This window comes from Microbulbifer harenosus, from assembly GCF_005771435.1.
Lineage (GTDB): Bacteria > Pseudomonadota > Gammaproteobacteria > Pseudomonadales > Cellvibrionaceae > Microbulbifer > Microbulbifer harenosus.
On sequence record NZ_VANI01000013.1, the window covers coordinates 57,672 to 115,342 of the forward strand.

Sequence of the window (57,671 nt, forward strand, 5' to 3'; positions counted from 1 at the left end):
CGGCCAGGCGCAATTTTTCCGTCACGTTCACACCCACCATGGCGCCAACACCATTTTGGAAATAACCGGCGTTTTTACTGCGATAGGACGGCAGGCGCGCATAGTTGTTGAAGATGGAGTTGACGCCGATGCCGAGGTCGGCAAAATCATCGCCACTGACATGTTCCAGCCAGAGCTCACCGAACCACTGGTACTTGGCGGTATCCGGGCAGTTAAAGAAAAGGCCCGCGCGGTAGCGCAGGTACTCCCGATCCTGGCCGTGAACCCAGAGGCCGAGGGGATCCTGGCCCGGGCCGAATCGGCCGGTGTAGGTGTAGGCCGCTTCAGTGCTTTCGCTGAAGCCGTTGACGTCGATTTCGGTCCAGTCGACGGCGACGAAGGGGCCCATCTGGCTGGTGAGATTGCGCGTGGCGTTGTAACCGGCGCGAAGGAAGGCATTGTAGCCGTCGCCGTCGGTATCGCCATCGAGGCGGTGGCGAAACGTTTCGCCAAGGCGGATAGTGCGGTGGATGTTGTCGTACTGGATGTCGGAGAAACCAAGCCCACCATCGGCAAACCAAAAACCGTTGTCCCAACGGGCGAAGGCACTGACGTTGAAGTTGCGGGACTTGGCGAAAAAGTCTGACGGCTCGTATTCACTGCCGCCATACGACATGCCGAGCCCCCATTCGAGATGTTCAAAGCCCGCGAAACTCATGCCGAAAAATCCGTCCCACGCCGGGAATTCATCGTTTACCGCGGGGCCAGTGCCCAACTCCGCGTGACCTACGCTGGCGCCAAAAAATACCGTGGTATAGGGGGGGCGGAAGCGCTGAGAGAGCAAGTGGTGGTCGATGTTGATGCGATGCTGGCGCATGTTCTGATACCCGAGGTCCGGCAGCACGCCAAATTCCACGGCGGCGGTGAGCGTTTCGTAATAATAGTCCGCGAGTATGCGCTGGGCGGCCAGCGTGGGGTGGATACTGTCGTAGAACACCAGCATATCGGCGTTGGGGCTGGTACCCGCCGCGCCGTAGGTGGCATTCGGGTTGGCGCAATCGATATAACAGGTGGCGCTCTGGTTGATCGGCGCAAATCCGTAGTTTCCCGGTCGCTGCACAATCAGTTCGAGCAACCCCGCCATATCCAGCAACAGAATATTGCCGATCCGGTTGGCCTGCCTGCGCAGCGTTTCATTGAACAGCTCGGTACCGTAGTTGGCATACTCGATGGCCGCCTGCCCTTGGGCGTAGATCGCGGGCGTGCGGCCGATACGCGGGGCGTTGGTCATGACGATATATTTCGCCCCGGCCGCTTTCAGCTCATGGCCGGCGGTGGAGAGGAAGGTCGCGGCACGCGCCATTGACATCGGCGACAGACTGCCGCTGCGCACGCCATCGAGAATATTGTTACCGCCACCGTTGAGGAAATAGAGATCGCTGCGCGATGGTGTATTGCCCTGCAGGTATCCCTGCCCTGTGGCAAAGGGCACGCCGGTCAGCGTGATGTTATTGCTGGGGTCGTCCACCAGTGCCTGCAGCGCCGCGGGATCATTGAATGCCGCAGTCGCCGCTTGAACCTCCTCAACACTGAGATAGGGACTCTCGCCCGCTGCAGGGTCGCACACACCGTCGGCGCCACAGCGGCTGGAGTCCGGCAAAATAGTCGTCAGGGTGTTGTGATCCGCCACCGTGGTATTCGGGAACAGCTGGCGGAAGCGCTGCGGCCCCACGAGATCCAGTAAAACATCCGCGGTACGGTTGCCACCCACCGCCCAGTTGGGGCCATTGGTCAGCACCGAGCCGGTAATCTGCTGCAACTGCTGCTCCATTGAACCCGCCGCAGGCGCGCAGGGAATGGCGCCGCCAAATGCCGGCCCCAATCCAAAACAGGAATTCTGTTTGGGCACTCCGAGCATGTCAGCGAGGAAGGACACCGCCGGCTGGCGCGGATAGATTCCCGCGGGGTCATCGGAAGTAAAAACGCCGGCATTGCCATTGTCGGAAAGGCTATCGCCGAAGACGACCAGCGAGCGGTACAGCGGTTCTTCTGCCTGTGCCACAGCGCCATTTAGTGCAATGGAGTTTGCAAGAACGCAGACAAAAAACAGGGACGGGATTCTGGCGAATGGATTTCCTTTCGGGAACACTGCAGCCTCCTTGCCACGGCAGAAATTCGTGGCAAGTATAGGTCAGCTTCACGATAGCAATGGCCGCATCAAGACATCGGACTCTCGGCCGCTTCCATCTGCTCGATCGCGGGCACCAGCACGCCGCTGACCAGTGCAGCGAGCGCACTCCATACCAGAGCGATCGCCAGCAGACATTCCCACATAGGGCGCCCCCAACCGGCAGGGCCGAACTGCACACTGTTGAAGTAAAACGCAGGGGCAAGTAACAACCCGGCCAGTGCCGCCCAACGGGGTTTACTGACCAGCCACGACAGAGAGTAGCGCACGGTGGTTGCGAGCATGGCCCAGATGCAGATGGTCCAGGCGGGCGGCAGGTTGGAGTGGTAATCCTGGACGCCGTTGGCAATAAAGGCCCATTCGACCCCGAAGCCGCCGAAAATGAAACCGAGTATCAGAAAAATATCCCGCACGTCCCGCCACAGGATGAAATGCACCATAAGCACCAGAAATAGTGCAATCAGCGCCAGAGCATTCCCGAACAATAGAGCCGTCCACCATCCGGCGACAAACAGCGTGAAGTTAACCAGCTTTCTATAACTCATGGGCGACTCATTCATCAGAAGGATTTCTGTACCGCGAGCGCATGCCCCGACCTATGCACGGGACCCGGCAAAAAACAGGCCCTGCAGAATTAATCAGAGGATTCCTGAGACTTCAAGTTAGCAAATACCTCAATTGCGTGTTTACGCGATTGGGTCACATCGCAGATGGGGACAGGGTAGCTTCCGCCGCGGAACAGATCCCTCGGTGGGCAGTGAATGTCTTTGTTAGAGTAGTCTTCAAGTTCCGGGACAAACCTGCGGATGAAATCCCCATCGGGATCAAACCGCTTGGATTGGCTGTAGGGATTGAACACGCGGAAATAAGGCGCGGCGTCGGTACCGGTGGACGCGGCCCACTGCCAGCCTCCGTTGTTGGCGGCGAAGTCCGCATCCACCAGTTGCTGCATGAAATAGCGCTCCCCGAGGCGCCAGTCCGTCAGCAGGTTTTTAGTAAGGAACGACGCTACCACCATACGCAGGCGGTTGTGCATCCATCCAGTCTGGTTCAACTGGCGCATGGCCGCATCCACAATGGGCACACCGGTTTGCCCTTCGCGCCAACGCTCAAAATCCGAGGGACGGTTCGCCCAGGGGACACCTTCGGTTTCAGGCTTGAATGGCAGGTTGCGGCACACCCGCGGAAAATGCACCACCAGGTGTTGGTAGAATTCCCGCCATAGAATCTCGTTCAGCCAGCTGCTTGCGCCCTCGCAGCTCCCCGCCCAGCGACCGCCATTTTCTTCCAGCGCCATGCGGGCACATTGGCGTACGGAAATAGCGCCGCAGTTCAAATAGGGCGACAGCCGGGAGGTCCCCTCGAGCGCCGGAAAATCCCGCTGCTTGTGGTAGTCCGGAATTACGGCGGAAAACGCCTCCAGGCGCTTTTTCGCCGCGCCCTCGCCCACTGTCCAGTCCAGTACCTTGCGCTCTCCCCCGGGCGCCACACCATAGTCGCCGACACTATCGGGGATCGAGCGCACCAGATTGTTTTCGCCGGCAAGCGCTATCCACTCGGGCCATCGATTTCCGTGATCGGGCCCCAGTGAACGAGGCGCCGGCAACGGATCGAAACCGCAGTCGCTATTGTCGTGCTGAGCGATAAAAGCGCGCTTAAAGGGCGTAAAGACTTTGAAACCGTCACCGCTGTTCGTGGTCAGGCTGCCGGGCGGAATCAGGGTGCGGTCGGTGCAGTATTCCACCGGCACCCGGATCTGCTTCAGCGTATCGCGTACCGCCGCATCGCGGCGCTGTTCATTGAGCGGGTACTCCGCATTGGCGAAAAGTGCATCCACTTCGAGCTTGCCACAGATCTGCTGCAGTGCGGCGGGCACCTGCGCGAAGCGCGACAGTTCAAGGAAATACAGCGGAATGTGCTTTTTCGCGAGGGATGCCTGCAGCGACTTCAGCGTGCGCAGGCGCATCGCCACCACATTGTCGCCGTCGCCGTGGCTGCGCCAGGTTTCGGGGCAGGCAATGAACACGGCGGCAAGGGCATCGCAAGCCCTGGCCGCGCGATAGAGCGCAGTGTTGTCTTCCATGCGCAGGTCGTTGCGCAGCCAGACCAGGCCACGCGCGAAGTTGTTCTCAGACATATTTCTCAGTGAAAGTCGCAGAGCCCCAACTCCGCCGGCTCCGCGGCGAGCAGGACCTGGCTGTGGATAAAACCGTTTGGGCTGCGAGGGAGGTAGTGGCGCAATAGCGTGAGGACGGCCGAGAGCGGCTTGCGCCCGAGGCGATATTCTTCGATCAGCTGCTGTAACTCGGCCTTTTCCCGCCGGTCGAGAAACGCCTTGAGATGCCCCTGGCTGTGCATCAGCGCATTGGTGCGGTCCTTGCGACTGGCCGGGCGCGACAGAATCTGCATAATCCGGCCGCGCACCGCCAGCGCCAGTGCGTCCTCCGACATGGACTTACTATCCGCCAGTACCCGGCCAAGCTCGCGGGTCGCCTCCTGGTTGTGCGCCAACAGCAGATATTTATAGGCGGTGTAGAAGTCGATAATACGGGCGATACGCGAAGGCATCCGCTCACTCTCGCTCCAGATGACGTTGCCTTCTTCACCTTCCACATAGCGAAACCAGGCATCGTAGGCAAATACCCGGGTAAGGAAGTTTTCACGCAATTCGCTGTTGTTCAGCCGCCCCACCTCCTCCATCGGCAGATGGGGAAAGTGGTGCCGGAGGCGCAGGGCGAACAGCCCGACCCCCTCGCTGTCGATGCCGTGGCCGTTGTCGAGGTAACGCCGCACTCCGCGCAGGCCACAGCTCGGGGAGTTCTGCATAAGGATGTAGCCGCGCACCCGCTCCAGCTGCGGCACCACGGAGTCCGCGTAGTCACGCAGTGGGGCGGTCACGTCCACGCTGGCGTCTTCCACCCCCACCACGCGCACCGCGTCCACCGGCTCACCGGCCTTGTCGACCAGTAGATGAATGGGCTTGCGCGGTATCCCGAGTCCTATCGCCACTTCAGGGCACAGCGGTACATACTCAAAGCACTGGCTCAACAGCTGGGTGCACACCTTGCTGTGCTTGTGGCCGCCGTTGTAGCGCACAGGATCACCCATCGCGCACTGGCTGATGCCTACCGGGATCTTTGACTGGCGAGGCGTTATCCGCATGATCTGCCGCTCCGGGAATATCCTTTGTTGCAAGTGTACTCTGAACGAAGAGTCTCTTCCGGCTTATACGTCCGGATTGGAAATACAGATCAAACGGGGCGTGGGGGCAGTCTGCGCAATATCCGCGCTTCCCAGCGGTGGTTTTCCGGTATTTGTTGCGCAGCCGGCTGCCACCGCTAAAATGCCAGTCCTTCTTTGATACACGACCAAGATTCACCTGATCCCCGGGGCCCGGAATGATTCCAGCACTGCGCGAAATCAACGCTGTACAGGCGCTCTACCTGCAGTTTCTCAACGCACTCAAGCAGGCGGGCTTCCGCGGCGACACCAGCCCCAGCTACGCCAGTCGCACGGTGCTTGCCACCGACAACTCCATCTACCAGGTGCTGCCCCAGGCGGTGGTCTACCCGCGGGACGTGCACGACCTGCAGCTGCTGATGGAACTGGCGGAGCGCGAGGAGTTCCACAAGGTAGTGCTGTCTCCCCGCGGCGGCGGCACTGGCACCAACGGCCAGTCCCTCACCGACGGCCTGGTGGTGGACATCTCCCGACATATGAACCGCATCCTCGAAATCAATCCCGAGGAGGGATGGGTGCGGGTGCAGGCCGGGGTAGTGAAGGACCAGCTGAACGCGGCACTGAAGCCCCACGGACTGTTCTTTGCCCCGGAGCTTTCCACCAGCAACCGCGCCACCATCGGCGGCATGATCAATACCGACGCCTCCGGCCAGGGCTCCTGTGTCTACGGCAAGACCCGCGACCATGTGCTGGAACTCAGCACCGTGGTGATGGGCGGCACACTGTGGCAGTCGCACGTTATCGACGACGCCGACCTCGCTGCAATCAGCGAGCAGGACAGCCGCGTCGGCAAGATCCACCGCACCGTAGAAGGCATCCATCGGGAAAAACGCGAGTTGATCGACGCCCGGTTCCCCAAGCTGAACCGCTGCCTCACAGGCTACGACCTCGCGCATATCCGCGATAGCGAGAAGGGCAAAGACGGCCGTTTCAATCTCAACAATATCCTGTGCGGCTCCGAGGGCACCCTGGGCTTTATCGCCGAGGCCAAGCTAAACCTGCTGAAGATCCCCAAGTGCGCGGCACTGGTAAACCTGAATTACGACCATTTCCAGGATGCGCTCAAGGATGCCAGCGACCTGATGAAGGCCGGCCCCACGTCCATCGAGACCGTGGACAGCAAGGTGCTGCAGCTGGCCATGGGAGACATCGTGTGGGACAGCGTGAGCGAGTTTTTCCCGCAGAACGAAAGGCCGGTGAACGGCATCAACCTGGTGGAATACACCGCCGATTCCGAGGAAGAGCTGGACGCAGCGCTGGCCGGATTCACCGCTCACATCGACAGTCTGATCGGCCAGCCCGGCAAGAGCTTCGGTTACACCATCGCCCGCGGCCACGCCCAGGTAAACCGGATCTGGGGGATGCGCAAGCGCGCCGTGGGCCTGCTCGGCAACGCCAAGGGTGAACAGCGTCCGATCCCGTTTGTGGAAGACTGCGCGGTACCACCGGAAAACCTCGCCGACTTTATCGCCGAGTTCCGCGCCGCGCTGGATGAAGCCGGCTTCGCCTATGGCATGTTTGGGCATGTGGACGCCGGTGTGCTGCACGTGCGCCCGGCCATCGACATGAAAGATCCGGAGCAGGCCAGGCAGGTCCGGGTCATCACAGAAAAAGTGGTGGAACTGGCGCAAAAGTACAACGGCCTGTTGTGGGGCGAACACGGCAAGGGCGTGCGCTCGGAGTTCGCGCCGGCATTCTTCGGCGAGCTGTATCTGGAGCTGCAGAAGATCAAGGCCGCCTTCGACCCGCGCAATCAGCTGAACCCGGGCAAAATCGCCACCCCCAGCGCCGCCTCCAGCCTGCTCAAGATCGATGAAGTGCCGACCCGCGGCGAGCACGACCGGCGGATTCCGGTACAGGTATGGGAGGGTTACTCGGAGGGAGTTTACTGCAACGGCAACGGGGCCTGTTTCAACTGGAACCCGGACGATGCCATGTGCCCCTCCTACAAAGGCACCCGCAACCGCATCCACTCACCCAAAGGCCGTGCCTCGCTGATCCGCGAGTGGTTGCGCCTGCTGGCGGACAGATCCGTCGACCCGGAAGCGGTGGCGCGCAAGAGCCGCGAGCAATCCTTCATCATCGGCCTGCCCGGGCGCATCAAGAACAGTCTGGCCAAAGCCCGCGGCGAGTACGACTTCAGCCACGAGGTGAACGAGTCCATGCAGGCGTGCCTGGCGTGCAAGTCCTGCGCCGGCCAGTGTCCGATCAAGGTGGATGTCCCCACGTTCCGCGCCAAATTCCTCGAACTCTACTACAGCCGCTACCTGCGCCCGCTGAAGGATTACTTCGTCGGCAGTCTGGAATTCGTGATGCCACATCTGGCGCGGGTGCCCCAGTTGTACAACCTGCCGCTGAAACTGAAGCCGGTGCGCTGGCTGCTGGAACGCGGCCTCGGCCTCGCGGACTCTCCCAGTCTCTCCGCCACCAGCCTCGACAGGGCCATGCGTGAACTGGGCGTGCCCTACGCCAGCCGCGAAAGCCTGTGTGCCATGGGCCCGACGCAGCGCGCCAAGGCCGTCGTGATTGTGCAGGATGCCTTTACCAGTTACTTCGACGCGGACGTGGTGGCAGATACACTGCGCCTGCTCAAACTGCTCGACTTCAACCCGCTGGTGGCGCCGTTTCGCGCCAACGGCAAACCCCTGCACGTGCACGGCTTCCTGCGCCAGTTCGCACAAACCGCCGCCGGCAACAGCGCCATGCTCAACAGCCTCGCCGAATACGGCGTGCCACTGGTGGGCATAGACCCGTCCATGACACTCACCTATCGCGGCGAATACCAGAAGCTGCTGGGAGACAAGGCGCCCAAGGTATTACTGCTGCAGGAGTGGCTGGCCGGGCACACCGATCACCTCGCCACCAACCGCAACCGTCTGCAGGCCGGCCGTTTCACCCTGCTGCCCCACTGCACCGAGCAGTCCAACGCCGCCGGTTCCGGTAAACAGTGGCAGGAGGTGTTCGCCGCGCTGGGTATGGAGCTTAATACACAGGCCGCGGGCTGCTGTGGCATGGCCGGCACCTACGGTCATGAAGTGGCCAACCGGGAGACCTCGCGGGTAATTTTCCAGCAATCCTGGGCGCCGAAACTGAACGGCGATACCAGCGCCATTCTCGCCACCGGTTACTCCTGCCGCTGCCAGAGCAAGCGCTTTGCCGATACCAGTCTGCGCCATCCACTGCAGGCGCTACTGGCGCAAATCGAGGATTCAGGGTTTACTGTCAGTACGCACTAACTTCTCGCCGGCGCACCGGCGAGCCTCGGGAACATCTGGTAATGTTGAGTCCGCGGAAGAAACCGGCCCCTTATCGGTACAAAGCCCTTGGCGCCGCCCTGCTGGCGGCGCAGCTTATCGCGGCCGCACCGGCACTGACGGCGCCGGCGGAATCCGGCCCCGTGGCGAGGCTGATCGCGCAGGCCGAAGAAACGGCCCTGTCGGGCGACTACGATGCCGCCCTGCCACTGTATGAGCGCGCCATTGCCGGGCTCGCCAACGATCCGCGCCATCAGAACCTGCTGCGTTACCGCTACGGCATCGTCCTGAATGCCCTCGGCGGCGAACGCCCCGACCTCTATCCGCTGGCCCGCAGCCAGTTCGAAGCGGTTCTTACCTATATCGAATCCTCTCCGGGGCTTCCCTTCGAGCACTCGGCCGCACGGGTGCGCTCCGCCATTGCCCATACCTACCATCAGCACTCGGCACTGCAGGACAACCCCAACAAGCGCGCCGCCATGCTGCGCAACGCCTACCAGCTCTACGCCAGCGCCATCGGCGATCTGCGCCAGGAGCGCGACTGGCAGAACCTCGCCATCACGGCCTTCAACATCGGCCAGGTGTGCGAGTGGCAGGGCAATCTGGAAGAGGCCATTCAGTGGCTGGAACAGGCAGTAGACCTGGACCGCCGCCACGGCTTTGAGGATCTGGAAGAGGACATGGCCTATCTGACTTCATTGCGAGAGATGGTCAACCCGCGGCAACCCGCGGGTGATACCGCCATCTGACTCACTACAGCCACAGTCCCTGACTGCCCGCATCGAGACAGCCATTCCCCCACGGCCCCGTATCCCGGAGGAAAACGATGCGTTCCCGTTGGCATTTCAAGCGGAAATATCGCGCCTAACAGCAGTGGTTTTCTATCGCCCCAATAGGCGGAGTCTTGCGTCAAACATAAGAAAAACCGCTCACTCATCCCTCCTACACCGCTGTCATCGACAGTATTTCGCCGTTTTGAACAACCAGTCGCAAATAATCCGAAAAAAATTTTGTTCCACAAACCCATACCTCTCACCACCCAAATCGCACAAATTTCAACCAAACCGAAATGACATCGCTGTCAGAGAGTGTTGCCGGTTGGAAACGGGAGACTCATCGAGACCAGTTTTTCGCCACTGGTTCCGTCATTAAAGCGTAACAATTGAATACATGCTCCTATATCTGTGGACTTTGATAGCAAATTCGTCTACGAACAAAAAATAACCGATTACTCTGTGGGGGAAATTGCCGCTGTCGCGCAAAAGATTGATTCAGATCAAGTGGCGTTTAATATGGCCTTCCCTGATCAAAGATTGATCACTTATTACGAAATCAACTTGGAGGCCGAGCAGACAGGATCGGTCTGTGACCAAAGAGCTTCCAGAGGTAATGAGACTTATGCGACAGAGCCTTAAAAAGTACATCATCGTAATCGCCGCTTCACTTGCAGCACTTGCCGGTGGCGATGCGTTCGCCACGATCAAGAAGGAACCTGACGGAAAGAAGAAATCCATGACCGTCACCGCCACGGCCTACAACTCCATTGAAGGCCAGACCGATGACGACCCCTGGACCGCGGCCTGGAACAACCGCCTGCGTCCGGGAGACAAGATCATCGCGGTATCCCGCGATCTGGAAAAACACGGCCTGACCAACGGCGCCAAAGTAAGGATCGAGGGCCTGCCCGGCACCTACACCGTGCGCGACCGTATGAACAAGCGCTACACCAACCGCATCGACGTGTGGATGGAAAAGGACCTGAAAAAAGCGCGCGCCTGGGGCAAGAAAAAACTGAAGATCATCTGGCACCCGGAGAAAAAATAACACGCCGGTCAGAGGAAAACGTCGCTAAGAAAACGTTGCCTGCCAGAACCTTGCCTGGAACTCAGGTCCCGGAACGGAACCGGACCACAGAAAGTACACAGGGCTTTGCCAAGCACTGCTTTCAAAACAAAACCCCGCTCTTGCGGGGTTTTGTTTTTTGGGCAGGGAATTTCTGGTGTTCTCCGCGGTTCAGGGCTCGGTGGTGGTTTCAATTCCGGGCAGTTCGCGACAGCCCTCGTTCTCAATGTAATAAATGCTCGGCTGCCGCGTTTCACTGTAACGGTGTTCAACACCCTCATCGCGGAATACCAACAGGTATTCCTCCTTCACCCAACCTTTGTCGGTGCGATATTCCGTCAGCCACAACAGCGCGGGAGAGCTCTCGTGGCAGTCGCCGTAAAACATCCGGGTTTTTTCCACCAACTTTTTCGTCAGGTAATCGCGATACCGCCCCGGGTAGCTAAAGCGCTCACCGGAGAGATTGATTTCCGTCACACCGTCAGCGTCGCCATCCATCTCGGCCTGGGACTGGTCCCGCTGCATGGCCGTGGTCTCATCACGCGGCTCCCGATTCTGCTCGGCAAATCTCTCCGGCTCCGGCGTCTCGTCCGCATCCCGGGCGGGAAAGGCTTCTCCGTCGATTTTCTGCAAAAAGATCGCCGTGTTTTCGTCGCAGTCGATACAGGTCCGCCCGGCGATAATGGCATATCCGCTCAGTTCGGAAATAAGGCGCGCCTCGGCCAGATCTACACTGAGCACGCGATCGTCCGACAGTTTGAGTTCAATATCGGAAATCGCCGGCACGGCGCTGGTATAACAGATCAGGGGGAGCACAAGGCGGGGAAGGAATTTTTTCATGCAGAGCAACCACACATCATACATCTGCAGACCGCGATCAGTTGGCGCCGCCAGGGCAACTTTCCTTGCTGCCCGTGGCGGCACCGCGATTGGGTAGTGCTGTTACACTGTCGCGATTCCCTTCTATGTATAACCTTAGCAGCCCAGAAAAAACCTGCGGTGTATGGCGCTATTTATTTGTAAGCGCACTTGTGGCTCGCAGTCACTCTCCAGCGCATGACTGAAAAGTCGCCTATCCGGGACACCGGGGTCAAGGCGCCTCCCAGCTGCCACTGGACTCCGCAGGGCCGATAAAGGCCCCCAACCCCTCTTCCTTCAGTGCGTCCAGCGCCTCCTGCAGCGCCTCGGCATCAGTATCAAACGTGTCTTCCCACACGGTGGAGTTGTTGTGTTCATCCACAATTTCCAGCAGCCAGCCCCCCTCGCCATCCTCGTAGATGTCGATGTTGACGGTGTGATTGCCATCGCTGTAGGCGCGGCAGAGCGGAGAGTCCTGGGGAATGAAGTCATCGGCCATGGGAAAAACCTCGCTGGCATTGCTCGCTGGAATAGCACGTTTGCATGGAGAGAAGCGGAAACGGCGGCCAATCTGACAACTTATGGATCATCGGTCAAGGCCCGCCCGTCACTGTCGAAAAAGTGTACGACGGCATCGGCGAAGTTTTGTTAAAATACGCGGCGATTTTTACCCTTGCCCCGGATTTACGCTCCGGCCTGCAAAAGGACCCCCAACAATGACCGAACCAACTATCGTGGTCTGTGCGCTGTACAAGTTTGTCAGCCTGGACAATTTCGAATCCCTGCGCGAACCGCTGCTCAAGGTGATGCTCGACAACGAGGTGCGCGGCACCCTGTTGCTGGCGCGCGAAGGCATCAACGGTACCGTGGCCGGCCACCGCGCCGCCATCGATACCCTGCTCGCCCACCTCAAGTCCGACCCACGCCTCGCCGAGCTGGACTACAAGGAATCGTTCACTGCAGAAATGCCGTTCCTGCGCAGCAAGGTCAAACTGAAGCGCGAGATCGTCACCATGGGCGTCGAGGGCATCGACCCCCGCCGCACTGTGGGCACGTATGTCAAACCCCGCGACTGGAATGCCCTCATCTCCGACCCCGAGGTGCTACTCGTCGACACCCGCAACGACTACGAATACCAGGTGGGCACCTTCGAGCGCGCGGTCAACCCCAACACCACCAGCTTTCGCGAGTTCCCGCAGTATGTGAAAGATCATCTGGATCCGCAGAAACACCGCAAGGTGGCGATGTTCTGTACCGGCGGTATCCGCTGTGAGAAGTCCACCGCCTACCTGAAGGAACAGGGTTTCGACGAGGTGTATCACCTGCAGGGCGGCATCCTGAAATACCTGGAAGAGGTGCCGAAGGAAGAGACCCTGTGGAAAGGCGAGTGCTTTGTATTCGACGACCGCGTGACGGTGAACCACGATCTGGAACGCGGCAGCTACCAGCAGTGCAACGCCTGCCGTATGCCGGTTACCGACGAGGAAATGCAGTCGCCGCTGTTCGAGCAGGGCGTCAGCTGTCCTCACTGTTTTGACGCGGTCTCAGAAGCCGACAAAGCGCGTTTCCGCGAGCGGGAAAAGCAGATACAGCTGGCCAAGTCCCGCGGTGAAGAGCACCTGGGGCACGATGCCAAGGCCACCACCCAGACCCGGCGCCAGCAAAAACAGGCACTGCGTCAGCAGCAGGCGGAGCAGACGCGCGGCGCCGGATGATATCGCCGCAGCGGCGGATACGGCGCGGGTTGGGGTGCCCCTAACCGGGCACCTCCGCCGTGCTGACAAGCCACTTCATGGCTGCCGCTTCGGTAACAAATGAAAAAAGCTCCAGGCCGTTTTCCTTCGCCTTGGCACGCATCACCGCGGTGGTGTTGAGCTCCACCCGATTCAGCATCGCGATACGCGCACCGGACATTGCCGGCAGCTGCGCCAGATACACACCGTAGCGCTGCTGTTCCTCAAGACTCATGGACATTTTCGTCACCCGGCGCACATCCGCCAGCACCCGCAGGGGTTTCAGGTGGCCATATTTCGCCACCAGCTGGTGTAACGCTTCCAGACGATTTTCGAAGGTTGCTTCGCCGTATAAAAGCATACAGACCACTCGACGCTGACTGTCGTATCGGATCCGAAAACTCATTACTGCTACTACTCCAATCCGCTCACTGACAATTCCTGTGGCGTATCCCGCACCCGCCGCCCGGCAGATCGGCGATTCCGCGAAGTCGGAGCAGTTTAGAAGCTTCCGTCAACGAGTGACGCAAAAGACTACTGAAAATTTCAATTCTGGAATTTTTTTCTCAAAACAGACAAAAAATGAGAAATCACTCACAATGGAGCCTTGCGCGACATTCCCGGCAGATTCGCGCACAGCAATTTGAGCGCGAGTCCGCCGGAAAGTGTTTTCGGAGTGGGTCCGCGAGGTGGCGAGGTTCAGGCGCGGTTGCGCCCGCCTTCCGCACTGCCGGTCAACCACTCAACCGCGGCGTGCTCGGTGACGAACTCAACCACTTCCATGCCCTCCGCCTGCGCGGTGCTGTTGATGATGACATTGGCGTTGTGATCAACCGAATGCAGGACCGCGGCGCGGCCGTGGCTAAGTCCCTGCAGATGCGCCGCAAAGCGACCGAACTGACGGCGCTCAGAGGTAGAGAGAACGATGTCTGCACGGCGGACATCGACCAGCAGTAACAACGGGTTGAGGTGGCCGAATTTTTCCGCCACCTGCCTCGCCGCTGCCAGCTTCTCCACGAGCTCCACACGTTCAAAAAAAACGACATTAACGATACGGTTGGTGGGATTAAGTCGAATATGGAAACTCAACATCCATCTCCTGAACTGCCCAGAAAACCGGCCAGGGCGCCATTGCCCTGACTGAATGACTTCTTGTACGCCCTGCTGCCCCATCCGGATCACCGCAACCGGCAATCAGCGTCCAGTTGTCGGCTGCGCAAACATTCAGCCTTGCTCTATCTCCGGCAATACACCGCCATCGCCCTGAGCCATCCACACCTGCGCGGCCGCCTTGCGGGCAATTTCCCGGTAGAGTCCTGCCACCTCTCCGGCGGGCTCCGCCGCCACTGTTGGCTCGCCGCTATCGGTCTGCTGACGTATAGACATCGCCAGGGGCAAACGACCCAGCAACCGGGTATCGTAGTCGGCCGCGATTTTTTCACCGCCACCGGCCCCAAAGATCGGCTCCTGATGTCCGCAGGCGGAACAGGTGTGCAACGCCATATTCTCAACGATGCCCAATACCGGTACCGATACCTTGCGAAACATTTCCACACCCTTGATGGCATCCACCAGCGCCAGGTCCTGCGGCGTGGTAACGATCACCGCCCCCGCGAGTGTCACCTTCTGCGCCAGGGTGAGCTGGATATCGCCGGTCCCCGGAGGCATATCCACCACCAGGTAGTCCAACGCTTCTTCATCGTCCTCCGCCCACAGGGTCTGGGTGAGCATCTGATTCAGGGCACCGCTCGCCATCGGGCCGCGCCATACCGCAGGGGTGTCTTCCGTGAGCAGGTAACCGAGGGACATGGTCTTGAGCCCCTGCGCCGCCACCGGCACGAAGAACTTGCCGCCCTTCACTTGCGGGCGCACACCCTCGGTGCCGAGCATGGTGGGCAGGCTGGGACCGTAGATATCCGCGTCCAGCAGCCCCACGGAGGCACCTTCGGCAGCCAGCGCCAGTGCCAGGTTCACGGCGGTAGTGGACTTGCCCACGCCGCCCTTGCCGGATGCCACCGCAATGATGTTCTTCACCGCCCGCAGTGACTCAGGCACATCGCCGGATTCTGTGCGCGGCACATCGAAAAACAGATCAAACTTCAGTTCGGCTCCCGCAAGGGGGCCGTCGGCCAGCAGCGGTGCGCAGGCAGCGCGCACGCGCCGGGCCCAGTCATCCTGCTGGCTGTCGCAGGGGTAGCCGAGAATCACACTTGTATAGACGGTGCCGTCTTCGATCCCCACTTCGATGTCCGCATCCAGTGCATCCAGCGGCAGGTCGGTGGCAGGGTCTTGCAGCGCGCCGATGACTTCCGCCATCCGTTCGAGCTGCTCCTGCACCTCTGCGGGGATATCTTCGTGGTCATGGTCGTGCTCATGCCCGCAATCGCGGTGATGGCCGTCGCAATGGTGGTGATGATCGGTCACGCTGTTTTCCTCACTGGCGCTGTGTTCGGGCCGGCATTTTGGACAGGCCCCGCTGTGAATACAAGGTCAATGCCGGAAGCCACCCCAAGGGTAGTCCACAGCCGTGCGGGTGCCGTGCAGGGCCCGTTTCTGCTATATTCCGCGCTCTTTTTCGGCGGCGCGATTCCTCTTCGTGTTGTTCGCAGCCGCCGGGCGAATCCATTCCGCCCACCATTATCACTGACGACCATTACAAACAGCCTCGCAGCCTTTGGAAGCCAAGATGTCTCACACCGACCATCAGCCCAGAAACATCCTCGTCACCAGTGCCCTGCCCTACGCCAATGGCTCCCTGCACCTGGGTCACATCCTCGAGTACATCCAGACGGATATCTGGGCCCGCTTCCAGCGCGCCCGCGGCAACCAGTGCCTGTATATGTGTGCCGACGACGCCCACGGCACCGCCATTATGCTGAAGGCGGAACAGCTGGGCCTGACGCCCGAGCAGCACATCGCCAATATGCAGGCGGAGCACGAGCGCGACTTCGGCGGCTTCCTGATCAGCGTGGACAACTACCACTCCACCCACTCGGAAGAGAACCGCGAACTGTCGGCGATGATCTACAAGCGCCTCAGAGAAAACGGCCATATCGCCTCGCGCACCATCACCCAGGCCTACGACCCGGAAAAAGAGCTGTTCCTGGCGGACCGCTACATCAAGGGCACCTGCCCGAAATGCAAGACCGAAGACCAGTACGGCGACAACTGCGAAGCCTGTGGTGCCACTTACAGCCCCACCGAGCTGATCAACCCGGTGTCCGCCATCTCCGGAGCCACCCCGGTGGAAAAGGAGTCCGAGCACTTCTTCTTCACCCTGCCGGCGTTCAACGAGTTCCTGCGCGAGTGGACCCGCGCCGGCCACCTGCAGAGCGAGATGGCCAACAAGCTGGCGGAGTGGCTGGACGAGGGCCTGCAGGAGTGGGACATCTCCCGCGATGCGCCCTATTTCGGCTTCGAAATTCCCGACGCGCCGGGCAAGTATTTCTACGTGTGGCTGGACGCACCCATCGGCTACATGGCGAGCCTGAAAAACTACTGCGACCGGGAAGGCCTCGACTGGCTCGATTTCTGGAAAAAAGACAGCAGCGCCGAGGTGTACCATTTCATCGGCAAGGACATCGTCAACTTCCACGCGCTGTTCTGGCCGGCGATGCTGCACTCCGCGCAGTTCCGCACCCCCACCAAGGTGTGCGTGCACGGTTTCCTCACCGTGAACGGCAAGAAGATGTCCAAGTCCCGCGGCACCTTCATCAACGCGCGCAACTATCTCGACCACCTGAACCCCGAGTACCTGCGCTATTACTTCGCCGCCAAGCTCACCGCCGGCGTGGACGACCTCGACCTCAACCTCGAGGACTTTATCGCCAAGGTGAATTCGGATCTGGTGGGCAAGGTGGTGAACATCGCCTCGCGCACCGCCAAGTTCGTGAGCAAATCGGGGGGCGCTCTGGCTGCAGAAATTGCCGACGAAGCGCTGTGGAACCAGTTTGTGGAAGCGGCCCCGCGCATCACTGAGTTTTTTGAAACCCGCGAATACAGCCGCGCCGTGCGCGAGATCATGGCACTGGCGGACGCCGCCAACGCCTGGATCGCCGACAAGGCGCCCTGGTCGCTGGCGAAGCAGGAAGGCAAAGAAGCGGAAGTGCTGGCGGTGTGCTCCCAGGGCGTGAACATGTTCCGCGCGCTGATCACCTGGCTGGCGCCAGTGCTGCCGGAAACCGCGAAAAAAGCCGAGGAGTTCCTCGGTGTACAACTCAACTGGAACACCGCCACCACCCCGCTCGCCGGCCACAGCATCAACGAGTTCAAGCCGCTGATGCAGCGGGTGGAAAAGGCACAGGTGGAAGCAATGCAGGAAGCGGCGAAGGAATCCCTCGCGCAATTGCAGGCGGAAGCGAAGCCGGCAGGCGCCGCCAGCGAAAATAAAAGCGGCCCGCTGGCGGACGATCCCATCGCCCCGGAAATCCAGTTCGATGATTTCGCCAAGATCGACCTGCGCATTGCGCTGATCGCCAACGCCGAGCATGTGGAAGGCGCCGGCAAGCTGCTGAAGCTGACCCTGGATCTCGGCGGCGAGACCCGCCAGGTGTTCTCCGGCATCAAGAGCGCTTACAAACCGGAAGACCTGATCGGCAAGCACACGGTGATGGTGGCCAACCTGGCGCCGCGCAAGATGCGCTTCGGTGTGAGCGAAGGCATGGTGCTGGCCGCCGGCCCCGGTGGCAAGGATCTGTGGATTCTGGAACCCCACAATGGCGCCCAGCCAGGCATGCGGGTGATGTAAACCACGCGTTGTAGGAGCCTGCCTGCAGGCGAATGGTTCATGGCACGAGTCATTCGCCTGCAGGCAGGCTCCTACAAGTCATCGATTACCGGTGGCGGCGCCGCCACGATACTCGCTAAGTAGCACCCCCCAGGCGGCCCTCAGGGGCCATTTTCTGCTCCACAACCTCATCGGCAATCGTTCCGCAGAAAACAGCCCCTGAGGGCCTTAGCGAAAAGCTCTGTTACTCGAAAAAGGACGTATTCCATGCGCGGTGTTTTTCTCGATACCCTCACCATGAAACTGGAAGAGCTGGATACTTCCGCACTGGAAAAGGTTCTCGACCACTGGGACTTTTTCGAATCCACAACGCCTGATCAAACCGCCGAGCGCATCCAGAACGCCGATGTGGTCATCACCAATAAAGTGGTGCTCGACCGCGCGCTGATCGAAAACGCCCCCAACCTTAAACTCATCTGCGTCTGCGCCACCGGCACCAATAATATCGACCTCGATGCCGCGGCCAGAAAAAATATTCCGGTAAAAAATGTTTCCGGTTATACCGGCAGCTCGCTCGCGCAGCACACCATGGCCCTGCTGTTGGCACTCGCCACCCGCTGGCACCAGTATGCAGCCGATGTAAAAAACGGGCGCTGGAGCCAGTCGCCGATTTTCTGCCGGCTGGATTATCCGGTGATGGAACTGGCGGGAAAAAATCTCGGCATCATCGGCTATGGCGATCTCGGTCGGAAGGTGGCAGGGCTTGGGGAGGCGCTGGGGATGAACATCCTGATCGCGCAATCATCGACTGGTGAAGAAAAACCAGGAAGGGTAGCGCTGGAAAAGCTGGTCTCTGACTCCGATGTCATCAGCCTGCACTGCCCGCTCACCGCGCAGAACAGCAAAATGGTGAACAGCGAGTTTCTCGCGGCGATGAAACAGTCCGCCTTTCTGATCAATACCGCCCGCGGCGGCCTAGTGGATGAAACCGCCCTTGCGGACGCTCTGAAGCGCGGAGTCATTGCCGGCGCGGCCCTGGATGTGCTTGCGGTGGAGCCACCGCCGGCGGATCACCCGCTGCTCGCGCAGGATATTCCCAATCTCATTATCACCCCCCACAACGCATGGATCAGCCGCGAGAGCCGCCAGCGCCTTCTCGACGGCGTGGTCAACAATATTCGCCAATGGCTGGATGCCTAACGTTCTAACAGCTTACCGAAAGGTTATCCACGGCCTGTTCAACCCGGGTTTGCGGACGGTCTGTCCCCGCCCGGTTTAACATGCCGTTTTTCCAAAGCCTGCTAAATTCCAGAAAATTCTATCCGCGATGCAGCTGATACCAATCTGTGCAAACGCGTAAAAATGTTCAGTTTCCCTGGCCCTCGACCCTATCCTTCTATTTCACCTTGAATCCCCGAGGACCAATATTATGGCAAGCGCAAAATCTCCCAACGGTGGTACCGGTCTCCATTCAGGCCGGGAAAAGTTGCAGCAGGCCTACCACCTGGCCGGCGAAGCCGCCCAGGATACTGCCGAGCATATGAAAACCCGTGCCCGCGAAACTGCGGGTCATATGAAGACCCGAACCCGCGAATCCATGGAAAAGGGTAAGCAGAGAGCACACGATGTGGCCGAGCGCGCGGAATCATCTATTAAGGCCCACCCTCTTGTCAGCGTCGGGTGCGCCTTTGCTGCGGGATGGCTCATCGCAAAAATCTTCAAGTGAAGAACCGCGGGGCAGTCTGATATGCCCCGCAGAACGATTTTATAGGCGCGGTCCTGGCTTAGGGCCTTAGGGCCGGGTCTGCCTGTTTAAACAGCCAGAATGACACTTGATGGGGTGCTGTTGATGGCCGCTCCGGAAAAATCCCACCCCCTGTATGCCGAGGAATATGCAGACATCGACAATGCTGCCCCCCCACCAACAGAAGACTCGTTGCGGGCCGACATGGCGGCACTGATGGATCGGGCAGAAGCCACCCTCACACTGGCTACCGCCTGGACGGAAAATCTTACCCGCCTCGCCCACCTGGAGTTTCAGCGCACTGTGACGGCCGGCAAACGCATTGTCGCCCTGTTACTACTGGCGTTTTTTCTGGCCATTGCACTGGTAGTGAGTCTGTGCGCCGGGCTGGGCCTGCTCGGGTACTACTTCTTCCAGTCCGTGTATATCGGCTTCGGCATTTTTCTGTTGGCGCAGCTGCTGACAGTCGCGGTTCTCCTGTTGTCTGCCAGCCGACTGCGCAAGCTGTTGGGATTCGATGAAACACGCAAACAGGCAAAGGAGGCGATCGACGATGTCACTGCGCTCTTTAAACAGAGAGATTGAGCGCCATGGGCGGGAAATGACGCGGCAGCGCCACTGCGCCCTTTCGCTGATTCGGCAGCAGAAAGCGCTGGTGGCCACCCAGGCGGAAAAAATTCCCCTGCCACTGGCAATGGGTGCGGCCTTCGCCGGAGGGTTTATTCTGCAGAAATTCCTGAATAGCCCCACGCCGGCAACACTGATGAACTGGTACCTCACGTACCAGGCCTTCAGCAAGGGATCCAATTGATTTCATGCGCCCGCTTTGCCGGCTTCCACAGTCTGCTTTTCTGACGTGGAACTCGCGCTATCGCTAACCCCGTCACTTGCACTGCGCTCGCCACTGCCGATCTGCAGGATTTTCTCCGCAACGTCGGCTAGTTTCAGGTTCATCTCCATCGCTCGGGTCTGCATGGTGCGGTACGCATCCTCTTCGGTCAGCCGCAGGCGCCGCATCAGAATCCCCTTGGCTCTCTCCACCCGCTTTCGCTCGGTAAGTGCGCGGCGGGTCTGCTCCAGCTCTTCACTTACCCGGTGGATGTGCGCCACCTGGGAACGGATCAGGTCGTACAGAGAGTGCGCCAGATGCTGACCTGGCAGCGGCGTCACCATAGTGTCCGGTGTACTGCCGTAAAGACCCGGGACCTCCGGGTCAAACAGCACCGCGAGCGCCGGTGGGCGCGTCCAGCCGGTGGATTTCATTCGCTGCAGTTGTGCATAGTGGTGCCCCAGTTCGGACTGCGACTCCGCCACCCGCTGGCGGCTCACCTGCAGCAGGCGCGCCGCCATCGCATCTTCAAGCCGGTGCATCGCGTCGATACGCGCGGTCGCCAGCTCATACCATACCTCGCTGATTTCCGCGGCAATGGGTTCGCCGTCTTTCAGCCCGGCAATCACCCCCCGTAAACGCTGTAAATCCCGGGATTCCTGGCAGTCTTCAACGGCTCGCCAACGCGCAAGCTCCGTCTCGCCGGCAAATTCCGCAAACAGTTCCAGACTGCGGCGCTGGCAATCCTGTAGTTGTGCGAGACGCTCGTGCAGCTTTTCGTCGAAGCGGCTCCCGGCAAAGCCAATCGCCCCCCACGCGCGTTCCTGTCCGGAAAATTCTTTGGCCTGCATAAAGTTGAACAGCGCCACGAGGAGACGTGTTACCTCCGGGTCGTCCGCCACATCGGCGGCCTCGAACACCACCGACAACAACCCCGCGATCAACCGGCAGAAGGCATCGGTGGACTCAAGCGCGCTTACCTCAAAGGCGTCGACATGGCGGCGCAGATTGGCGAGTTCATCCAGTCCGTGTAAGGAGTAGGCGATGCTGTTCAGCAGACGCATATTCTGCGGACTGTCGCTGCGGGTAGACTGCAGGTAGCGATGGTGCAGCAAACGCCGAAACGCTGCCTCGCTAGCCGCGCAGTTCCGGATTTGTTGCTGGCGCTGCCCGGAGAAACGGAACCCGGCGGAAACCAGGTAGATATTGCTGATACCCCGCTCCCGCTGCAGCTGATGTACCAGGTCAGAGACCGTGGTCGCCAATTCGCAGCTGCCGACCAGTCGCTCCAGCGCCTGGATTTCTGCGCGCTTGGCGGCCAACAGAAATTTTTCCGCGTCGTCGCTCGTTAAGGACATGTCTGTGGGCATGGCTGCGCTCCCCTATGCAAGGTCACAATTCCATTCCAGCAATAAATATTCCACTCACGCCGCATCACCGGAAATTTCTCCACTCGACGCCAAAAGCACCAGACTGGAGCGCAACAACAGCCTTGCACCAAAATGGAACTTTCCGGGTGCGTATATTTCGCAGCACGCCTGTATCTGGCGCGAGGGTAAACAATTTTCCATACCCACCCACTGATGCCCCCTTTCCATAGCGCCGGCCCGCAGCGGAATTAAAAAGTTGGCATCGAGATTGCTTTGACTTTGCAAGTACAAACGCATGTACAGGTTTCGCGCCATCTCCACAGGAGCAGACGCGAGCCATACCGGGCAACCTGCCCAATACAATCAGAACACTCTGGATAAAGGCGTCCATCACTTTCCGGCAGAAGCCGGTCTGTGTGGCCGCCTTTTTTTGTGCTTGGGTGCCGTCCAGCGCGCGTTGAAAGCAGCAAGGTGCACAGTCGTCGGTCCAGCACAGCAGAACACCCGATCTCGAACACAAAAAGGTGATCACTATGGCTTATCTCATCCCAACGGAATTCGTGACCAAAATGGTCGACGCGGGGGAATCCAAGATTTACATGTCCACCCGCGACACCCTGGTGCGCGCCTACATGGCCGGCGCCATTCTGGCATTGGCTGCGGTATTTGCGGTGACCGTAGCCGTGGCCACCGGTTCACACCTGATCGGCTCCATCCTGTTTCCCGTGGGTTTCTGCATGCTCTACCTGATGGGATTTGACCTGCTGACCGGTGTGTTCGTGCTCACGCCGCTGGCGCTGCTGGACAAACGCCCGGGCGTTACCGTGCAGGGTGTATTGCGCAATTGGGGGTTGGTATTTGTCGGCAACTTTGCGGGCGCACTGACCGTCGCCACTATGATGGCATTTGTCTTCACTATGGGGTTCAACACCGAGGCCGGCGCTGTGGGCGAAAAGCTCGCGTCCGTTGGTGAAGCTCGTACCCTGGGTTACGCCGAGTACGGCGCCGCCGGCTGGTTCACGATTTTCCTGCGCGGCATGTTGTGTAACTGGATGGTGTCCATGGGCGTCGTTGGCGCGATGATTTCGACCCATGTCAGCGGCAAGGTGCTGGCCATGTGGATGCCGATCATGTTGTTCTTCTTTATGGCCTTCGAGCACTCCGTAGTGAACATGTTCCTGTTCCCATTCGCCATCATGATGGGCGGTGACTTCTCGGTGATGGATTACCTGGTCTGGAACGAAATTCCCACCGCGCTGGGCAACCTGGTGGGTGGCCTCGCCTTCACCGGCCTCACGCTTTATAGCACCCACTACAAAACTGCGCCGAAGCGTCAGCTGACTGCCGAAAGCAGCAAACCCGGCAAAGAAGCACTTGCCTGATAACCTACCCAAGCCCCGCACCTTGCGGGGCTGATTTTTTCTATGAATAGCACACTTTCACTGGATGTCGGCCAGCACAGCAGCGCGGGCCTCAAAGCAGAAAACCAGGACTGCTGTGGCGCACGCCTGCCGGCGGAGCCACAACTTCGCGTGAAGGGCGCCGCCTTTGCGATTGCCGACGGCATCAGCTCAAGCCCGGTCAGCGCCATTGCCAGTGAAACCGCGGTAACCAGCTTTCTCGACGATTACTACTGCACCTCCGACGGTTGGAGTGTAAAGAACGCCGCGGAACAAGTGCTCAAGGCCACCAACGCCTGGCTTTACGGGCAAACCCGACAAAGCCCCTACCGCTTCGAGAAAGACAAGGGTTATGTCTGCACGTTCAGCGCGATGATCCTGAAAAATAAGGAAGCACATCTGTTCCACCTCGGTGACTCACGCATCTACCGGCTGCGCCGCGGCTCACTGGAACAACTCACCCACGACCACCGGCTGTGGCTCGGGGAGCAGCGCAGTTATCTGAGTCGCGCCTTGGGCGCGCAGTCCCAGCTGGAAATCGACTACCGTCGGGTAACGCTTGAGACCAACGACCTGTTTATTCTGAGTACCGACGGGGTACATGAATCCCTGTCGCAGCAGACACTGATCGAGCACCTGGAACAACACCGGGGTTGCCTCGACAAGGCCGCCAAAACCCTGGTGGCCGCGGCTCTGGCGAACGGCAGTAACGACAATCTCACGGTGCAACTGGTGCGTATCAACGGTTTGCCGGAGACACCACCAGAACTGGTGGAGCAGGCAGGCGCGCTACCCCTGCCGCCAATTCTCAAAGGCGGTGACGTATTCGACGGCTATGTGATTGAGCGCGAGATTCACGCGAGCAGCCGCAGCCACGTGTATCTTGCCACGGACGAAGCCAGCGGTACCCGCGTGGTATTGAAAACCCCATCCATAGACCTCTCAGATAATCCCGGTTATCTGGAACGACTGTTGATGGAGGAGTGGCTGGCGCGACGGGTAAACAGCGCGCATGTGGTGCGTGCCGCGGCCACCCATCGGCCGCGTCAGTATCTCTACACCGCCATGGAACTGGTAGAAGGACAGACACTGCGACAGTGGATGACCGACAACCCCGATCCCGGGCTGGAAACCGTGCGCGGCATTGTGGAGCAGATCGCACGGGGCCTGCAGGCTCTGCATCGGGCGGAGATCCTGCACCAGGATCTGCGCCCGGAAAATATCATGATCAGCCGCGCTGGCACCGTCACCCTGATCGATCTGGGCTCCGCGAAAGTGGCCGGCGTTGCCGAGGTCGCGGAAGAAAACGGCCAGCTGATTCTCGGCACAGCCCTGTACAGTGCGCCGGAATATTTCCTCGGCGATACCGGCACGCCGCGCTCCGATCTGTTTTCTCTTGCGGTGCTCACCTATCACCTGCTGTGCGGGGAATTTCCCTACGGCACCCAGGTTGCCCGCTGCCACACCGTGGCCGCGCAACACAAGCTGCGCTACCGCAGTGTATTGAGCGAGTCCCGCGCCATTCCCGCATGGATCGACGCCACACTGAAAAAAGCCCTGCAACCGAATCCGCTGCGCCGCCACGAGGCTCTATCGGAATTCGTCTTTGAACTGCGCCACCCCAACCCGGAATACCAGAGCGCTTCCCGTCCGCCGCTGATGGAGCGCTACCCGGTGCGTTTCTGGCAATCGGTAAGCGGTCTATTACTGCTCATCATTTTTTACCTGTTGAGCCTGATTTCCAGTGCAAGCTGACACCATTCCATCGTCCAAGGAGAAACACCATGATCAGCAACCGCCAGCAAGTCACCGACATGATCCTCGTCGCCAAGGTGCAGAAGGATCTGAAATGGTCCCAGGTGGCCGATGCCATCGGCCTGTCCAAAGAGTGGACCACCGCTGCCTGTCTGGGGCAGATGACCTTTACCAAACAACAGGCCGAAATTGTCGGCGAACTGTTTGACCTGAGTGACGAGGCGATTGCCTGGCTGCAAATCGTTCCCTACAAAGGCTCTCTGCCCACCGCGGTGCCCACGGATCCGTTGATCTATCGCCTGTATGAACTGGTGAGCGTGTACGGCACCACCATCAAGGAACTGATTCACGAGGAATTCGGCGATGGCATCATGAGCGCCATCGACTTCTCCATGGATATCCAGCGGGAGGAAGACCCCAAAGGCGACCGGGTAAATATGGTGATGTCCGGCAAATTCCTGCCCTACAAGACCTACTGACCGCCATCTCCAGCGCCGGCGGCCATCTCGCCGCCGGCACCGGTGCTGCCCCATGCTGCCAGACTCGCTACACTACCGGCACTGATACCCTTCCCGAGTCGGCCGAAACCATGAGTCTGAGTACGCTTTCCTCACTATCAAGCGTCGATGAAAACGCTGTTGTCGAATCCGAGTTGCCTGCACAAGTGGCGGCGGAGCGACTGGTGCATTTTATTCGACGTCACCCGCGCCTGACGGTATTGACCGGCGCCGGTGTGAGCACAGATTCCGGTATTCCCGATTATCGCGACCGCAACGGGCAGTGGAAACGCAAGCCACCGGTGGATCACCGGGAATTCATGGCGAGTGCGGCTACCCGCCAGCGCTATTGGGGGCGTGCGCTGATCGGGTGGCCGGTGATTCGCAATTCCGCACCAAATCCGGCGCATGCTCATCTCGCCGAGCTGGAGCGGCGCGGGCATATCCATCTGTTGATTACGCAGAATGTGGACCGGCTGCATCAACGGGCGGGAAGCGAGCGGGTGATTGATTTGCACGGGCGCGCGGACGAGATCCGCTGCATGGGCTGCGATTACCGGGCAATGCGCCAGGTGGTGCATGATCGCAACTACGAACTAAACCCGGAATTCCGTCTATATACCGCGGAGACCGCCCCTGATGGAGACGCGGATCTAGAGGTGGATTTCAGCGGTTTTCGGGTGGCGGATTGCCCGGATTGCAGTGGGATATTGAAACCGGATGTGGTGTTTTTTGGCGACAATGTGCCGAAGGATCGGGTGCAGTTGGCAATGGATGCGCTGCGGGAGAGCGATGGGCTGCTGGTGGTGGGGTCTTCATTGATGGTGTATTCGGGGTTTCGGTTTTGTCGCTATGCGAAGGAGTGGGGCAAGCCGATGGCCACGCTAAATTTTGGCACAACGCGGGCGGACGATTTAGTGGATTTGAAATTGAGCGCGGGGATTGGGGCGACGTTGGAACGCACTCTGCAATTGCTTTAATTACTAATTTTGACCTTCGCCAACTTCGTTAGTTTGTTGCGGAGCGGCCGCGCACAGGTGGAGCATTTCGAAATCGGGCTAGGCGCTCACCTTCAATACTTCCCTGTACGCTCCGTCGAGGCCATCCATGGCACCGATGGTTTCGAAATGCACCACCCAGTACTCACCCTTCATTTCTAAACATCGGTCTTTAACAACCATTAATTGGTTTACTCATTTCCGATTTTATCCTGCGTACGCAATTCAAAATCACTGGCATCGTGCCGTTCGTGCAATTGCTCAGAAGGTTCACCCCAGGTGCGATTGACCATTCTTCCGCGCTGTACCGCCGGTCTTGCGGCAATCTCCTCTACCCAGCGATTGACGTTCTTGTAGGTGTGCGCCTCAAGAAATTCCGCCGCGTCGTAAGCCTGGTTTTTTGCCACCGCGCCATACCAGGGCCAGATGGCCATGTCGGCGATGGTGTATTCCTTCCCTGCCACAAATTGATGCTCCGCGAGCTGGCGGTCGAGGACGTCGAACTGACGTTTGACTTCCATGGCATAGCGGTTAATGGGGTATTCGTATTTTTCCGGGGCGTAGGCGTAGAAGTGACCGAAGCCGCCCCCGAGGAACGGAGCCGCACCCATTTGCCAGAAGAGCCAATTGAGGGTTTCGGTGCGCTGCTCCGGAGTGTGCGGGAGGAAGGCCCCGAATTTTTCCGCCAGGTACAGGAGGATAGAACCGGATTCGAACACGCGGATTGGCGGGGTAGTACTGTGGTCAACCAGCGCGGGGATTTTGGAGTTGGGATTGATATCGACAAAGCCGCTGCTGAACTGATCGCCTTCCGTAATGCGGATCAAATGGGCGTCGTACTCGGCGCCGTCGTATCCCAGCGCCAGCAACTCTTCCAGCATGATGGTGGCTTTCACACCGTTGGGTGTGGCCAGGGAATAGAGCTGCATCGGGTGCCGGCCCACGGGCAGTTCTTTTTCATGGGTGGGGCCGGCGATGGGGCGGTTGATCTTGGCGAACTCTCCCCCGCTCTCGCTATCCCATCTCCAGACCCTGGGCGGTGTGTAGCGGTTATCCGTCATAAAAAACTCCACCTTGTGGCATTGATTGATGTGAACGTTCAACTGCAGCGTAAAATTGTGGACTCTGCCGCGGCAACAGTTCCGAAGAGCCGCAATGGATAGTGCTGCCCATTGCCCCGCGCAAATTAACATCTTAAGGGGCATCTGAGAGCGCGCAAAGAATGAGCTGTGTTCGGACCACCGTCGAAATCCGAAAAAATGCCTAAAACACATATTGCAGGAGCCGGCATGAGTCTGCCATGGATAACGGGAATACCGATACACCGGGGCCGACTGTGTCGCAAATACCTGCAACCGCCAGGCGGATAAATCTGCCCAACGAATAACTACGATGTCACCTCTGCCGCAACGCCTCCACCAAAAAATCCACTGTGGCACGCACCCCCGGCAGCAAACCGCGCCTGTGGGGCATAACAATTGTGGTGGTCACCCTACCCGCATTCCAATCCGGCAGTACCCGAACCAGCTGCCCCGACTCCAGCTCGGCACGGCACAGCATTTCCGGCAGACAGGCGATACCCAGCCCCGCCGAGGCGGATCTTGCCAGCACCATTGATTCATTGGCTGTCATCCTTGCCTGCGGCGTAACCTCCACCTGCTGTCCGTCACCGCTGGTTAATACCCAGCGGACATTCTGTGGGCCCGTGAGCAATCCAAAGTGCCCCTCCAGATCCCCGGGCGTCGACAGTCTGCCGGCCCGCGCCAGGTATCCGGGAGCCGCCACCAGAACAATCGGCTCCACCATCACCTGGCGCTGTACCAACCCGGAATCAGGCAGCGGTGCAAAGTGGCAGCGCAGCGCCAGGTCATAGCCCTCCTGAACCACATCCACAAAGCGATCCGACACATCCACTTGCAGATGTAAGCGCGGGAAGGTCTCAGCCAACCGCGGCAGATGTCCGGCAAGATATGCCTGGGCAACCGGCACCGAAGTTGTCATGCGCACAGTGCCACTGGGCACAGCTGCGCGGCTGCGAACCGCCTCCTCGGCCGATTCAGTTTCGATCATGGCCGCGCGGGCGTGCCGGTAAAAATCCTGCCCCAGCTCTGTAAGCGTAAAACTGCGCGAAGTGCGATGGATCAACCGCGCATCCAGCGCCGATTCCAGTTCCGCGACCCTTTTGCTTAGTGTCGATTTGGGGATACCCAAACTGCGGGACGCTGCGGCGAAGCCCCCGTGTTCTACCGCCCGCACAAACAGAAACAAGTCGTTGAGGTTCAGCATAAAAAGAAAGTACACACTTATAGACTTTAAATCCAATTTTTGCAGCCTACTCGCGCAAAGTCCATGTGCGTACAGTGACGTCACCCAGTCAACGGGCCCAACTCAAAACACAACCCCCTGGAGAACACTATGAACCCCATCCTTTGCTACGGTGTACCTTCCGGCTGCTCCTTCGGTTCCATCGTCGCCCTCGAATGGCTCGGCAAACCCTACCAGCTGTGCCGGGTGGAAATGCCCGAAATGGTCACCACGGAGGTGTTTCGGCGCATTAACCCCGTCGCGGAAACCCCATCGCTGCTTACCAACACCGGCGACGTCATCAGCGAGAGCATCGCAATCCTCAGCCACATAGGTGCACAAGGCATCGAGCAAAAACTCGGATTCGCCCAAGGCACTCGCGAATTCGATCAACTGAACCAGATGCTCGCCTTCCTCAACACCACTTTTTTTGGTGCTTTTGCACCGCTGTGGCACGCACTGGAACACAGCGCCGAAGGCGCGAAAAAGGAAGCGCTCACCCACTACGGCCGCGGCGCAGTGGAACGTGCCCACACTGCCCTGGAGGCCATGCTCGGCAACAAAGAGTGGCTGCTCGGAAAGCAACGGACCCTCGCCGACGCTTACTTTATCGGCATTGCACGCTGGAACGAGTACCACAAGGTTGTCGACCGCCGCGATTATCCCGGGCTTCAGCGGCTCTATAACAAACTGGAAGCGGATCAGGCAGTAATTTTCGCACATGCCATTGAACGGCAGGAGGTGGGCGCAAGCAGCGGTGGGTTTCAGGGGGAAATCGGATTGAGCGACGTGTTGGCACGACTTAAATAGGCCGTGAAATAAAGCGCGCCTGACCTTCTACAGGTCAGGCGCGCTTCGCAGTATGAAATCACGGTCGCGAGCACTTCCTCGACGCCGGCAATACCAGTTCATTTGCACATCGGAAATATTGACCGTGCGCTACCGCAAGCGCGGTTGGAGAGTCTTGCCCCTACAATGAAAGCATCAGAAACAGACTGTTCGGGTCCTCTTTATAGCCGGCAAATGGCGCGCAGGGTTCAAAACCAAAGCGCCGATACAGACGGTGTGCGGGCTTGAAAAACTCCATCGAACCGGTTTCCAGACTCAGGCGTGTATAGCCCCGTTTTCTCGCTTCCTCAATGATGTGCTGCAGCACAGCACCACCCACGCCCCTACCCCGCGCATCCGCGCCAGTGCGCATGGATTTGATTTCGCCGTGTGTTTCCGAAAGTTGCTTCAATGCACCGCAGCCGACAAGGACATCGTCACAATACACAGACCAGAAGGTGATCTCCGGCTGGCGCAGCCCATTCAGGTCCAGTGCGTGCTTGCTCTCGGGCGGAGAAGTCGCGCGCATGTCATCGATATGAGCCTGCAGAAACGCCGCAATTTCAGAGCCGGTCAAATCATCCAGAACGATGTTCAGATTTCCCTCAGACATGTGTATTCAGATCCTGAAAACCAGATATTTGGGGCTATCGTACCAATTTTATGTTTATCGCCAAGTACATTTTCCCGGCAAAAGTGGACTCGTTCTGTGGATAGCGCACGCTCATTTCGATAGACTCCCGCACAGGCTCGAAATTGGATTTCAGCAAGGACTCAAAAGCAAGGATTACAGCAGATGTTTTCGAACACTCCCGCCAAACGTGAACTGCGTATTGCCGGTACTCACTCCGGTAAACCCGTCACCATCACCCCACAGGCCGAACCCATCTACCACGAGCTGGTGAAACTCGCCCGCCGCGGCAACCACTGGGCCCAGATCACCGTCAACGCCATCAACCAATTGGCCTCGGGCCGCCTGCACCAGAACAATATCTTTATCAAACCCAGCGCCATGAACAGAGGGGGCACCGAAGAGTTTGTGATGATACTGCCCGGCTGCAAAGTGACCGCAGAGAAGCTGGAGCGGGATGGATTCCGGATTTTGCATTTTGAGGCGGATTTGAATTATGGGGAGTTGATTGAGAAGTATCAAAAACCCGGATTATACAAGGCCAGCAAACAGGATGGTCAGTGGGAGGTAGGTCCCGCAAAAAAAGGTGGGAAGATAGAAAGTTTGGAAGACAGGGTTGTGGCAATCTGTGATAGCGGTCGCGAGAATCCGCGTGAGGCTGCCCGGACAGCATCCAGCAGAATTTCATCAGCTCCGATTTCTGGTGGCGGAATTACCATTGACAGGCATGGCTTTGATCTCCACTACACACCAGGCGAGAGAGGCATTGGTGGCCTGCGCAATTACAAGAATGCAATCCGACCGCTGAAAGACCAGCAACTATACGAGTCTGCCTTACTACTCGCCAAAACAATGTACGACGCCCGCGGTACTGAGGGTGTACGTTGGATATCAGAGTTCGGTGGTTCTGCAGTGTTGACCCAGGCGATGAAGATACTAGCTGATCAGAAAATACAACTTAAAGAGCATTATGTTTTTTTGGTAGATCCCACTACCTCACCCAATACTGCTTACAAAGCTGCCCATGAAGCTGGCTTGAATGTCGATCGCAAGTTTTCCAGTACCGACATGCTTAACTACATGGGCAATCGAGACCAGTTGGAGCTCATAGGTAATCGCCTGCGTTTCGAAAAGAAAAATTACAGCCTGCTAAAGGCATCAGCAGACGTAATTGAGCATTGTAAAAGCCTACAGGGCGCCGGCGCATTTATGGGAACTCTGGCGGCAACTGCCGGTCTTTCTCTCAGTGCCCCGGCTTCCGCAGCCGCATTCCTAACGGCACTTGGGGCTGCAGCCACCACCGCTATAGGCCTCGGAAAGGTGGGCAACGCCATGATCCGAGCCTGGCTGCCAAAACACCATGACAAACTTAAAAGTAAATTCTGATGCTTGATCTAATAAAATATTCCTCACTACGGCTGCGAAATCAGGAAGGTCGCTGCAGTCCAAAGGGGCCTGCGTTTGAAAGCGCTCAAAATACCAAAATACGCTTTCCACAATGCACTCTGGAATTCAAACTTCCCAGCCATTCTCCAAAGCGGGGAGATGGCACAGAGCAAACAAGGATTCTGAAAGATATTTACAGACTTGAAGGACGCAGCTACAACCGAAATATAATGCCGAGCAAGAGCTGGGAGCACGAGCTTATCGCCAGTCGCAGCTGGGTGTTTAACGGACCGTGGTTTACCGGCTATAAGGGACAAGTCTCGTTTGCCATGAGCGGAGTAAACCCCGGCATACAAAATCCCAAACTCAACTTCCTCCACCCCAAAGGATTTGAAACTGGTGTGCTTGGATTTTTAACCGCAAGCTGGGGATATAGAGTTTATGATGAAGAGCAAGAAATCCCCGAATACAAGGCACCTCTAAACTGGTCTCCACTGACACATCTAAAAATACCTGCAGCGCGATTCGATATGGAAGTAGCTGCGCCGGTGAGTCGGTACAGATTCGTATTCTTCCCGGTATCCCGAGACAGATTGATACATATAAGGTTTTCATACTGGCAGGCTTGCGCTGGTTCCCAGCAAGAGCAGGATCAAAAAATAGACCCCAAACCCATGCAGGACCTGATCGACAATATCATCCGCAGCATCCAACTCACTCCCTCCCCGGAACTGGAAGCCGAACTTGCGGAAATTAAAAAGAGCAGTCCGAATCTGAGCGTCAGCCCCAAGTGCGCGCCGCTCAAGTGGCCAGCGGATGTGGATAAGGACGGCATCACCATCCTTGAGTACGACAAGCGCCGCTACGCAACGCCTGGTTATTAATGATTTCTCTCATGTCATAAAGTCTGCGAAGGGCGAGACTCGAACTCGAGTTGCGCCTGGTCGCTGACAGCCAGAATTCAGAGCCCTACTGCCCCACTCATCATGACAGACTGAAAAGTAAATTCTGATGTTCGACGCTATCAAATACTCATCCCTGCAGCTGCGGGAAATTAACAGTCCTTGCATACCTTTTGGCCCCTCGTTTAAACGAGCCCAGCCATCAAAAATTCGCCTTCCTCTATGCACCTTGGAGCTGAGATTACCAAAACACAATCGCATACGTGGAGATAGCACCGGACAGAGAAAAATTGGCAGCGATATATATGATCTTGAGGGTCGAAGCTTCAATCGCAACATTATGCCTAGCCAGAGCTGGGAGTACTCATCCATTGCAAATCGCAAGTGGGCATTTAACGGTCCTTGGTTTAGCGGCCTAATGGGACAGTTGACATTCTCAGCGGTAGCGGTGAAAACCACGATATCTAATCCCAAACTCAACTTCCTTCATCCCCGAGCATTTGAGTCAGGGGTATTTGGCTACTTAACGGCGAGCGAGGGGCACGCTTTATATGACGAAGGCAGAAAAATTCCGGAATACAAGGCCCCACTGAATTGGTCTCCTATTCCCAACCTTCCTGTTCCAGCAGTGCAGTTTGATATGGAAATGGCTACTCCGATATGTCGCTATCATTTGGCATTTATTCCCGTGTCTCGTGATCGACTGGTATGTCTCAGATTTGATTATTGGCAGGAATGTTCCGGTTCACAGGATGAAAAAGACCAGAAAATTAGCCCCAAGCCCATGCAGGACCTGATCGACAACATCATCCGCAGCGTCACACTAACCCCCTCCCCCGAGCTCGAAGCCGAACTCGGTGAGATCAGGAAAATCTGCCCAAATCTGAGCGTCAGCCCCGAGTGCTCGCCACTCAAGTGGCCCGCGGACGTGGACAAGGATGGCATCACCATCCTTGAGTACGACAAGCGCCGCTACGCGTTACCCACTCATTGAGCGGCGTCTAATATTTCTCGTCGTTTCCCATGGAGCCCATGCCATTTGGGCGGGCTCCGACCTCCATTGTTGAAGCCCCTCTGGTGCTCCCCCATAATACCGCCCCGATTTCAAGTATTGCGCCGCCGGTCGCAGACAAGCGTCCCGATGGGGCCGCTTGCTAGTCTTGCACTATCGGGCGCGCAAATTTTGTACTACGCCAATTCAGCACCCGGGACCGGCGCCGCGGCCCGAACGGAACGTCTATGACCGAATTCACTGTCATCCTGCTTTCCACCATCCTGGTGAACAACTATGTGCTGGTGCAGTTCCTCGGCCTGTGCCCGTTCATGGGGGTTTCGAACAAGCTGGAAACGGCCATCGGTATGGCTGGCGCAACCACGTTTGTGCTGACGCTGGCGGCCATCTGCTCCTATCTGGTGAATACCTATCTGCTTGAGCCCTTCGGGATGGAGTACCTGCGCACCATTTCCTTCATCCTGGTGATTGCGGTGGTGGTGCAGTTCGCACGCATGTTTATCGAAAAGACCAGCCCGCTGCTGTACCGGGTGCTGGGGGTCTTCCTTCCTCTTATTACCACCAACTGCGCAGTGCTGGGTGTGGCACTGCAAAACACCATGAAGGCGAACAATTTTGTGCAGTCCACCCTCTATGGTTTCGGTGCGGCGGTGGGTTTTTCGCTGGTGCTGATCCTGTTCTCCGCGATGCGCGAGCGCCTCGCGGTGGCGGATGTGCCGAAGCCATTTAAGGGGGCGGCCATTGGTATGATGACGGCGGGGCTGATGTCCCTGGCATTTATGGGCTTCAGCGGATTGGTATAAGGAGGCGACGATGGATTGGCTGTCTGATGTGTCCACGCCGCTGCTGATTCTCGGCGGCATGGCCCTGGTGTTCGGCGCCCTGCTGGGCTTTGCCGCGGTGCGCTTCAAGGTGGAAGGCGACCCGATTGTGGATCAGATCGACGCCCTGCTCCCCCAAACCCAGTGCGGCCAGTGCGGCCACCCGGGCTGCCGCCCCTACGCCGAAGCCATTGCCAATGGCGAGGCGATCAACAAGTGCCCGCCCGGCGGCCAAGCCACCATCAATGAGCTGGCCAATCTGCTGGATGTGGAGCCGATTCCGCTGGACGCGGAGCACGGGGTGGAAGACATCAAGAAAGTGGCGTTTATCCGCGAGGCGGAATGCATCGGCTGTACCAAGTGCATCCAGGCCTGCCCGGTGGACGCTATTGTCGGTGCCGCCAAACAGATGCACACGGTGATCGTGGACGAATGCACCGGCTGCGACCTGTGCGTGGAACCCTGCCCGGTGGACTGTATAGACATGGTGCCGTTGGAAGTGACACTGCAACGCTGGCACCCGAACAAACCCAGAGACGGAGTCCAGTTGATCGCCAGTGACCGCCCGGAACTGCACACCAATGACCGGAGTGCAGCATGAGCCAGACCGAAGAGAGAATGAGTGCGAGCGAGCGCCGCGCCGCCCGCGAGGCGCACCTGATTGCCAGTGAAAAGGCCCGGGACCTGTCCCGCGAGCTGAAGATCAATGACTTCCATGGCGGCATCCACCCACCGGAGAACAAGCACCAGTCCACCGGCGAGCCCATCGGCAGTATTCCGCTGGCGGCGGATCTGATCGTACCGCTGAACCAGCACATTGGCGCCACCGCCATCCCGCTGGTGAAACTGGGTGACCTGGTATTGAAGGGCCAGAAGATCGCCGAGGCCGATGGTCCGGTGAGCTGCCCCGTGCATGCGCCCTCCTCCGGCAAGGTGGTCGCTATTGAGCCGATGGCGGTGCCCCACCCCTCCGGTATGCTGGCGGACTGCATCCAGATCCGCACCGATGGCCGCGACGAGTGGTGTGCGCTCACTCCGCTGGAAAACTACGCCGAGCGCGACAATGATGAGCTGCTGGAGAAGATCCACGACTGCGGTATTGCCGGTATGGGCGGCGCCGGCTTCCCCACAGCGGTAAAGCTGAGTCCCCGCGGCGGTGCGGTAATCGACACTCTGATCATCAACGGCACCGAGTGCGAACCCTACATCACTGCCGACGACATGCTGATGCGCGAGCGCGCGGAGGAAATCATCGGCGGTGTGGAAATACTCGCTCACCTGCTGGATCAGCCGGAGCGGGTGCTGATCGGCATTGAGGACAACAAGCCGGAAGCCATCAAGGCCATGAAACAGGCGGCCGAGGGCACCCGCTTTCACGTAGTGGTCTTCCCTACCAAGTACCCCTCCGGTGGCGAAAAGCAGCTGATCGAGATTCTCACCGGCCGCGAAGTGCCCAACGAGGGTCTGCCGGCCAATATCGGTATCGTGTGCCAGAACGTGGGCACGGCCCGGGCGGTGTACCGCGCGATTCACCTAGGAGAGCCTCTGATCAGCCGGGTGACCACGGTGGTGGGAGAGTCCCTCAGCCGCCAGCGCAACATCGAAGTGCCGCTCGGCACCCCCATTCGTCACGTTCTCGAATGCCATGGGCTCGATCGCAAAAAGCTCCAGCGCATCGTGATTGGCGGGCCGATGATGGGTTACACCATCGAAGACGAGAGTGCACCGGTGGTGAAGACCACCAACTGTATTCTCGCGCCCACCAATAACGAGCTGCCACCACCGCCACCGGCACAAGCCTGTATCCGCTGTGGCCTGTGCGCGGAGGTATGCCCGGCGAGCCTGCTGCCACAGCAGCTGTACTGGTATGCGCGCGCGGAAGATAGGGAGAAGCTGCAGGCCTACAATCTGTTCGACTGCATCGAGTGCGGCGCCTGCTCCTACGTGTGTCCATCCAGTATTCCGCTGGTGCAGTACTACCGCGCGGCCAAGGGCGATATCCGCGAAGCGCGGGCAGAAAAGGAAAAGGCCGATCGCGCCCGCGAGCGCTTCGAATACCGCAAGCTGCGCATGGAAAAGGCGGAGCAGGAGAAAGAGGCCAAGCGCCTTGAGCGCAAGAGGGCGGCAGACGAGGCGCGCAAACTGCGCGAGCAGAATACCGACACGCCGGACGCCCAGGCCGCCAGACAGGAGGCCGATGTGGTGGCTGCCGCGCTCGCGCGGGTAAAAGCCAAACAGGCCGCGCCGGAACAGGTGCTGGCCCGCGCCCAGCGCACCCTGACCAGTGCCGAACACCGGGTGGAGCGGATGCAGCAGAAACTGGCCGAGGCCGACGATGCCCAGCGTCCACAGCTGGAAGCCCAGCTGAAAACTGCAGAACTGAAACTGAAGGAAGCCCGCGACAAGCTGGCCGAGGCTGAAAAACAGGCCTCTGCCGAGCCGGCACCGGGCGGGGCCCAGGAACCGCCAACACCCTCCACCACCGAGGACAAACTCACTGTGGCCGGCGCCTCTTCTTCTGCCGCAAGCGTCGCCATCGAAAAGGCCAAGGCCGCAGCCGCCGCCCGCGCCAGCATGAGCCCGGAGCAAAAACTCGCATCGGAAATCGAAGCGCTAAAAGCGCGGGTGGACAAGGCCGCAGCGCGGCTGGAAAAAGCCCGCAGCGAAGATGACCCCAATACCGCCGCGTTTGAAAATGCGCTCAGCAAACTGCAGGAAAAGCTGGCGGACAAACAGCATCAGGCCGGCGAGCAGGACTGAGGCGAGGGAAAGAGAGAAAATTATGTCCCTGATGCGAGTCACGTCCCCACACGCCCACTCAGGCCAGAGCACTGCCAAGGTAATGCTGCAGGTGGCCGCGGCCACCATTCCCGGTGTGCTGGCGCTTGTGATCTACTTTGGTCCCGGTGTGTTGATCAATATCGCGCTGTGTACCGTTACTGCGCTCGCCTGTGAGGCGGCGGTAATGAAACTGCGCAATCGCCCGGTAGGGTTTTATCTCAAGGACTACAGCGCGCTGGTAACTGCCCTGCTACTGGGTATCGCCCTGCCCCCCTACTGTCCCTGGTGGATTCCGGTCATTGGCAGTGCGAGCGCGATACTGCTTGCAAAACAACTCTATGGCGGCATGGGCTACAACCCGTTCAATCCCGCCATGGTGGGCTATGTGGTGTTGCTGATCAGCTTCCCGGTGGAGATGACCCGCTGGGCCGGCCCGGCGGAACTGATCCAGGGCGTGCCGGGGCTGGATGAAACCTTTGCGCTGATCTTCGGCAACATGAACGTGGATGGTTTTACCCGCGCCACGCCGCTGGAAATCGTGCGCCACAACCAGTCCACGATCCTGTCCCAGTTGTATGAGATGGAGCCGGTGTTCAACAAAGGCACTCTGGCGGGTCTCGGCTGGGAGATGGCCAATGTCGGCTTCCTGCTGGGTGGGCTGTTCCTGCTGTTCCGCCGCCTGATTACCTGGCACGCACCGGTAGCCATGCTCGCCACTCTGGCAGTACTTTCCGTGGCTTTCTACGACGGCGGCAGCTCCCTAAGTGAGGGCTCACCTCTACTGCACTTGTTCTCCGGTGCCACCATGCTCGGCGCTTTCTTTATCGTCACCGACCCAGTGAGCGGCTGTACCAGCAACAAGGGGCGGCTCATTTTCGGAGCCGGTGTCGGCCTGCTGGTGTTCGTGATCCGCGCCTGGGGCGCCTATCCGGATGCGGTGGCCTTCGCGGTACTGCTGATGAATTTCGCCGCACCGTTTATCGACAATTACACCCTGCCGCGCACATACGGCCACAAAGCCGCGCGCAAGGCCACCGATCTGGAGGAACAGTGATGCTGAAGCGCTCCATCGGTAAAAATGCCGCGGTGCTGGCGCTGTTCGCGCTGGTTACCGCGGGCACCCTCGCCATTACCCAGATCACCACCCGCGAGCCCATTGAGCGCGCCATCCGCGAGGCCTCCGCCAGGGCGTTGCTGGAGATCATCCCCCTCGAGCGCCACAGCAACGATCTGCTGGTGGACACCTACCCCATTCCCAAGCAGTACTGGGCCATGCTCGGACTGAAACAGGGCGGGAATATCAACCTGGCGCGGGAAAGTAGTGGCGTCATCGACGCAGTGATTATTCCCACCGTGGCGCCAGACGGCTACTCCGGGCCGATCCAGATGCTGGTGGGCGTCAACCGCGACGGCAGCATTGCCGGCGTGCGCGTCACCAACCATGCGGAAACCCCCGGTCTCGGCGACAAGGTGGAAGTTAAAAAGAGCGACTGGATTCTGTCCTTCAACGGCAAGTCCCTGGCGGACCCTGAACGAGACCAGTGGAAGGTGCAGAAAGATGGCGGTGCCTTCGACCAGTTCACCGGCGCCACCATCACTCCGCGGGCTGTGGTGAAGCAGGTGCGCAAGGTGCTGGATTTTGTCGCCGAGCATCAACAGGAAATTTTCACTGCGCCGGTTTCCGGGCGCGCGGTAGAAGTGGAACAGCCCCACGTGAATGAAGGGCAACGGAACGGGGAGAAAAACTGATGGCCACCCCAAGCTACAGCGAAATCACCCACAACGGTCTGTGGAAAAATAACCCGGCTCTGGTCCAGCTGCTCGGCTTGTGTCCGCTGCTGGCCGTGACCGGCTCGGTGGTCAACGCCATCGGCCTCGGCCTCGCCACCACCGCGGTGCTGGCCTGCTCCAACCTTGCAGTGTCTCTGGTGCGCCACCAGATGCCGGAAACCGTGCGCCTTCCAGCGTCCGTGATGATCATCGCCACCTTCGTGACCTGCGCCGAATTATTGATGAAGGCATTCACCTACGAGCTGTATCTGGTGCTGGGTATATTCATTCCGCTGATCGTGACCAACTGCGCGATTCTCGGACGCGCCGATGCCTTTGCCAGCAAGAACCCCATACTGCCCTCGCTGCTGGATGGATTAATGATGGGTGTCGGCTTCAGTGCGGTATTGATTGTGATTGGCGCCGTGCGGGAAATTATCGGCCGCGGCACCCTGTTCAGCGATATGGATCTCCTGCTTGGCCCAATGGCCGCCAACTGGACCCTGCCGGTTTTGGGGCAGGATTACTCCGGGTTTCTGGTGGCTGTACTGCCGCCCGGTGCATTCTTGGTGGCGGGACTGTTGATTGCAGCCAAAAATGCTATCGACGCAAATGCGGAAAAACGCCGTAAAGCCCAGGCCAACGTAGTGACTGGCAGCAAACGTGTGAGAACGACCGGCAAAATCCAGTAACGCCACAGGGGAAAACGTTCTTCCCCAGAGTTTCCCCCAAAGACGTCGCAGCCTGATGTCATTTCTGCCAGGCAATGCCGGCCAGCTGGCCGGTAGTGCCATGACCAATTCACCCACCCATACCAAACCAACCTCCGTTTACGCACACCCCCATTCTGATATTTTCGAAGCATCCTTCACATAAAACCCCGTGTAATAGGATGTAATGGGATGCGCCTCACAATCCTGAATTCATCGGTAGCTTAGCCGCAGTACATCGCTAAAATAGTGCGATCGTTCCAGTTTGTCTTGCCGGTCAAATTTATCCATGGCATGCCTCAGAGGCATTCGCTGGAGTGGCCCGATAAAAATAAAACCAATATGTTTAGAGAGCGGAATACTGTGAACAGGCAACACCGCCCACATCATATTTATCATGCTATTTTCATCCGGATACCGTATTACCTGATTCCCGATAGCACATTGCTCACCATCGAAAAGGAATTACCGTCACCATGACTTTGGACAGTGGAAAGTCTGAACTGGTCTATCAAGGTCGCAAAGCACAGCGTGCCGATAGTCGCCAACGCCGCAAAGCCATCCTCGAAGCCACCCTCCGCCTGATTGTTAAAGAGGGGATCCGTGGAATACGTCATCGCGCGGTCGCCAAGGAGGCGGCGGTTCCTCTGGCCGCAACTACCTATTATTTCAAGGATCTGGACGACCTAATCAGTGATGCATTTACCTATTTTGTGGAACTGAATATTGACCAGACCCGGAGCCTGCAGGAAGAAAGTTTTGCCGCCGCCCGTCAGCTTTCTCCTGATCAACTGGCGTCTGTAAATGGCCGCCGCCAGCTGGTGCAGCAGCTGACACGTTTTGTGTTGTCACATATTCGCGCGCAGGCGGCCAATCGCGATCATCGTATTATCGAGCTGGCCTTCAAGAATGAAGCGTTGCGCAACGACGAGCTCACCCGCGCCGTGCGCATGGCCTACCAGGCAACGGAAGGCATGATTGTGGAGTTCTTCGAACTACTGCAGCTGGCCGATCCGGTAGCCGCTGCGCAAATTGTCCACGGCACTATTCTCAATCTTGAGTTTCAGGTTTTAAGCGGCGCCATCTCCATCGAATCACCGCTGCTTGAGCGCGCCATTGTCATGATGATCAGGGGCCTGATCCCCATCGGCGAAGAGGCGTCTGTGCCGATGCGCCTGGAAAGTAAAACCGCCTAAGCACTCTTCACGTCCGCATCTCATATTCGCATCTATCTCATTCCCTTTAAAAATATGCGGAAGAGTATGACTTCGACTGGCGTCTGCTGTTAGCGCAGATATTCCAGGAGAGCACGTTCAACCCGAGGGCCAGATCCTGGCTATGCGCGCGGCAAGGAACCCTACGACTACGTGCGCAAGATCCACGCACGCTATCGAACCTATGTCGCGCTGTTGGAAGATTACGAACGAAGAAACTCAATCGAAACCGGACGTTTTCTGGATTTGCTGCATCCGGAATTCAACACAACAGGGCTGGCGAAACCTCAATCGGGGGAAATCGCGGCGGTCGAAGACCGCCGCCAAAGCCGGAAAGACGTTGCCGTTAACCGGCTTTACAACTGCCCGGCATGGACGCTATCCATTGCTTGAGTAATTCCGCACCTTCTTTATGCGCCAGACTGCGTCCCAGCTCCGGCATCATGGCTCCGGGATCCGTGGATTCAACCCGGAAGTTGAGTATCGACGCCTCGGGGCTGCCTGGCACAATTGCAAACAGCCGGTCCCCGGACCCCGTACCTGCGGCTACTGGCGGTTTACACACCCCCAGCCGGCGCATGTCATGCTCGGCGCCGTATAACATCAAACCAGAGGTATCCGCTGCACCGCTGGGGTTGTGGCAGTGCCCGCAATTGATATCGAGATACGAGCGCGCGCGCTCATCCAGTGAGGCGGCCACATCTTTGTAATCCACATTGCGCGGCACCGCGGCCAACTCCGGAAGCCCACTCAGATATCCCATCTGCTGCCAGTACAGCAGCTGGTTTTCAGTGCCGTCCTGATACGCATAGTCCTTGTTCAGATGCCGCGCCCGGGGGCCAATTGGCCTGATAGCCTTTTGCGTGTGGTTGTCCGCGTGGCATCCGGCACACTGATTCGCGTCTGGTACTACATAGGTAAAACGTTCACTGCTGCCATCCGCACTCACCAGCTGCAAACGCTTGGCGTCTCCGGCAATTTCCAGTACTGCATCTGTCTGGGCTTCGTTCCATACATAGGGCAGAGCCTGCCAACCGTCCACGCGCTTTACCAACAGGCGGGTTTCAATCAGTTTTACCTTCTTAAGGTTCAACCCGCTGCCGGCAAAGTCCGCGGAATAGTCGTCTGTGTTCAGCACGCTACCATCTGTGGCCAGTGGATAGTAAAACGTTTTACTGATGACGGTGCCTACGGGATAGTCAAAATCGTCTTCTCCGTAAACTGCATTGGCGCCCTCTGGCATCCACACTGTTCGCAGTTTGTGCGCGTAATCAGTGAACAACGCGGTGTTGAGATCGTACGGTGTGACCCGCTCGTTGAGTACCAGCTTGCCGTCGATGGCCTCGACCACGTGCCAGTCGCTCAGATTGTCCGGAACGGCACTGTGCTCATGTATGGTGACTGCCTCGCGGGGGGCATCGCACCCCGCGAGTGTCAGGGCCAACACCGCAGCCCCCAGCCATCGGGGAAACAGCAGTTTACGCATCGGTAACCTCAGTGGCAGCGTGTTGCTCTTCCTGAGGTTTTTCCTGCTTGTTGTCGAAATCGAGCACGATCTGCGGCAGCTTTTTCAAACGGCATTGGTGCGCGGTGATATCGGTGGTGATGTTCTTGTAGTCGTTCAGGATATCGACATTAATAATGCCGACGCCTTCATTTTCGATACACAGTTTTAGTTCGTCAGGCAGTTTTCCATCGACCATTTTCTTACTGTCGATGGCACCGTCCCACATCACATCAGGCAGACTGCCGGTGAGACCAAACTTGGCAATTTTCAGCGCCTTCAATTCCATGTGATCGGGAGAGGTACCGCCGCCGCTGAAGGCATTGTTGTAGATATAGATACCTTCGGGATAGGGATCGAAGTCCTGCTGAGTGGACTTGTCGCTGTAGTAGCCGGCAGCGAAGTAACTGCTGACAATGACGTTGGCGGTGTCGTTATCGGAAATTTCGTTGTTGAAGATTTCCACATAGTCATTGGAATTGATGACCACCCCGGAACCCGCAGGCACCGCGGCCACCGGTGTGCCCTCATGACCGAAGTTCTCGGTATTGTTTTTGTAGATCTTATTGTTGTACACCCGGGTGCTGTGGCCCGGTTGTGGCAGGTTCGGCATGTTGAAGACCAGGATACCGCCGGTGTTGTTGGTGGCGATATTGTCGTATACGTCGGCGCCGATGGTATTTTCGATCTCGATACCCGCCACGTTGAACTCGGCGCGATTGTTGCGCACGATCACATTGCGGGACTGCCCCACATAGATCCCGGCGTCCGATGCGCCGATGGCGACATTGCCTTCCAGCAGGGTGTTTTCTGTCTGTACTGGGTAGATGCCATAGGCGCCATTCTCGGTCGCTGGGCCGTTGGTCCACTCCACACGGATATTGCGGATGATGATATTCCGGCCCTCGTTCACCTTCAGCGCATCGCCAATGGTGTCTTCGATGGCCAGGTCCTCAAGGGTGAAGTCGCTGGCGTTGACCAGCAGGCCTTCAGCGCCCTGAATCTGGTCCTTGAAGGACAGAATAGTCTTGTCCATACCCGCGCCGCGAATGGTCACTCCGTCCACATTCAGAGACAGGCTGCGATTCAGCTGGTAGTGGCCCTCCGGAATTTCGATGACGTCGCCGGGCTGTGCCTGGATCAACTGCTTGAGCAGTTGCTTCTGGAAATCCCCGGAGGTCGCGGACGTATCCTGCCCCCCGCTGCTGCGGCCACTGTCCTGTGTACAGGCCGCCGCCAGTGCCGCCATTAACGCAACACCCAATTTGACTGGTGCTTTCATGGATTCTCCCGCTTTCCTTATCTGAATGTTTTTAGAGTTATGTGTCAGCTCTCCCGGTTCGGACCAACCCGGGATTGATAGCGCAACCGCAGCCGGACAGACGCTGAGCAGAGCGTCAATTTGTGACCAATTAAGCGCCATTCGTATTATCTGGTACGAATGTACCAATTTTGAGGCGCAAGAAATGGCGACTGCCGTTGGCCGGATAGTATCCAATGGCCGGTAAGGCGGCAACCGCTAAAACGGAACCCTGTCTCGTTTTAACCAGTCCACCCCAGCATCCAGGCACGACCGTATCCAGACACCGCCACAGAAGACATACCCCCGCGCGAGTACCGGTAAATAAAAACCCGCGCAGAGTCGTGCTCCGCGCGGGTTTGATATTTGTAGCGCCGGGCCGCTGGGCCCAAACGCCAACCGCTCAGTGCTGAAACACCGGTGCCGCCACAAAGCTCCAGAACAGCACGGTAGATACCATCACCACCACCGCCATCACCAGACACACGGTGACCACCGCGCTGGCAAAAAGGAAGCCTCGCTCCTCGGAAACATTCAACACAATGGGAATACCCACATACAGCAGGTAAACAGCGTAGGCGACTGCCAGCGTTGCCAGCAGGATGTCCAGCCACAGAATCGGGTAGAGGCCGGCGGCGCCAGCAACGAAGATCGGCGTTGCGGTAAATCCGGCGATGACCATGCCCTTCATCGGGTGGGTTTTGGCTCCGTAGGTTTTCGCCATCCAGTGAATAAAGTAACCCACGGCGATCACCGCCAAAATCATGGTGACGTAGAACACCGCTACCAGGGAGAGTGCGCTGTTGCTCGTCAGGGTGCGCACCTGTCCGCCGCGGCCGATATTCCAGCCGATTTCGGTGGTGCCGAAGTACCAGCAGAGCGCCGGCAACAGTGCCAGTACAATAACGTAGGGGATCTGACGGTTAAGCCCTTTTTCTGACAATCCGGCAATTTCCTGCCATTGCCTGCGAGGTTGCACCATCAGGCCGTAGAGATGATTCAGCATTCCCATTCTCCTCACTCGCGAGGAACCGCACGGCTTGCCGCCGCGGGGGAGAGCCTTTTCTTTCAGGGAGCCACCGTCTTAACCCGACTCCGTGTCTCAAATTGATCTGGATACTACTTGTCAAAGTGAGGGATACCGCCAAAGGCCATTCCCAGAGTTCCAGCTTCTTGTTTTTGAGCGCTTTCAAACGCTTGCTTACCGTTTTCCGCGCGAAATTACGCGGCGACCAGCCCGGAACAGATTCATATCAACTGAGTGTCAGTTGGCTGCGCCCCGGACTCAACAAAGTTGTAACACCCTGGTCATGCAAGTCAACGCGTGCGGTGCGAAAGATAAAAATAAAAATGCGGTCGTTTCTCCTGGAAACAACCGCATTTCAAAGAGTGCTACCTAATCACTCGACCGATATCCAGTGTCATGATTATTCGCGCGGGAGTGAAAAAACGCGCCGTAATTGCTTGTGCAAAAACAGAAAATGCGCAAAACGACGTCAGAGACTCGCCACCTGCACCAAATGCATCCAACCGAAGCGGTCCTCCGCCCGGCCCTCCTGAATGTCCAGCAACGCGGTCCGCAGCTGCATTGCAACCGGCCCGGGCGCCTGTGCCAACCGGTACCGTTGCTCGCCATCACCCAATTCACTAATGGGGCTGACAATCGCGGCGGTACCGCAGGCGAACGCTTCGGTACAGGTACCGGACGCTACCAGCTGCAGTAGATCGTCGATATCGATCGCCCGCTCGTGCACCTCAAGCCCCGCATCGCGCGCCAAGGTCAGCAGGGACTCGCGGGTAACCCCCTCGAGAATTGACCCGTTTAATGCCGGGGTGTGCAGCGCGCCGTCCATCACCGCAAAAAAATTCATGCCGGAAAGCTCGTCCACTGTGTGGCGGTTGCCCGGGTTGAGCCACAGCGACTGGTCGTAACCGCGTGCCTTGAGCCGGGAAATACTCTGCAGAGACGCGGCGTAATTGCCCCCTACTTTGGCATCTCCGGTGCCGCCAACCGCGGCGCGGCTGTCTTCACGCTCCACCCACAGGCGCATATTGCCGGGATGGTAGGCCTCCGACGGGCTCGCAATCACGTAAAACTCGTAAGCGCGGCTCGCAGTAACTGAAAGGTCCGGCTGGGTGCCCATAAGGAAGGGACGCACATACAGGGATTCACCACTGTTGCCGGGCACCAGGCCGGCGCAGTGCGCAACGACCACGTTCACCGCGTCCATAAACAAAGACTCTGGTACCGGCGGCATGCACAAGCGCTGCGCGGAGTGCGCCATGCGTGCCGCATTGCGCTCCGGGCGGAACAGGCCAATACCCTCATCACCATAACGATAGGCTTTCAACCCCTCGAAACAGGATTGGGCGTAGTGCAGAACCTTGGCCGCCGGGTCTAGCGCCAGCGGACCATAGGGCAGCAGCTCGCCATCACTCCAGCGCCCGTCCTGAAAGCGGGCACGGAACATGACCGGGGCCATCACGGTACCGAAACCCAGTCTCTCCGGCATTTCGAATCCCCGCAGACTGGCGATAGCTTCCGGTTGTATTTTTATGCTCACAAAGCTCTCCCACTGAAGATTGCACAGTTTCGCTTTAACGCGTGAATTATGCCCCCAAACCGCAGCCAGTCCAAACACAACAACCACAAACATTGGCCTATGCGCAACAATATCGAACAATTCAGCATCATAATAGGATGAATCACACCCACATGGCGCGACGGGCACCCGTTGCGCCCACCACGCCCCCAAACCACAAACTAGACCGGGTAGCGCAACAGCGCGCCCTCGGCCGTCGGGGTTTGCATCCCGGCAGAAATTATTGGCACCGGGTTTTGTGAAAATGCCCGTTATCCATTCTCACGACTGCCAGACTCAGTGGGCTCTGGGCAGGTTGCATCCTGTCATTCAGTACGGGTATTTCCACACAATCGCGCACTGGCGCCCCACCCTACGCGGGGAAGTAAAGCGCGAAAATTCGTTGGCTATACTCAGAAATACATGGGCGGTGCTCGCCAAATGCAAGAGAAACCAGCGCCAGGTTGCAGAATGTGTAGCCTGATACGTTTCCCCGGCACCAAAGCCCAGCGTCGAAATCGACAACACACCGGGAAACCGGCAGGAACGTGAACGAACCACACTTCAGGGAGAGAAGTTCCGCGCAACCGGAGTTGCCACAGGCGCTTTTGCGTCTGCAACAGCCACCGGACTGACCGCGGAATTCGCGCTCATCGCGTATCCGCGCAGTGGATAGCGGCGGGCCTTGCACAACATGGAATGGAAGTGGTTCAACCGTGACACAGACAGATACCAGCAACGCAATTGCTATCGGCTTGATGTTTACAGCCTCAGCTCTGCTGTGTGGCCCTGTCGCGGCGGAAGAAGTATCCGCGCTCGACTCAGCCCTAGACAATGCCAAGGCTCCCCCGGCGGCTTACATAGAAGCGGCCTCCAAACCACTGGAAAAACCCAAACGGCAGCTGCGTCCGTCGAAAGCAGCCGATGATTACCGCGATCGGATTGAGGAAATGGAAGCCGAGTACGGTGCCTATGGCGCCGGTATTGATGAGCAGCTCATTGGTTTGGGCAACGCTCTGCAACGCATGGGTTCGCACGAGGAAGCCATTGCCCAGTTCCGCCGCGCCATGCTGATCAACCGCGTGAATGAAGGGCTCTACTCCCTGAATCAGGTGCCGATGATCGAGCGCATGATCGAAAGCCAGATCGCACTGAACCAATGGGAAGATGCCAACGACAACCAGGAATACCTGTTCTGGCTGCATGCAAAAAATTACGGGGAAAAAGATCCGCGCATGCTGCCAATTATCAATACGCTGAGCAACTGGCATCTGCAGGCTTACATCGATGAAAAAGGCACGACGCTGTTCGAGCACCTGATCAATGCCACCAATCTCTATGCGTTGGCGGTGGATATCATTTCTCAGAACTTCGGCGCCAATGATCTGCGTCTAGTGGAAGCCCTGCGCGGTCTCAAAGCCACAAATTATTACCTCGCTACTTACAACGGCGAGCCGCAGGAAGCGGTGGTGATTAACACCAGTTTTGGCGGCGGTGATCTCAGCCCGGACCGCCGCGCAAAGCTGGACCACTACCGGATGAACAGTTTCAGTTCCGGTAAAACGGCGATCACCAAGATCATGGATGTGTACCAGAAAAACCCCGCGTCACCGCCGGCGGCTTCCGCCAAGGCCAAGGTCGAACTGGGTGACTGGTACATGATGTTCAACAAATGGCACTCCGCCCGGGAAACCTATGGCGAAGCCTATCAGGCGCTGTGGGACAACGGCGCCACCAACCGGGAAATCGAGGAAATTTTCGGGCGGCCTGCCGCTCTGCCGGCCCTGCCATTTCTCGAAGAAGATCGCGAGGCGCTGGCAAATTCCTATGTGACGGTTTCCTACGATGTAACCGCCTTCGGCAAGGCGCGCAATATCCGCATCATCAGTGCCAGACCGGAAGACAAGGTCAGTATTCGTTCGCGGGTGCGCAATGTATTGCAAAAAGCAAAATTCCGCCCGCGGTTTGAAAATGGTGAGCCGGTAGAAACCACCGGCATTGTGCAAAAGTTTGTCTTTGAATGAAGAAAGCGTGTTCGACTGATGTAGCGAATTTGGTTTGAGTCTGACGAGAGCCCTGATAAGGCTTGCGGAAAAACTGGCAGCAATTGGCTTCTGCCGGAAAAACCTCGAAAGACAAAAACTGTCGAACAAATAACAGGAAACGGGCCGCTGCGATTCCGCCGCGGCCCGTGAACGCATCAGGAGATGACCCATGGTATTAAGGACGATTGCTCAGCGCTTTACCCATACATCCGTCCATTTGCACAGTCTGCGCTGGCAAAGCCTGGCCTCCGTAGTAGTGCTGGCCGCGGTCATCAGCGGCTGCAAAAACCAGCAGACCCAGCAGCAGCCTCCGGCGCAGCCACAACAGTCTCAGTCGCAGTCCTCGAGTTCGTCCCAGTCCCAGTCACAGTCACAATCGCAGTCGCAGTCTTCGAGCTCTTCGTCATCGAGCCAGTCGCAATCGAGCCCGTCTACGGCCAGCAGCATGCCCTCGCCCAGTTCTCCGAGCAGCAGCCGCAGCCCGAGCATGTCCACGGCGAGTAGCCGCGCGCAGCCGAATACGTCTTTCCCGAGCATCGAATCCGGCGACCGCTCCAGTGAGCAGTCCAGCACATCCTCGCGCAGTGGTGAGGAATCGGCGCGGCGGTCCCGCTCCCAGAGCAGCAGCGATGGCGAGCCCACCGCCAGCAGAAGTCCGTCGACGCCGGTGTACAACGAGTCCGACCAACGCCCGGAAGAATCCCGTATGCCGCCGGACCCATCCTCCAATAAGGAAGGTCAGCCGCCGGATGAAATTGATTTCTCGGAAGAGCAGCAGACTGCCAGCAGTAGTGCATCTTCGAGCTCATCCTCGAGTGCGTCTTCCAGTTCATCCAGTAGCGCATCGTCGAGCAGTGCGTCATCCAGCAGTTCATCATCCAACAGTTCGTCATCCAGCAGTGCATCTGCCAGCGGTGCGCCGAGCAGCGCTTCTAGCAGCACTCCGTCCAGCAATTCCCCTTCGGGGGCCCAAGGTGGAGGACAAAGCGGAGAGCAGTCCACCGCTGCGGCCGGCGGTCAAGCCGGTGGTGGCGCGCCCGCCAGTGCCTCCAGCACCGGCAGCCCACCCAGCGGCAGTGGCGCGCCCAACGAGGCACCGATGAGCGCCGCGGAACGGGTGGCGGAGTTGGAAGGAAGATTCGAATCCACTATGGCCACCTACGACGGAATGATCCTGCGTGAGCGGGATTACGTGCGTAACCGCCCCGCGTCCGCCGAGGAGGAGACCGCAGAAGACGAGGCGCCCCCCGGTGAGTCGCTGGAAGATCTGATCGAATCCGCGGAAGCCGAATTACCGCCCGCGCCCCCGTCTGGCGGCGGTGAACCTGGCGGCGGTCCAGAAGAAAACAACTCCAGCGGCCAGGCCACCGGCCCCGGTCTCCCAACCAAGGGCCGCAAAGGTGAATACAACCACACCAACACCGCTGTGGTAGTTCCCGCCGATGTTCCCACCGGCGATGACGACGACGTAGTGGCACGCCAGATCCGCGAGGCGGCCATGCGCGAATCCGATCCCGAACTGCGGGAAAAACTCTGGGAAGAGTATCGGAAATATAAAAAAACTCAGAAATGAAGATGAAAATTCATCAGGGAGAGTAGTGATATGTTTTTCTCGTACGCACGCAGCGCCCTGTACAGCCTGACACTGGGTTTATTGACTCTCGTCGGCTGCACCACCACCGAGGTGCGCACCACCGCCTACACACCACTCACGGTAGAGGACGCCGCTATTGCGGAAAACCGACTACTCGATGTGGGCATCGTCCAATTCAATGCGGGCTTGAATCAGGAGGACGAACTGGAAGAGGACGACCTGGTCTTCCCGGAACTGCGCCGCGCGGAATCCCGTTACATTGCCGTCACTCTCGCGGATGCGGTGCAATCCAGCCAGGGCTGGGGGGCGGTGCGGGTGGTTCCCAGCGAGCGCACCAATATCGACGTGACCGTCACAGGGAAAATTGTGCAGTCCGACGGTGAAACGCTCACCGTGGATGTCACCGTCGTCGACTCCCGCGGCCAGGTGTGGTTTACCCGACAATACACCGAGCAGGCGTCCCACTACGCCTACGACCGCAAACATCCCACCGAGGGCGATGCGTTCCAGGGCATTTACAATCGCATATCCAACGACATGCTGATTTATCGGCAGGGATTGTCGGACCAGTACATCGCGGAGTTGCGCACGATCTCCGAAATCAAGTTTGCCCAGAGCTTTTCTCCCAGAGCCTTCGAACGCTACCTGGTACAAGACCAAAACGGTCTTTACCGACTCACTGCGCTGCCCGCGGATAACGACCCGATGCTGATACGCGTGCGTCAGATCCGCGAGCGCGATTACCTGTTCGTGGACACATTGCAGGGCTACTACGACACCTTCGTAAAAACCATGGAGACCCCCTATCAGGAGTGGCGAGCCATGAGTTATGAAGAAGTGAAAGAAATGCGCGAACTCAAACGCAAGGCCCGCAACAACACCATCATGGGCGTGGCCGCAATCGTCGGCGGTATTGCCGCGGCTGGCGCCGGCGGCGGTGCGGCACGCCAGGCAGGCAATGTCGCCGTGGCTGGCGGTGGTTATCTTGTAAAAAGCGGATTTGATCGCCGAGCGGAAGCCAAAATGCACATCGAGGCACTGCAGGAACTCGGCGACTCCATGGAGGCGGAAGTGGAACCCCGCATCGTGGAGCTGGAAGACCGCACCGTGACCTTGTCCGGTTCGGTGGAAAACCAGTACCAGCAGTGGCGCGAACTGTTAAAAGAAATCTATGAAGTGGAAACCGGCGGCATAAGCGATATCTAAGCCCCCGGACCTTTCCTGGAAACACGCTCGGTCGGCAGCGGGGATCAAGCCATCCCCGTCTGCCGGCGACCCGAAAATAACAGCGAACGGTGCGGAACATTATGCAATACCGCGATCCATCATCGGACGATGAATCCTTTATCCAACCCGCCGACTTTTCTTTCGGCGGTGAGCCAAAAACGGACAACCTGGGCCAAGCAAAAAGCCGGAAAACGGGAAGTGATGCAACCACTGGTGCGCACGCCGCGAAAAAGCTGACGCCCTGGTTGCTGGGCGGCGCGATGATCGCCGCGTTGGTCGGTGTATTTTGGGTATTGCCGCAAGTTGTGGAAAAACCTGCGGTCGCATCCGTCGCCACCACTGTTCCGGCGGCAGCGACACAAAAGGCCGCACCCAAGGTAGAGGTATCCCCCTTTACCGAGGCGGAAATCACCCAGCAGCGCCGGGAAGTACAGCAGGTGCTGCAGGAAATCCTGCAACTGCAGGAAGAGCTGATAGAGCGCAAGGTAGAAACCTGGGCGGCGGAAGAGTACTTCGCCGCACGCACTCTCGCGGAAGAGGCAGACGGTATTTATCGCCAGCGAAAATTCATGGCCGCGTTGCAGCAGTATCGCCTGGCGCTCACCGGCCTGCAGCAGCTGCGCGACAGTATCCCCACACGTATTGAGCAACATTTGGCGGAAGGGCACGCGGCGCTGGATATCGGCGACGCCGCTGCTGCGAACAAGGCTTTCGATCTGGTGCTGACCATCTCCCAGGATCACCCGCGCGGCGTCAAGGGCAAGTCCCGTGCGGAACGGCTGCCGGAAGTTTGGCCACACGTTGTTAGCGGAAAAAACGCCTTTGCAGAAAATGCTCTGGATATCGCCAAGGCGGCACTGGAAAGGGCCCTGAGCCTGGATAGCGAAACCGAACCGGCGAAAGCCCTGCTGCCAAAAGTAAATGCGGCAATCCTTGAGCGGGATTACAGCCAGGCCATGTCCGCGGGCTATGCCGCCATTGCCGCCGGTGACTACGACACGGCCAAGGCCTCGTTTCACAAAGCCAAGAAGCTCAAGCCTACCGCCAGCGACCCCGATGTAGGTATCACCCAGGCGGAAAACGGTCTATCCAAGGCCCGCCTGGATCGCCTGTTTGCCAGCGCTTCGGAAAATGAAGCGCAAGAGCAGTGGCACCAGGCGGCGGAGCAATATGGCAAACTGATCAAACAGGACGGGAGCCTGGTGGAAGCCATCACCGGCAAGGCTCGCGCCGATGCCCGCGCCAAGCTGGACGATCAACTCCAGGAGCTGCTAAGCGATCCCCTCACCCTGGGGCAGAGCAAACGCAATCAGTATGCGCGCAAGGTTCTCGCGGACGCCCGCGCGCTCAACGCAGACACACCGCGCCTGAAAAATCAGATAGAACAGCTTGAAATCGCACTGACCAAATCCCTGATACCGATTACGGTTTTGTTGCAATCCGATACCAGTACGCACGTGACCATTTATCACGTAGGCAAACTCGGCAATTTTTCCGAGCGGGAAATCGCACTCAAACCTGGCCGCTACACCGCGGTCGGTACCCGCCAGGGATATCGCGATGTGCGCCAGGAATTTGTTGTCGACCCCGGTTCGGAGTCTCCGGTTGTTACGATCCAATGCCAGGAAAAAATTAACAACGCCAATAATTCCTGAACCCGGAAACCAACTCCAACGCGGGCAGATCAAAAGCACACGACGTGAATGTCGCGGTGATTTTGAATTGGCTGCGCGCGCCTCCCGCAGATTTTCTGACCGGCGGACCATACTTTTCATTACTTCCTCACGCCAACATTGACGCCAGTGACGCGTATCGGATGCGCTCCTGGGCATGGACGAATTTGTCGTCCCGGTATCGGTAAAACCGAAAAATCCACGCCAAAAAGACCGGCGCCCAAGCTGCGGGTGCCAGAGCGGGCTAAGCTGAAATGCGCGGCTCTGCCTTTGGGACTTTTGGTACCCAGGCGATCCGGTAAGGAAACCGGTGTGGCGACAGCGGCGGAAAAATCAATAAGTGCGCAGTAACAGGAAACCATAAATGACAGCTAAGGAAGCGGTACCCGTTCGCGAAAACGAGCCGGCCAACGATGATGCCTCAGTCATCCAGCCGATCGGTTTCACCCCTGCCCAGGTTTCCAGTGGTGGCAACAAACTGCTGCTCTCCCCCAAAGCCATCGCTGTGGTTGCCAGCCTCTGCTTCGGCGCGCTGATGCTGGTTTACCTGCTGGTGGCACGCTCCCTGATTTTTGAAACCCAGCCTGCGGATGCCGATGTTTCCGTCAGCGGCTTTGCCTTGCGCCTCGGCGACGGCCACCTGGTGCTGCCCGGCAGTTACCGCTACACCGTCAGCGCCACCGGTTATCTGCCACAGAGTGGCGAAGTGGAAATCAGCAGCGACAGCAACAGCCGCCACGCGGTGAAGCTTGAGCGCCTGCCCGGACATTTGCAGGTCATTACCGAACCAGCGGTACCCGTGCGCATTCTCGTCAATGGCGCGGAAGTGGATAGCAGCGAAGGCCTCGCCCAGTCCATTCCCGCCGGCCGCAAACGTATCACTGTACTAACGGAGCGTTATCTGCCGTTCAGCAAGGAAGTGGAAATCGAGGGGCTCGACAATACGCAGACCCTGACCGCCAGCCTGCGCCCGGCCTGGGCCAATGTACATATCACCAGTAATCCAGCCGGCGCCACCGTCAGCGTGGAAGGAAAAATCCTCGGCACCACGCCGCTGACAGCGGAACTGGTGCAGGGTGATCGCGTGGTCGACATCTCACTGCCGGATCATAAAACCGTACAGATTCCGGTTCCGGTCACCGCCGGGGTGGATCAGACCCTGCAGACTGTCGACCTCGCGGCCGCGGACGGCACCCTGCGGGTGGTGAGCAATCCACCCGGGGCCAGCATCACCGTAAATGGCGAGTACCGCGGCCAGGCCCCGATGGACGTCGCACTCGCTTCCAACCGCCGGCATCAGCTGCGCTTCTTCCTCGACGGTTACCGCTCTGTGGAGCACACCGTGGATGTGCGTGCGGGCGATCTGCGCGACCTGAACGTGGATCTCACCGCAGTATTCGGCGATGTCACCATCACCAGCAGCCCACCGGAAGCGCAGGTATTCATCGACGGCAGGCTGGCGGGGATTGCCGGCGAAACCTTCACCCTGCCCACCCGCAGCCACACCATTACCGTGCGCAAGGCGGGTTACGAGGATTATCAGACCACCATCGTGCCTTCCAGCAAACTCAAGCAGAGTGTGCGCGCAATACTACTCACCGGTGAGCAGGCGCGCTGGAGCAATGTGCCCGCGGAAATCACCCACGGTGCCGGTGGCAAAATGCTGCTGATGCGCCCCAGTTCAGAATTCACCATGGGCTCCTCACGTCGCGAGCAGGGGCGCCAGGCCAATGAGGTACTGCGCAAGATTTCTCTCACCCGCCCGTTTTACATCGGCACAACCGAAGTCACCAACCGCGAATATCGACGCTATCAGCGCATGCACAGTTCCAGCCACACCAATGGTGTCAGTCTGGATAACGACAGCCTGCCGGTGGTGAACATCAGCTGGAATGACGCCGCCCTGTTCTGCAACTGGCTGAGCGCCCGTGACGGTCTCAAGGAGGTTTACCGCACTGAGCGTGGCCGCGTGGTGGGGTTTGACGGCAGCGCCAACGGCTATCGCATGCCCACGGAGGCCGAGTGGGCCTGGGCTGCCCGCTATGAACGCGGCGCCATGCGTAAATTCCCCTGGGGTAATGCGCTGCCGGTGGGCAAAAACTCCGGCAACTACGCCGATAGCAGTGCCGGCCAGATAGTTCCCGCAGTGCTGCGCACCTATAACGACAACTATGCCGCCACCGCACCGGTGGGTAGCTTCGGCCCCAATCATCTTGGCCTGTTCGATATGGGCGGCAATGTCTCCGAATGGATTCACGACCTGTACACCATCGGTACGGGCCTCTCTACCAGGGCTGAAGAAAACCCGGTGGGACCACAGGAGGGCGATTACCACGTCGTGCGCGGCTCCAGCTGGCGGCACGCGGGACTCACCGAACTGCGCCTGTCTTACCGGGATTACGGCGCGGAAGCGCGCGATGATGTGGGCTTCCGCGTGGCCCGCTGGGTCAATTGATCGCGGAGCCAGAGAAGTAAGAACAGAAAGACGTAGGAACAGAGAGAAACGAGGTGTTGGCATGCAACGCTATAGACAAACCAACCTGGTGCGATTCCTGCCCCTGATTCTGCTATGCAGTTTCGCGCTGGGTGCACAAGCGCAATCAGCCGCTGACGACGCGAAGACAGATCAGGAAAAGCAGGAAGAAAAAGTCACCGCCCAGCCTGCTTCAGTCAGTAAAAAAAAACCAGCAGCAAAGATCAAGGCACAGAGCGCCCAAAGTGCCGACAACTACGAAGCAACGGAAGAAATATCGGAAGACCTCTCGGTCTCCTACCCGGTGGACATCTAGCAACAGCGAATAGCGCGAAAATTCCAGCGGAAATCTGAGCAATAGCCGGGCCTCGCCAATGGAATGGCCCCACAAATAAGCGGGAATACCCATGAAATTCAAGTCTTCAGATTTTATGTTCCAGCTGTTCGCCCTGCTCGGGGCCATCATCCTGGTACACGCCATTTACGTAGCCATCATCCGCCCCAACGCCGACGCTCTGATCCAGGAGCAGATGGCAAGGGAGGAAGCCGGTGAAACCTATATTCAGCAACGCTCGATGTACATTGTGTTGCGCGATTATGAACAGGAAGCCTGCTTCGTACTGATGCTGTGGGCCATGGCCATCATGGGACTAAAGGCACGACGCAGTATGCGCGAGCGCAAACTACTGGACCAGGCGCTGCTAAATGTCAGCGAGGGCACCCCGATTCTTCCGGAAGACGCGCGCGATCTGTCGCGGCCAATCCAGGCCTTGCCGGAGGAGGAGCGCAACTTCCTACTACCCCGCGCCCTGCTCACAGCGCTGCAGCGCTTCGGCTCCACCCGCAATGTGGCCGCCGTTTCCAATTCGGTGAAGGAAGTATGTGAGACCGAGGGCGACCGCCTCGATTCAGAACTGGCGATGGTGCGCTATATCACCTGGGCGATTCCCTCCATCGGGTTCATCGGTACGGTGCGCGGTATCGGCGAGGCATTGGCACAGGCACACCGCGCAGTGGAAGGGGATATTGCCGGTGTGACCGTGAGCCTCGGTGTCGCGTTCAACTCCACTTTTGTCGCACTTGTCATCAGTATTGTCATTATGTTTTTCACCCACCAACTGCAGTTGATGCAGGAACGGCTGGTGCTGGATACCCAGAATTACTGTGACAACAATCTGCTGCGCTTTCTGAAAGTCAGCTGAACAAATCCAGGGCGCCCACGGAGCCGGGCCCCCGCCAAAGGAAACAGGAAATCCCATGAGCAAAGGTGTTCTGGAAATCAACGACTGCGGCCTGCGGGTGTTTGACAGCACGACCGAAGTAGCGGAAAGCCCCGGTGTCGCCATCGTTAACAACCGCGAAATCATCACTGGCACCGGTGCGTTGATGCGCGCGCGCAGCCATCCCACACAGGTTAATCACCAGTTCTGGCGCAGGCTGAGCTTGGAGACGTTGAAATCTTCCAATCCGGGCTGCCGCCACCATGCAGACCTGGCCTTCTGCCACCTGAAAGAAATCGCGGGCCTGTGCGACCTTCCCGATGAAATTGTCCTCGCCGTGCCCGCAAATTTCACTCGTGAGCAATTGGCGCTGCTGCTCGGCGTGGTCAAAGAGAGCCCTTTCAATATCGTGGCATTAACTGACGCCGCCACCGCCTGTATCAGCAGCTGTGCTCCCCGAGGTGTACACCTGCACGTGGAATTGCACCGCCACCAGACACTGGTAAGCCGGGTGGCAGTCCACGAGCGCGCGGAGCTGGATATCGCCGAAACCGTAACCGATGCAGGCCTGCACCATTTTCAGGAGGCTTGGGCGCGGATCTTCACCGATGCCTTCATCATGCAATGCCGTTTTGATCCGCTGCATTCGGCCGATGCCGAGCAGCAGCTCTACGACATGTTGCCTCAGTGGATTGCCCGCGCCATGCGCCAGGGCGAAGTTATGGCGGAACTCGACGACCGCACAGCCAAGGTCAGCCTGCGCCAGCTTCAGGACGCGAGCACACCGATTCTGTCTCGGGTACGCGCCATGATTGAGAATCTGGGCGACGCCAGCAGTGTGGTATTTGTTTCTCACCGCTGGGCGGAAATTCCCGGCGGCGCGCAGCTCGCAGAACGCATTCACCTGCTACCACACAATGCGGTGGCACTGGCGGTGGATAAACGCTGGCAGGAACTGCACAGCGAAAATGGCCATCTGCGGCTGATTGCCGACCTCAGTGCTGCCCCCGTCGCCGATGTGGCAGTACAGGTCAATGCTGCCGCAGAAGCCGGCGCCACTCACCTGCTCTTTGGCAACCGCGCATTGGCAGCTCAGCAGCCACTGTTTGTCAGCTGGCAGGAGGGAAAACTTCAGATTACCCCCACCCCGCCCAGTCACCCCGCCGCCACGATCACCCATCACGCGGGCCGACTCGCTCTGCGCGTGGATGCTGGCGCACAACTGATGCTGAACGGTAGAGAAATTTCCTCTCCGGTCAATCTCTCCGCCGGCGACCGAAT

54 protein-coding genes (2 of these 54 cut by a window edge) are annotated in these 57,671 nt (G+C 58.5%); 34 read left to right on the plus strand and 20 right to left on the minus strand.

Translation table 11 applies throughout. The annotated features are described in order from the left end of the window. The 4 genes from FDY93_RS12625 to FDY93_RS12640 all read right to left on the minus strand — a co-directional run. Window positions 1–2,128, minus strand: partial view of an autotransporter outer membrane beta-barrel domain-containing protein gene (locus tag FDY93_RS12625; RefSeq protein ID WP_138236121.1) — the 5' portion only. It extends 62 nt beyond the left edge of the window; only the first 2,128 of its 2,190 coding nucleotides appear in the window; the start codon lies at window positions 2,126–2,128; its stop codon lies off the left edge, out of view. A gap of 68 nt (window positions 2,129–2,196) precedes the next feature. Beyond that, the gene (locus tag FDY93_RS12630; RefSeq protein ID WP_171018979.1) at window positions 2,197–2,712 is read right to left on the minus strand and encodes a DUF2878 domain-containing protein; all 516 of its coding nucleotides are present in this window, start codon (window positions 2,710–2,712) and stop codon (window positions 2,197–2,199) included. Window positions 2,713–2,801: 89 nt separating this feature from the next. Further along, the gene (locus tag FDY93_RS12635; RefSeq protein WP_138236123.1) at window positions 2,802–4,304 is read right to left on the minus strand and encodes a cryptochrome/photolyase family protein; all 1,503 of its coding nucleotides are present in this window, start codon (window positions 4,302–4,304) and stop codon (window positions 2,802–2,804) included. 5 nt (window positions 4,305–4,309) lie between these two features. Continuing rightward, window positions 4,310–5,329, minus strand: coding sequence for a YbgA family protein (locus FDY93_RS12640; protein ID WP_138236124.1), 1,020 nt, complete (start codon window positions 5,327–5,329; stop codon window positions 4,310–4,312). Window positions 5,330–5,565: 236 nt separating this feature from the next. Between FDY93_RS12640 and ydiJ the strand changes: the two genes are divergently transcribed. From ydiJ to FDY93_RS12655, 3 genes are all read left to right on the plus strand, one after another. Next, complete coding sequence (ydiJ, locus tag FDY93_RS12645) at window positions 5,566–8,643, plus strand: D-2-hydroxyglutarate dehydrogenase YdiJ (protein ID WP_138236125.1); 3,078 nt, start codon at window positions 5,566–5,568, stop codon at window positions 8,641–8,643. Window positions 8,644–8,684: 41 nt separating this feature from the next. Next, window positions 8,685–9,410, plus strand: a complete 726-nt coding sequence (locus FDY93_RS12650; protein ID WP_138236126.1) for a tetratricopeptide repeat protein — start codon at window positions 8,685–8,687, stop codon at window positions 9,408–9,410. A gap of 640 nt (window positions 9,411–10,050) precedes the next feature. Then, window positions 10,051–10,485 carry a 3D domain-containing protein gene (locus tag FDY93_RS12655; RefSeq protein ID WP_246068571.1) on the plus strand — a complete coding sequence of 145 codons (435 nt, stop codon included), beginning with the start codon at window positions 10,051–10,053 and terminating at the stop codon, window positions 10,483–10,485. Window positions 10,486–10,674: 189 nt separating this feature from the next. Here the strand turns inward: FDY93_RS12655 and FDY93_RS12660 are convergent, their stop codons facing one another. Beyond that, complete coding sequence (locus FDY93_RS12660; RefSeq protein WP_138236127.1) at window positions 10,675–11,343, minus strand: hypothetical protein; 669 nt, start codon at window positions 11,341–11,343, stop codon at window positions 10,675–10,677. 250 nt (window positions 11,344–11,593) lie between these two features. Beyond that, window positions 11,594–11,860 carry a hypothetical protein gene (locus FDY93_RS12665; RefSeq protein WP_138236128.1) on the minus strand — a complete coding sequence of 89 codons (267 nt, stop codon included), beginning with the start codon at window positions 11,858–11,860 and terminating at the stop codon, window positions 11,594–11,596. Window positions 11,861–11,904: 44 nt separating this feature from the next. Here FDY93_RS12665 and FDY93_RS19490 point away from each other — a divergent pair, with 44 nt between their 5' ends. Together FDY93_RS19490 and trhO are read left to right on the plus strand one after the other, a co-directional pair. Continuing rightward, window positions 11,905–12,081, plus strand: coding sequence for a hypothetical protein (locus FDY93_RS19490; RefSeq protein WP_171018980.1), 177 nt, complete (start codon window positions 11,905–11,907; stop codon window positions 12,079–12,081). Further along, window positions 12,078–13,076, plus strand: coding sequence for an oxygen-dependent tRNA uridine(34) hydroxylase TrhO (gene trhO, locus FDY93_RS12670; RefSeq protein ID WP_138236129.1), 999 nt, complete (start codon window positions 12,078–12,080; stop codon window positions 13,074–13,076). Before FDY93_RS19490 ends, trhO begins: the two co-directional genes overlap by 4 nt. Before the next feature lie 40 nt (window positions 13,077–13,116). Here the strand turns inward: trhO and FDY93_RS12675 are convergent, their stop codons facing one another. From FDY93_RS12675 to apbC, 3 genes are all read right to left on the minus strand, one after another. After that, window positions 13,117–13,455 (minus strand): hypothetical protein, encoded by a 339-nt coding sequence (locus FDY93_RS12675; protein ID WP_138236130.1) that lies wholly within the window; start codon window positions 13,453–13,455, stop codon window positions 13,117–13,119. Between the two features lie 338 nt (window positions 13,456–13,793). Next, on the minus strand, window positions 13,794–14,183 hold the full coding sequence (locus FDY93_RS12680; RefSeq protein ID WP_220446188.1) for a hypothetical protein: 390 nt from the start codon (window positions 14,181–14,183) through the stop codon (window positions 13,794–13,796). 135 nt (window positions 14,184–14,318) lie between these two features. Then, complete coding sequence (gene apbC / locus FDY93_RS12685; RefSeq protein ID WP_281282513.1) at window positions 14,319–15,518, minus strand: iron-sulfur cluster carrier protein ApbC; 1,200 nt, start codon at window positions 15,516–15,518, stop codon at window positions 14,319–14,321. A gap of 262 nt (window positions 15,519–15,780) precedes the next feature. On the opposite strand from apbC, the gene metG reads away from it, so the two are divergent. The 5 genes from metG to FDY93_RS12710 all read left to right on the plus strand — a co-directional run bounded on the left by metG (window position 15,781) and on the right by FDY93_RS12710 (window position 20,375). After that, window positions 15,781–17,841, plus strand: a complete 2,061-nt coding sequence (gene metG / locus FDY93_RS12690) for a methionine--tRNA ligase (RefSeq protein WP_138236132.1) — start codon at window positions 15,781–15,783, stop codon at window positions 17,839–17,841. 246 nt (window positions 17,842–18,087) lie between these two features. Further along, the gene (locus FDY93_RS12695) at window positions 18,088–19,020 is read left to right on the plus strand and encodes a D-2-hydroxyacid dehydrogenase (RefSeq protein WP_138236133.1); all 933 of its coding nucleotides are present in this window, start codon (window positions 18,088–18,090) and stop codon (window positions 19,018–19,020) included. A 229-nt stretch (window positions 19,021–19,249) separates the two neighbouring features. After that, window positions 19,250–19,546, plus strand: coding sequence for an ElaB/YgaM/YqjD family protein (locus FDY93_RS12700; RefSeq protein ID WP_138236134.1), 297 nt, complete (start codon window positions 19,250–19,252; stop codon window positions 19,544–19,546). A 99-nt stretch (window positions 19,547–19,645) separates the two neighbouring features. Next, window positions 19,646–20,149 carry a hypothetical protein gene (locus FDY93_RS12705; protein ID WP_138236135.1) on the plus strand — a complete coding sequence of 168 codons (504 nt, stop codon included), beginning with the start codon at window positions 19,646–19,648 and terminating at the stop codon, window positions 20,147–20,149. A gap of 16 nt (window positions 20,150–20,165) precedes the next feature. Continuing rightward, window positions 20,166–20,375: a hypothetical protein gene (locus tag FDY93_RS12710; protein ID WP_138236136.1), complete on the plus strand. Its 210-nt coding sequence runs from the start codon at window positions 20,166–20,168 to the stop codon at window positions 20,373–20,375. A 2-nt stretch (window positions 20,376–20,377) separates the two neighbouring features. On the opposite strand, the gene FDY93_RS12715 is transcribed toward FDY93_RS12710, so the two are convergent. Together FDY93_RS12715 and FDY93_RS12720 are read right to left on the minus strand one after the other, a co-directional pair. Beyond that, entirely contained in the window at window positions 20,378–21,763 is a 1,386-nt protein-coding gene (locus FDY93_RS12715) for a nitrate- and nitrite sensing domain-containing protein (RefSeq protein WP_138236137.1), read from the minus strand. Between the two features lie 54 nt (window positions 21,764–21,817). Further along, window positions 21,818–22,060, minus strand: a complete 243-nt coding sequence (locus FDY93_RS12720; protein WP_138236138.1) for a hypothetical protein — start codon at window positions 22,058–22,060, stop codon at window positions 21,818–21,820. A 236-nt stretch (window positions 22,061–22,296) separates the two neighbouring features. Between FDY93_RS12720 and FDY93_RS12725 the strand changes: the two genes are divergently transcribed. The 4 genes from FDY93_RS12725 (at window position 22,297) to FDY93_RS12740 (ending at window position 26,395) form a co-directional block, all read left to right on the plus strand. Further along, window positions 22,297–23,145 carry a formate/nitrite transporter family protein gene (locus FDY93_RS12725; RefSeq protein WP_138236139.1) on the plus strand — a complete coding sequence of 283 codons (849 nt, stop codon included), beginning with the start codon at window positions 22,297–22,299 and terminating at the stop codon, window positions 23,143–23,145. A 42-nt stretch (window positions 23,146–23,187) separates the two neighbouring features. Next, the gene (locus FDY93_RS12730) at window positions 23,188–24,918 is read left to right on the plus strand and encodes a bifunctional protein-serine/threonine kinase/phosphatase (RefSeq protein WP_138236140.1); all 1,731 of its coding nucleotides are present in this window, start codon (window positions 23,188–23,190) and stop codon (window positions 24,916–24,918) included. Window positions 24,919–24,947: 29 nt separating this feature from the next. Next, a complete protein-coding gene (gene cynS / locus FDY93_RS12735) occupies window positions 24,948–25,397 on the plus strand; it encodes a cyanase (RefSeq protein ID WP_138236141.1) in 450 nt (149 codons plus the stop codon). A gap of 110 nt (window positions 25,398–25,507) precedes the next feature. Next, window positions 25,508–26,395: an NAD-dependent protein deacetylase gene (locus tag FDY93_RS12740; RefSeq protein WP_138236142.1), complete on the plus strand. Its 888-nt coding sequence runs from the start codon at window positions 25,508–25,510 to the stop codon at window positions 26,393–26,395. A gap of 209 nt (window positions 26,396–26,604) precedes the next feature. Here the strand turns inward: FDY93_RS12740 and yghU are convergent, their stop codons facing one another. Further along, entirely contained in the window at window positions 26,605–27,474 is an 870-nt protein-coding gene (yghU, locus tag FDY93_RS12745; protein ID WP_138236143.1) for a glutathione-dependent disulfide-bond oxidoreductase, read from the minus strand. A 334-nt stretch (window positions 27,475–27,808) separates the two neighbouring features. After that, window positions 27,809–28,714, minus strand: coding sequence for a LysR substrate-binding domain-containing protein (locus FDY93_RS12750; RefSeq protein WP_220446189.1), 906 nt, complete (start codon window positions 28,712–28,714; stop codon window positions 27,809–27,811). Between the two features lie 114 nt (window positions 28,715–28,828). Here FDY93_RS12750 and FDY93_RS12755 point away from each other — a divergent pair, with 114 nt between their 5' ends. Continuing rightward, window positions 28,829–29,527 carry a glutathione S-transferase family protein gene (locus tag FDY93_RS12755; protein WP_138236144.1) on the plus strand — a complete coding sequence of 233 codons (699 nt, stop codon included), beginning with the start codon at window positions 28,829–28,831 and terminating at the stop codon, window positions 29,525–29,527. A gap of 160 nt (window positions 29,528–29,687) precedes the next feature. On the opposite strand, the gene FDY93_RS12760 is transcribed toward FDY93_RS12755, so the two are convergent. Then, on the minus strand, window positions 29,688–30,158 hold the full coding sequence (locus tag FDY93_RS12760) for a GNAT family N-acetyltransferase (RefSeq protein WP_138236145.1): 471 nt from the start codon (window positions 30,156–30,158) through the stop codon (window positions 29,688–29,690). Between the two features lie 183 nt (window positions 30,159–30,341). On the opposite strand from FDY93_RS12760, the gene FDY93_RS12765 reads away from it, so the two are divergent. From FDY93_RS12765 to FDY93_RS12815, 11 genes are all read left to right on the plus strand, one after another. After that, window positions 30,342–31,562, plus strand: a complete 1,221-nt coding sequence (locus FDY93_RS12765; RefSeq protein ID WP_138236146.1) for a hypothetical protein — start codon at window positions 30,342–30,344, stop codon at window positions 31,560–31,562. Continuing rightward, window positions 31,562–32,446 carry a hypothetical protein gene (locus FDY93_RS12770; RefSeq protein ID WP_138236147.1) on the plus strand — a complete coding sequence of 295 codons (885 nt, stop codon included), beginning with the start codon at window positions 31,562–31,564 and terminating at the stop codon, window positions 32,444–32,446. Before FDY93_RS12765 ends, FDY93_RS12770 begins: the two co-directional genes overlap by 1 nt. A 127-nt stretch (window positions 32,447–32,573) precedes the next feature. Continuing rightward, window positions 32,574–33,458 carry a hypothetical protein gene (locus tag FDY93_RS12775; protein ID WP_138236148.1) on the plus strand — a complete coding sequence of 295 codons (885 nt, stop codon included), beginning with the start codon at window positions 32,574–32,576 and terminating at the stop codon, window positions 33,456–33,458. A 245-nt stretch (window positions 33,459–33,703) separates the two neighbouring features. Further along, the gene (rsxA, locus tag FDY93_RS12780) at window positions 33,704–34,279 is read left to right on the plus strand and encodes an electron transport complex subunit RsxA (RefSeq protein WP_105101852.1); all 576 of its coding nucleotides are present in this window, start codon (window positions 33,704–33,706) and stop codon (window positions 34,277–34,279) included. Between the two features lie 10 nt (window positions 34,280–34,289). Continuing rightward, window positions 34,290–34,898, plus strand: a complete 609-nt coding sequence (gene rsxB, locus FDY93_RS12785; protein WP_138236149.1) for an electron transport complex subunit RsxB — start codon at window positions 34,290–34,292, stop codon at window positions 34,896–34,898. Beyond that, window positions 34,895–37,057, plus strand: coding sequence for an electron transport complex subunit RsxC (gene rsxC / locus FDY93_RS12790; protein ID WP_138236150.1), 2,163 nt, complete (start codon window positions 34,895–34,897; stop codon window positions 37,055–37,057). Before rsxB ends, rsxC begins: the two co-directional genes overlap by 4 nt. 22 nt (window positions 37,058–37,079) lie before the next feature. Beyond that, complete coding sequence (rsxD, locus tag FDY93_RS12795; protein WP_138236151.1) at window positions 37,080–38,132, plus strand: electron transport complex subunit RsxD; 1,053 nt, start codon at window positions 37,080–37,082, stop codon at window positions 38,130–38,132. Beyond that, a complete protein-coding gene (rsxG, locus tag FDY93_RS12800; RefSeq protein WP_138236152.1) occupies window positions 38,132–38,827 on the plus strand; it encodes an electron transport complex subunit RsxG in 696 nt (231 codons plus the stop codon). Before rsxD ends, rsxG begins: the two co-directional genes overlap by 1 nt. After that, entirely contained in the window at window positions 38,827–39,540 is a 714-nt protein-coding gene (locus FDY93_RS12805; RefSeq protein WP_138236153.1) for an electron transport complex subunit E, read from the plus strand. Before rsxG ends, FDY93_RS12805 begins: the two co-directional genes overlap by 1 nt. A gap of 494 nt (window positions 39,541–40,034) precedes the next feature. Further along, window positions 40,035–40,754, plus strand: coding sequence for a TetR/AcrR family transcriptional regulator (locus FDY93_RS12810; RefSeq protein ID WP_138236154.1), 720 nt, complete (start codon window positions 40,035–40,037; stop codon window positions 40,752–40,754). 171 nt (window positions 40,755–40,925) lie between these two features. Continuing rightward, window positions 40,926–41,165, plus strand: coding sequence for a hypothetical protein (locus FDY93_RS12815; protein ID WP_138236155.1), 240 nt, complete (start codon window positions 40,926–40,928; stop codon window positions 41,163–41,165). On the opposite strand, the gene FDY93_RS12820 is transcribed toward FDY93_RS12815, so the two are convergent. From FDY93_RS12820 to FDY93_RS12835, 4 genes are all read right to left on the minus strand, one after another. After that, on the minus strand, window positions 41,119–42,258 hold the full coding sequence (locus tag FDY93_RS12820; protein ID WP_138236156.1) for an SO2930 family diheme c-type cytochrome: 1,140 nt from the start codon (window positions 42,256–42,258) through the stop codon (window positions 41,119–41,121). The genes FDY93_RS12815 and FDY93_RS12820 overlap by 47 nt on opposite strands. Beyond that, window positions 42,251–43,558 (minus strand): parallel beta-helix domain-containing protein, encoded by a 1,308-nt coding sequence (locus FDY93_RS12825; protein WP_171018981.1) that lies wholly within the window; start codon window positions 43,556–43,558, stop codon window positions 42,251–42,253. Before FDY93_RS12825 ends, FDY93_RS12820 begins: the two co-directional genes overlap by 8 nt. Before the next feature lie 421 nt (window positions 43,559–43,979). Then, a complete protein-coding gene (locus tag FDY93_RS12830) occupies window positions 43,980–44,582 on the minus strand; it encodes a Yip1 family protein (protein WP_138236157.1) in 603 nt (200 codons plus the stop codon). A gap of 490 nt (window positions 44,583–45,072) precedes the next feature. After that, a complete protein-coding gene (locus FDY93_RS12835; RefSeq protein WP_138236158.1) occupies window positions 45,073–46,140 on the minus strand; it encodes a branched-chain amino acid aminotransferase in 1,068 nt (355 codons plus the stop codon). A gap of 734 nt (window positions 46,141–46,874) precedes the next feature. Between FDY93_RS12835 and FDY93_RS12840 the strand changes: the two genes are divergently transcribed. Beyond that, the gene (locus FDY93_RS12840; RefSeq protein ID WP_138236159.1) at window positions 46,875–48,182 is read left to right on the plus strand and encodes a hypothetical protein; all 1,308 of its coding nucleotides are present in this window, start codon (window positions 46,875–46,877) and stop codon (window positions 48,180–48,182) included. A gap of 351 nt (window positions 48,183–48,533) precedes the next feature. Here the strand turns inward: FDY93_RS12840 and FDY93_RS12845 are convergent, their stop codons facing one another. Next, on the minus strand, window positions 48,534–48,932 hold the full coding sequence (locus FDY93_RS12845; protein ID WP_138236160.1) for a hypothetical protein: 399 nt from the start codon (window positions 48,930–48,932) through the stop codon (window positions 48,534–48,536). A gap of 9 nt (window positions 48,933–48,941) precedes the next feature. Beyond that, window positions 48,942–49,145 carry a hypothetical protein gene (locus FDY93_RS12850; RefSeq protein ID WP_138236161.1) on the minus strand — a complete coding sequence of 68 codons (204 nt, stop codon included), beginning with the start codon at window positions 49,143–49,145 and terminating at the stop codon, window positions 48,942–48,944. 157 nt (window positions 49,146–49,302) lie between these two features. Here FDY93_RS12850 and FDY93_RS12855 point away from each other — a divergent pair, with 157 nt between their 5' ends. The 7 genes from FDY93_RS12855 to FDY93_RS12885 all read left to right on the plus strand — a co-directional run. Continuing rightward, window positions 49,303–49,776, plus strand: a complete 474-nt coding sequence (locus FDY93_RS12855; protein WP_138236162.1) for a hypothetical protein — start codon at window positions 49,303–49,305, stop codon at window positions 49,774–49,776. 30 nt (window positions 49,777–49,806) lie between these two features. Further along, window positions 49,807–51,003 (plus strand): hypothetical protein, encoded by a 1,197-nt coding sequence (locus FDY93_RS12860; RefSeq protein ID WP_138236163.1) that lies wholly within the window; start codon window positions 49,807–49,809, stop codon window positions 51,001–51,003. A gap of 101 nt (window positions 51,004–51,104) precedes the next feature. Then, entirely contained in the window at window positions 51,105–52,679 is a 1,575-nt protein-coding gene (locus FDY93_RS12865; protein WP_138236164.1) for a hypothetical protein, read from the plus strand. Between the two features lie 382 nt (window positions 52,680–53,061). Next, window positions 53,062–55,152, plus strand: a complete 2,091-nt coding sequence (locus tag FDY93_RS12870; RefSeq protein WP_138236165.1) for an SUMF1/EgtB/PvdO family nonheme iron enzyme — start codon at window positions 53,062–53,064, stop codon at window positions 55,150–55,152. Window positions 55,153–55,213: 61 nt separating this feature from the next. Next, window positions 55,214–55,486 (plus strand): hypothetical protein, encoded by a 273-nt coding sequence (locus tag FDY93_RS12875; protein WP_138236166.1) that lies wholly within the window; start codon window positions 55,214–55,216, stop codon window positions 55,484–55,486. 91 nt (window positions 55,487–55,577) lie between these two features. After that, window positions 55,578–56,372 (plus strand): MotA/TolQ/ExbB proton channel family protein, encoded by a 795-nt coding sequence (locus tag FDY93_RS12880; RefSeq protein ID WP_138236167.1) that lies wholly within the window; start codon window positions 55,578–55,580, stop codon window positions 56,370–56,372. 55 nt (window positions 56,373–56,427) lie between these two features. After that, window positions 56,428–57,671, plus strand: partial view of a hypothetical protein gene (locus FDY93_RS12885; RefSeq protein ID WP_138236168.1) — the 5' portion only. The gene runs 61 nt beyond the window's last position; only the first 1,244 of its 1,305 coding nucleotides appear in the window; its start codon is at window positions 56,428–56,430; the stop codon falls past the right edge of the window.

Excerpts from the sequence above, each read along its gene's own strand:
- FDY93_RS12630 (WP_171018979.1), bottom strand. The coding sequence starts at position 2,712 with ATGAGTTATAGAAAGCTGGTTAACTTCACGCTGTTTGTCGCCGGATGG.
- FDY93_RS12635 (WP_138236123.1), bottom strand. The coding sequence starts at position 4,304 with ATGTCTGAGAACAACTTCGCGCGTGGCCTGGTCTGGCTGCGCAACGAC.
- FDY93_RS12640 (WP_138236124.1), bottom strand. The coding sequence starts at position 5,329 with ATGCGGATAACGCCTCGCCAGTCAAAGATCCCGGTAGGCATCAGCCAG.
- ydiJ (WP_138236125.1), top strand. The coding sequence starts at position 5,566 with ATGATTCCAGCACTGCGCGAAATCAACGCTGTACAGGCGCTCTACCTG.
- FDY93_RS12650 (WP_138236126.1), top strand. The coding sequence starts at position 8,685 with ATGTTGAGTCCGCGGAAGAAACCGGCCCCTTATCGGTACAAAGCCCTT.
- FDY93_RS12655 (WP_246068571.1), top strand. The coding sequence starts at position 10,051 with ATGAGACTTATGCGACAGAGCCTTAAAAAGTACATCATCGTAATCGCC.
- FDY93_RS12660 (WP_138236127.1), bottom strand. The coding sequence starts at position 11,343 with ATGAAAAAATTCCTTCCCCGCCTTGTGCTCCCCCTGATCTGTTATACC.
- FDY93_RS12665 (WP_138236128.1), bottom strand. The coding sequence starts at position 11,860 with ATGGCCGATGACTTCATTCCCCAGGACTCTCCGCTCTGCCGCGCCTAC.
- FDY93_RS19490 (WP_171018980.1), top strand. The coding sequence starts at position 11,905 with ATGGAGAGAAGCGGAAACGGCGGCCAATCTGACAACTTATGGATCATC.
- trhO (WP_138236129.1), top strand. The coding sequence starts at position 12,078 with ATGACCGAACCAACTATCGTGGTCTGTGCGCTGTACAAGTTTGTCAGC.
- FDY93_RS12675 (WP_138236130.1), bottom strand. The coding sequence starts at position 13,455 with ATGCTTTTATACGGCGAAGCAACCTTCGAAAATCGTCTGGAAGCGTTA.
- metG (WP_138236132.1), top strand. The coding sequence starts at position 15,781 with ATGTCTCACACCGACCATCAGCCCAGAAACATCCTCGTCACCAGTGCC.
- FDY93_RS12695 (WP_138236133.1), top strand. The coding sequence starts at position 18,088 with ATGCGCGGTGTTTTTCTCGATACCCTCACCATGAAACTGGAAGAGCTG.
- FDY93_RS12700 (WP_138236134.1), top strand. The coding sequence starts at position 19,250 with ATGGCAAGCGCAAAATCTCCCAACGGTGGTACCGGTCTCCATTCAGGC.
- FDY93_RS12705 (WP_138236135.1), top strand. The coding sequence starts at position 19,646 with ATGACACTTGATGGGGTGCTGTTGATGGCCGCTCCGGAAAAATCCCAC.
- FDY93_RS12710 (WP_138236136.1), top strand. The coding sequence starts at position 20,166 with ATGACGCGGCAGCGCCACTGCGCCCTTTCGCTGATTCGGCAGCAGAAA.
- FDY93_RS12715 (WP_138236137.1), bottom strand. The coding sequence starts at position 21,763 with ATGCCCACAGACATGTCCTTAACGAGCGACGACGCGGAAAAATTTCTG.
- FDY93_RS12720 (WP_138236138.1), bottom strand. The coding sequence starts at position 22,060 with ATGCGTTTGTACTTGCAAAGTCAAAGCAATCTCGATGCCAACTTTTTA.
- FDY93_RS12725 (WP_138236139.1), top strand. The coding sequence starts at position 22,297 with ATGGCTTATCTCATCCCAACGGAATTCGTGACCAAAATGGTCGACGCG.
- FDY93_RS12730 (WP_138236140.1), top strand. The coding sequence starts at position 23,188 with ATGAATAGCACACTTTCACTGGATGTCGGCCAGCACAGCAGCGCGGGC.
- cynS (WP_138236141.1), top strand. The coding sequence starts at position 24,948 with ATGATCAGCAACCGCCAGCAAGTCACCGACATGATCCTCGTCGCCAAG.
- FDY93_RS12740 (WP_138236142.1), top strand. The coding sequence starts at position 25,508 with ATGAGTCTGAGTACGCTTTCCTCACTATCAAGCGTCGATGAAAACGCT.
- yghU (WP_138236143.1), bottom strand. The coding sequence starts at position 27,474 with ATGACGGATAACCGCTACACACCGCCCAGGGTCTGGAGATGGGATAGC.
- FDY93_RS12755 (WP_138236144.1), top strand. The coding sequence starts at position 28,829 with ATGAACCCCATCCTTTGCTACGGTGTACCTTCCGGCTGCTCCTTCGGT.
- FDY93_RS12760 (WP_138236145.1), bottom strand. The coding sequence starts at position 30,158 with ATGTCTGAGGGAAATCTGAACATCGTTCTGGATGATTTGACCGGCTCT.
- FDY93_RS12765 (WP_138236146.1), top strand. The coding sequence starts at position 30,342 with ATGTTTTCGAACACTCCCGCCAAACGTGAACTGCGTATTGCCGGTACT.
- FDY93_RS12770 (WP_138236147.1), top strand. The coding sequence starts at position 31,562 with ATGCTTGATCTAATAAAATATTCCTCACTACGGCTGCGAAATCAGGAA.
- FDY93_RS12775 (WP_138236148.1), top strand. The coding sequence starts at position 32,574 with ATGTTCGACGCTATCAAATACTCATCCCTGCAGCTGCGGGAAATTAAC.
- rsxA (WP_105101852.1), top strand. The coding sequence starts at position 33,704 with ATGACCGAATTCACTGTCATCCTGCTTTCCACCATCCTGGTGAACAAC.
- rsxB (WP_138236149.1), top strand. The coding sequence starts at position 34,290 with ATGGATTGGCTGTCTGATGTGTCCACGCCGCTGCTGATTCTCGGCGGC.
- rsxC (WP_138236150.1), top strand. The coding sequence starts at position 34,895 with ATGAGCCAGACCGAAGAGAGAATGAGTGCGAGCGAGCGCCGCGCCGCC.
- rsxD (WP_138236151.1), top strand. The coding sequence starts at position 37,080 with ATGTCCCTGATGCGAGTCACGTCCCCACACGCCCACTCAGGCCAGAGC.
- rsxG (WP_138236152.1), top strand. The coding sequence starts at position 38,132 with ATGCTGAAGCGCTCCATCGGTAAAAATGCCGCGGTGCTGGCGCTGTTC.
- FDY93_RS12805 (WP_138236153.1), top strand. The coding sequence starts at position 38,827 with ATGGCCACCCCAAGCTACAGCGAAATCACCCACAACGGTCTGTGGAAA.
- FDY93_RS12810 (WP_138236154.1), top strand. The coding sequence starts at position 40,035 with ATGACTTTGGACAGTGGAAAGTCTGAACTGGTCTATCAAGGTCGCAAA.
- FDY93_RS12820 (WP_138236156.1), bottom strand. The coding sequence starts at position 42,258 with ATGCGTAAACTGCTGTTTCCCCGATGGCTGGGGGCTGCGGTGTTGGCC.
- FDY93_RS12825 (WP_171018981.1), bottom strand. The coding sequence starts at position 43,558 with ATGAAAGCACCAGTCAAATTGGGTGTTGCGTTAATGGCGGCACTGGCG.
- FDY93_RS12830 (WP_138236157.1), bottom strand. The coding sequence starts at position 44,582 with ATGCTGAATCATCTCTACGGCCTGATGGTGCAACCTCGCAGGCAATGG.
- FDY93_RS12855 (WP_138236162.1), top strand. The coding sequence starts at position 49,303 with ATGAGCGCCGCGGAACGGGTGGCGGAGTTGGAAGGAAGATTCGAATCC.
- FDY93_RS12860 (WP_138236163.1), top strand. The coding sequence starts at position 49,807 with ATGTTTTTCTCGTACGCACGCAGCGCCCTGTACAGCCTGACACTGGGT.
- FDY93_RS12865 (WP_138236164.1), top strand. The coding sequence starts at position 51,105 with ATGCAATACCGCGATCCATCATCGGACGATGAATCCTTTATCCAACCC.
- FDY93_RS12870 (WP_138236165.1), top strand. The coding sequence starts at position 53,062 with ATGACAGCTAAGGAAGCGGTACCCGTTCGCGAAAACGAGCCGGCCAAC.
- FDY93_RS12875 (WP_138236166.1), top strand. The coding sequence starts at position 55,214 with ATGCAACGCTATAGACAAACCAACCTGGTGCGATTCCTGCCCCTGATT.
- FDY93_RS12880 (WP_138236167.1), top strand. The coding sequence starts at position 55,578 with ATGAAATTCAAGTCTTCAGATTTTATGTTCCAGCTGTTCGCCCTGCTC.